This window comes from Ruegeria sp. CDSB117, assembly GCF_059611005.1.
The window spans coordinates 450407-508077 of the sequence record NZ_JBXWOS010000001.1 but is presented as its reverse complement, the minus strand read 5'-3'; the positions used below and the strand labels follow the sequence as shown (position 1 = coordinate 508077).

The 57671-nt window shown below is 56.1% G+C and carries 48 protein-coding genes and 1 tRNA gene (1 of these 49 cut by a window edge); 28 read left to right on the top strand and 21 right to left on the bottom strand.

Translation table 11 applies throughout. From position 1 onward, the window contains the following. The 9 genes from AC2FJC_RS02485 to AC2FJC_RS02445 all read left to right on the top strand — a co-directional run. Positions 1-472: the 3' portion of a carbohydrate ABC transporter permease gene (locus AC2FJC_RS02485; RefSeq protein ID WP_108859810.1), read on the top strand. 395 nt of this gene lie to the left of the window's left edge; the window shows 472 of its 867 coding nt (coding positions 396-867); the start codon falls outside the window, past its left edge; its stop codon occupies positions 470-472. A gap of 12 nt (positions 473-484) precedes the next feature. Further along, positions 485-1315, top strand: a complete 831-nt coding sequence (locus AC2FJC_RS02480; RefSeq protein WP_109310934.1) for a carbohydrate ABC transporter permease — start codon at positions 485-487, stop codon at positions 1313-1315. Positions 1316-1327: 12 nt separating this feature from the next. After that, on the top strand, positions 1328-2332 hold the full coding sequence (locus AC2FJC_RS02475; RefSeq protein WP_496738273.1) for an ABC transporter ATP-binding protein: 1005 nt from the start codon (positions 1328-1330) through the stop codon (positions 2330-2332). Further along, on the top strand, positions 2329-3102 hold the full coding sequence (locus tag AC2FJC_RS02470) for an L-iditol 2-dehydrogenase (protein WP_496738272.1): 774 nt from the start codon (positions 2329-2331) through the stop codon (positions 3100-3102). Before AC2FJC_RS02475 ends, AC2FJC_RS02470 begins: the two co-directional genes overlap by 4 nt. Continuing rightward, positions 3102-4613 carry a mannitol dehydrogenase family protein gene (locus AC2FJC_RS02465; RefSeq protein WP_496738271.1) on the top strand — a complete coding sequence of 504 codons (1512 nt, stop codon included), beginning with the start codon at positions 3102-3104 and terminating at the stop codon, positions 4611-4613. Before AC2FJC_RS02470 ends, AC2FJC_RS02465 begins: the two co-directional genes overlap by 1 nt. Positions 4614-5739: 1126 nt before the next feature. Further along, complete coding sequence (locus tag AC2FJC_RS02460; RefSeq protein ID WP_496738270.1) at positions 5740-6516, top strand: GMC family oxidoreductase; 777 nt, start codon at positions 5740-5742, stop codon at positions 6514-6516. Positions 6517-6552: 36 nt separating this feature from the next. Next, positions 6553-7332: a GMC family oxidoreductase gene (locus AC2FJC_RS02455; RefSeq protein ID WP_496738269.1), complete on the top strand. Its 780-nt coding sequence runs from the start codon at positions 6553-6555 to the stop codon at positions 7330-7332. Positions 7333-7538: 206 nt separating this feature from the next. Further along, positions 7539-9275, top strand: coding sequence for an adenylate/guanylate cyclase domain-containing protein (locus tag AC2FJC_RS02450; RefSeq protein WP_282022339.1), 1737 nt, complete (start codon positions 7539-7541; stop codon positions 9273-9275). A 245-nt stretch (positions 9276-9520) separates the two neighbouring features. Then, positions 9521-11167: an adenylate/guanylate cyclase domain-containing protein gene (locus tag AC2FJC_RS02445; RefSeq protein ID WP_496738268.1), complete on the top strand. Its 1647-nt coding sequence runs from the start codon at positions 9521-9523 to the stop codon at positions 11165-11167. A 241-nt stretch (positions 11168-11408) separates the two neighbouring features. Here AC2FJC_RS02445 and AC2FJC_RS02440 read toward each other — a convergent pair whose 3' ends face one another. Continuing rightward, positions 11409-13274, bottom strand: a complete 1866-nt coding sequence (locus AC2FJC_RS02440; protein ID WP_271952820.1) for an AMP-binding protein — start codon at positions 13272-13274, stop codon at positions 11409-11411. 278 nt (positions 13275-13552) lie between these two features. Here AC2FJC_RS02440 and AC2FJC_RS02435 point away from each other — a divergent pair, with 278 nt between their 5' ends. Both AC2FJC_RS02435 and AC2FJC_RS02430 read left to right on the top strand, forming a co-directional pair. Next, the gene (locus AC2FJC_RS02435) at positions 13553-14380 is read left to right on the top strand and encodes a class I SAM-dependent methyltransferase (protein WP_496738267.1); all 828 of its coding nucleotides are present in this window, start codon (positions 13553-13555) and stop codon (positions 14378-14380) included. Between the two features lie 241 nt (positions 14381-14621). Next, complete coding sequence (locus AC2FJC_RS02430) at positions 14622-15107, top strand: GNAT family N-acetyltransferase (RefSeq protein WP_216597684.1); 486 nt, start codon at positions 14622-14624, stop codon at positions 15105-15107. Positions 15108-15280: 173 nt separating this feature from the next. Here the strand turns inward: AC2FJC_RS02430 and AC2FJC_RS02425 are convergent, their stop codons facing one another. Further along, positions 15281-15772: a P-loop nucleotide/nucleoside kinase family protein gene (locus AC2FJC_RS02425; protein ID WP_282022344.1), complete on the bottom strand. Its 492-nt coding sequence runs from the start codon at positions 15770-15772 to the stop codon at positions 15281-15283. A 16-nt stretch (positions 15773-15788) separates the two neighbouring features. Then, entirely contained in the window at positions 15789-16688 is a 900-nt protein-coding gene (locus tag AC2FJC_RS02420; protein WP_496738266.1) for a LysR family transcriptional regulator, read from the bottom strand. Positions 16689-16784: 96 nt separating this feature from the next. Between AC2FJC_RS02420 and AC2FJC_RS02415 the strand changes: the two genes are divergently transcribed. Then, positions 16785-17432 carry a class I SAM-dependent methyltransferase gene (locus tag AC2FJC_RS02415; RefSeq protein ID WP_496704861.1) on the top strand — a complete coding sequence of 216 codons (648 nt, stop codon included), beginning with the start codon at positions 16785-16787 and terminating at the stop codon, positions 17430-17432. Between the two features lie 247 nt (positions 17433-17679). On the opposite strand, the gene AC2FJC_RS02410 is transcribed toward AC2FJC_RS02415, so the two are convergent. Both AC2FJC_RS02410 and AC2FJC_RS02405 read right to left on the bottom strand, forming a co-directional pair. Further along, entirely contained in the window at positions 17680-17970 is a 291-nt protein-coding gene (locus tag AC2FJC_RS02410) for a hypothetical protein (protein WP_496738265.1), read from the bottom strand. 370 nt (positions 17971-18340) lie between these two features. After that, positions 18341-18415: transfer RNA gene (locus tag AC2FJC_RS02405), tRNA-Gln, on the bottom strand. 301 nt (positions 18416-18716) lie between these two features. Here AC2FJC_RS02405 and AC2FJC_RS02400 point away from each other — a divergent pair. Continuing rightward, entirely contained in the window at positions 18717-19634 is a 918-nt protein-coding gene (locus tag AC2FJC_RS02400; protein ID WP_496738264.1) for a haloalkane dehalogenase, read from the top strand. A gap of 1 nt (position 19635) precedes the next feature. Here the strand turns inward: AC2FJC_RS02400 and AC2FJC_RS02395 are convergent, their stop codons facing one another. Further along, positions 19636-20157 (bottom strand): SH3 domain-containing protein, encoded by a 522-nt coding sequence (locus tag AC2FJC_RS02395; RefSeq protein WP_496725537.1) that lies wholly within the window; start codon positions 20155-20157, stop codon positions 19636-19638. A gap of 138 nt (positions 20158-20295) precedes the next feature. Here AC2FJC_RS02395 and AC2FJC_RS02390 point away from each other — a divergent pair, with 138 nt between their 5' ends. The 5 genes from AC2FJC_RS02390 (at position 20296) to AC2FJC_RS02370 (ending at position 28567) form a co-directional block, all read left to right on the top strand. Further along, positions 20296-21282 carry a 2-hydroxyacid dehydrogenase gene (locus AC2FJC_RS02390; protein ID WP_496734208.1) on the top strand — a complete coding sequence of 329 codons (987 nt, stop codon included), beginning with the start codon at positions 20296-20298 and terminating at the stop codon, positions 21280-21282. Between the two features lie 67 nt (positions 21283-21349). Beyond that, the gene (gene ggt / locus AC2FJC_RS02385; protein ID WP_496738263.1) at positions 21350-23143 is read left to right on the top strand and encodes a gamma-glutamyltransferase; all 1794 of its coding nucleotides are present in this window, start codon (positions 21350-21352) and stop codon (positions 23141-23143) included. Between the two features lie 24 nt (positions 23144-23167). Beyond that, positions 23168-24574 (top strand): FAD-binding oxidoreductase, encoded by a 1407-nt coding sequence (locus AC2FJC_RS02380; protein ID WP_496738262.1) that lies wholly within the window; start codon positions 23168-23170, stop codon positions 24572-24574. Positions 24575-24674: 100 nt separating this feature from the next. Continuing rightward, positions 24675-25922, top strand: a complete 1248-nt coding sequence (locus AC2FJC_RS02375) for a hypothetical protein (protein WP_496738261.1) — start codon at positions 24675-24677, stop codon at positions 25920-25922. Between the two features lie 137 nt (positions 25923-26059). Next, positions 26060-28567: a GcvT family protein gene (locus AC2FJC_RS02370; RefSeq protein WP_496738260.1), complete on the top strand. Its 2508-nt coding sequence runs from the start codon at positions 26060-26062 to the stop codon at positions 28565-28567. 36 nt (positions 28568-28603) lie between these two features. Here AC2FJC_RS02370 and AC2FJC_RS02365 read toward each other — a convergent pair whose 3' ends face one another. From AC2FJC_RS02365 to AC2FJC_RS02355, 3 genes are all read right to left on the bottom strand, one after another. After that, positions 28604-28939 (bottom strand): carboxymuconolactone decarboxylase family protein, encoded by a 336-nt coding sequence (locus AC2FJC_RS02365; protein ID WP_496738259.1) that lies wholly within the window; start codon positions 28937-28939, stop codon positions 28604-28606. A gap of 68 nt (positions 28940-29007) precedes the next feature. After that, positions 29008-29661, bottom strand: a complete 654-nt coding sequence (locus AC2FJC_RS02360; protein WP_496738258.1) for a DUF938 domain-containing protein — start codon at positions 29659-29661, stop codon at positions 29008-29010. Then, the gene (locus AC2FJC_RS02355) at positions 29658-30725 is read right to left on the bottom strand and encodes an NAD(P)/FAD-dependent oxidoreductase (RefSeq protein ID WP_496738257.1); all 1068 of its coding nucleotides are present in this window, start codon (positions 30723-30725) and stop codon (positions 29658-29660) included. The genes AC2FJC_RS02360 and AC2FJC_RS02355 overlap by 4 nt, the downstream gene beginning before the upstream one ends. 180 nt (positions 30726-30905) lie before the next feature. On the opposite strand from AC2FJC_RS02355, the gene AC2FJC_RS02350 reads away from it, so the two are divergent. Together AC2FJC_RS02350 and AC2FJC_RS02345 are read left to right on the top strand one after the other, a co-directional pair. Next, positions 30906-31310 carry a hypothetical protein gene (locus tag AC2FJC_RS02350; protein WP_496720942.1) on the top strand — a complete coding sequence of 135 codons (405 nt, stop codon included), beginning with the start codon at positions 30906-30908 and terminating at the stop codon, positions 31308-31310. A gap of 3 nt (positions 31311-31313) precedes the next feature. Next, on the top strand, positions 31314-32546 hold the full coding sequence (locus AC2FJC_RS02345; RefSeq protein ID WP_282169004.1) for an HlyD family secretion protein: 1233 nt from the start codon (positions 31314-31316) through the stop codon (positions 32544-32546). Positions 32547-32588: 42 nt separating this feature from the next. Here the strand turns inward: AC2FJC_RS02345 and AC2FJC_RS02340 are convergent, their stop codons facing one another. The 8 genes from AC2FJC_RS02340 to xdhA all read right to left on the bottom strand — a co-directional run bounded on the left by AC2FJC_RS02340 (position 32589) and on the right by xdhA (position 43487). After that, positions 32589-33956 (bottom strand): MFS transporter, encoded by a 1368-nt coding sequence (locus AC2FJC_RS02340; RefSeq protein ID WP_496738256.1) that lies wholly within the window; start codon positions 33954-33956, stop codon positions 32589-32591. A 166-nt stretch (positions 33957-34122) separates the two neighbouring features. Beyond that, the gene (locus AC2FJC_RS02335; protein WP_496738255.1) at positions 34123-35196 is read right to left on the bottom strand and encodes a BMP family ABC transporter substrate-binding protein; all 1074 of its coding nucleotides are present in this window, start codon (positions 35194-35196) and stop codon (positions 34123-34125) included. A 35-nt stretch (positions 35197-35231) separates the two neighbouring features. Next, positions 35232-36152 carry an ABC transporter permease gene (locus AC2FJC_RS02330; protein ID WP_496725548.1) on the bottom strand — a complete coding sequence of 307 codons (921 nt, stop codon included), beginning with the start codon at positions 36150-36152 and terminating at the stop codon, positions 35232-35234. 3 nt (positions 36153-36155) lie between these two features. Continuing rightward, positions 36156-37238, bottom strand: coding sequence for an ABC transporter permease (locus tag AC2FJC_RS02325; protein WP_496738253.1), 1083 nt, complete (start codon positions 37236-37238; stop codon positions 36156-36158). A 39-nt stretch (positions 37239-37277) separates the two neighbouring features. After that, positions 37278-38795, bottom strand: coding sequence for an ABC transporter ATP-binding protein (locus tag AC2FJC_RS02320; RefSeq protein WP_496738252.1), 1518 nt, complete (start codon positions 38793-38795; stop codon positions 37278-37280). After that, positions 38792-39727, bottom strand: a complete 936-nt coding sequence (gene xdhC / locus AC2FJC_RS02315; protein WP_496696233.1) for a xanthine dehydrogenase accessory protein XdhC — start codon at positions 39725-39727, stop codon at positions 38792-38794. Before xdhC ends, AC2FJC_RS02320 begins: the two co-directional genes overlap by 4 nt. Continuing rightward, a complete protein-coding gene (gene xdhB, locus AC2FJC_RS02310) occupies positions 39727-42129 on the bottom strand; it encodes a xanthine dehydrogenase molybdopterin binding subunit (protein WP_496738251.1) in 2403 nt (800 codons plus the stop codon). Before xdhB ends, xdhC begins: the two co-directional genes overlap by 1 nt. Continuing rightward, positions 42126-43487: a xanthine dehydrogenase small subunit gene (xdhA, locus tag AC2FJC_RS02305; RefSeq protein WP_282118943.1), complete on the bottom strand. Its 1362-nt coding sequence runs from the start codon at positions 43485-43487 to the stop codon at positions 42126-42128. The genes xdhB and xdhA overlap by 4 nt, the downstream gene beginning before the upstream one ends. 344 nt (positions 43488-43831) lie before the next feature. On the opposite strand from xdhA, the gene dnaE reads away from it, so the two are divergent. From dnaE to AC2FJC_RS02290, 3 genes are all read left to right on the top strand, one after another. Then, positions 43832-47332 carry a DNA polymerase III subunit alpha gene (gene dnaE, locus AC2FJC_RS02300; RefSeq protein ID WP_496738250.1) on the top strand — a complete coding sequence of 1167 codons (3501 nt, stop codon included), beginning with the start codon at positions 43832-43834 and terminating at the stop codon, positions 47330-47332. An 85-nt stretch (positions 47333-47417) separates the two neighbouring features. After that, entirely contained in the window at positions 47418-47636 is a 219-nt protein-coding gene (locus tag AC2FJC_RS02295) for a YMGG-like glycine zipper-containing protein (RefSeq protein ID WP_496738249.1), read from the top strand. 5 nt (positions 47637-47641) lie between these two features. Then, positions 47642-48010, top strand: coding sequence for a hypothetical protein (locus AC2FJC_RS02290; RefSeq protein WP_496738248.1), 369 nt, complete (start codon positions 47642-47644; stop codon positions 48008-48010). A 4-nt stretch (positions 48011-48014) separates the two neighbouring features. On the opposite strand, the gene AC2FJC_RS02285 is transcribed toward AC2FJC_RS02290, so the two are convergent. Further along, positions 48015-48209, bottom strand: a complete 195-nt coding sequence (locus AC2FJC_RS02285; RefSeq protein WP_058275721.1) for a SlyX family protein — start codon at positions 48207-48209, stop codon at positions 48015-48017. A 131-nt stretch (positions 48210-48340) separates the two neighbouring features. On the opposite strand from AC2FJC_RS02285, the gene hisS reads away from it, so the two are divergent. From hisS to hisG, 3 genes are read left to right on the top strand one after another with little or no spacing between them, the layout of a single operon-like run. Further along, complete coding sequence (gene hisS, locus AC2FJC_RS02280; protein WP_496738247.1) at positions 48341-49828, top strand: histidine--tRNA ligase; 1488 nt, start codon at positions 48341-48343, stop codon at positions 49826-49828. A 3-nt stretch (positions 49829-49831) separates the two neighbouring features. Continuing rightward, positions 49832-50920, top strand: coding sequence for an ATP phosphoribosyltransferase regulatory subunit (locus AC2FJC_RS02275; protein WP_496738246.1), 1089 nt, complete (start codon positions 49832-49834; stop codon positions 50918-50920). Beyond that, positions 50917-51606, top strand: coding sequence for an ATP phosphoribosyltransferase (gene hisG / locus AC2FJC_RS02270; RefSeq protein ID WP_058275488.1), 690 nt, complete (start codon positions 50917-50919; stop codon positions 51604-51606). Before AC2FJC_RS02275 ends, hisG begins: the two co-directional genes overlap by 4 nt. On the opposite strand, the gene AC2FJC_RS02265 is transcribed toward hisG, so the two are convergent. After that, positions 51607-52038 carry a DUF1489 family protein gene (locus tag AC2FJC_RS02265; RefSeq protein ID WP_282118950.1) on the bottom strand — a complete coding sequence of 144 codons (432 nt, stop codon included), beginning with the start codon at positions 52036-52038 and terminating at the stop codon, positions 51607-51609. A 128-nt stretch (positions 52039-52166) separates the two neighbouring features. On the opposite strand from AC2FJC_RS02265, the gene AC2FJC_RS02260 reads away from it, so the two are divergent. After that, on the top strand, positions 52167-54449 hold the full coding sequence (locus tag AC2FJC_RS02260; protein ID WP_496738245.1) for an adenosylcobalamin-dependent ribonucleoside-diphosphate reductase: 2283 nt from the start codon (positions 52167-52169) through the stop codon (positions 54447-54449). 231 nt (positions 54450-54680) lie between these two features. Here the strand turns inward: AC2FJC_RS02260 and AC2FJC_RS02255 are convergent, their stop codons facing one another. Both AC2FJC_RS02255 and AC2FJC_RS02250 read right to left on the bottom strand, forming a co-directional pair. After that, complete coding sequence (locus AC2FJC_RS02255; protein ID WP_496738244.1) at positions 54681-55100, bottom strand: DoxX family protein; 420 nt, start codon at positions 55098-55100, stop codon at positions 54681-54683. Next, positions 55049-56074 carry a helix-turn-helix domain-containing protein gene (locus AC2FJC_RS02250; protein ID WP_496738243.1) on the bottom strand — a complete coding sequence of 342 codons (1026 nt, stop codon included), beginning with the start codon at positions 56072-56074 and terminating at the stop codon, positions 55049-55051. Before AC2FJC_RS02250 ends, AC2FJC_RS02255 begins: the two co-directional genes overlap by 52 nt. Positions 56075-56254: 180 nt before the next feature. Between AC2FJC_RS02250 and AC2FJC_RS02245 the strand changes: the two genes are divergently transcribed. After that, positions 56255-57646 carry a metal-dependent hydrolase family protein gene (locus tag AC2FJC_RS02245; RefSeq protein WP_496738242.1) on the top strand — a complete coding sequence of 464 codons (1392 nt, stop codon included), beginning with the start codon at positions 56255-56257 and terminating at the stop codon, positions 57644-57646. Positions 57647-57671 lie beyond the last annotated feature (25 nt).

Sequence of the window (57671 nt, the reverse complement as noted above, 5' to 3'; positions counted from 1 at the left end):
CGGTTTGCTGGCCCATCTGTGGCGCTTTTTCGGGGCTGAGCCGATTTCGTGGCTGTCCGAGGCTTCGATGACCTCAATCGTTATGATCGTATCCTGGCAGTGGCTGCCCTTTGCTACGCTGATCCTGCTGACCGCTATACAGTCCTTGGACAGTGAACAGCTGGAAGCAGCCGAGATGGACGGCGCGCCGGTTCTGAAACGCTTTTATCACATCATCCTGCCGCATCTTGGTCGCGCCATAACGATTGTGATCCTGATCCAGACGATCTTTCTACTGTCGATCTTCGCCGAGATTTTCGTGACCACCGGCGGCGCCTTCGGCACCCGTACACTGACCTACATGATCTTCCAGCGCGTGTTGGAAAGCCAGAACGTTGGCCTCGGATCTGCCGGTGGTGTCTATGCAATCATCCTTGCCAATATCGTTGCCATCTTCCTGATGCGCATTGTCGGCAAAAACCTGGACGCGTGAGGAGACAAAACCATGGCCCGCACCGTCACGACACAACGCAAAACACTAAACACCGCCCTTGCCTGGGCCGTAGGTCTGCTGATCTTCTTCCCGATCCTCTGGACGATCCTGACCAGCTTCAAGACCGAGGCGCAGGCGATTGCAAGCCCACCGATCTTCCTCAACTTCGACTGGACGCTCGAAAATTACGCCATCGTGCAGGAACGCTCTGACTATATGCGGTTCCTGTGGAATTCAGTCATCATCGCAGGCGGATCAACACTTTTGGGTGTAATCGTCGCGATACCCGCAGCCTGGGCGATGGCGTTTGTTCCGTCCAGACGCACCAAGGACATTCTGTTGTGGATGCTGTCCACAAAGATGTTGCCCGCAGTTGGTGTTCTGTACCCGATCTACTTGCTGTTCATTCAGCTGGGTTTGCTGGACAGTCGCGGCGGGCTGGTCGTGGTGCTGATGCTGATCAACCTGCCGATCATCGTCTGGATGCTCTACACCTATTTCCGCGAAATTCCGGGGGAAATCCTTGAAGCGGCAAGGATGGACGGTGCGACGCTGAAAGAGGAAATCCTTTATATCCTGACACCCATGGCCATCCCCGGCATCGCATCGACCGTTCTGTTGAACTTTATCTTAGCTTGGAACGAGGCGTTCTGGACCCTAAACCTGACGGCCGTCGACGCGGCCCCACTCACTGCATTCATCGCCAGCTATTCCAGCCCCGAAGGCTTGTTCTTTGCCAAGCTTAGCGCGGCCTCGACCATGGCGATTGCACCCATCCTGATCCTTGGCTGGTTCAGCCAGAAACAACTTGTCCGCGGCCTGACTTTCGGCGCTGTGAAATAAGGAAGACTTCGTATGGGACGTATACAACTCAAGTCCGTGACCAAAAGCTTCGGCGACGTAGAGGTCATTCCCCCGCTGGATCTGACCATCGAAGATGGCGAGTTCACCGTATTTGTCGGCCCCTCGGGTTGCGGCAAGTCCACTTTGCTGCGCCTGATTGCGGGACTGGAAGACATGACTTCTGGCTCCATCGACATTGACGGCGCCGACGCAACAGACGTGCCGCCTGCCAAACGCGGGCTGGCGATGGTGTTCCAATCCTACGCCTTGTATCCGCACATGACCGTTCGCAAGAACATCGCATTTCCGCTGCGCATGGCGAAACTGGATCAGGCTGAGATCGACAAGCGGGTTGAAGGTGCGGCGAGCGTTCTGAACCTGACCGACTACCTGGATCGTCGTCCCGGCCAATTGTCTGGCGGGCAACGTCAAAGGGTGGCCATCGGTCGGGCCATTGTACGCGAACCGGCTGCGTTCCTATTTGATGAACCGCTGTCGAACCTGGACGCCGCCTTGCGCGTTGGCATGCGGCTGGAAATCAGCGAACTGCACGAGCGTCTGGCGACTACGATGATCTACGTCACCCACGACCAGGTCGAGGCCATGACTATGGCCGACAAGATCGTTGTGCTTCAGGCAGGTGTGATCGAACAGGTTGGCAGCCCGTTGGAGCTGTACCGTACGCCGCGCAACCTGTTTGTTGCAGGCTTCATCGGTTCGCCCAAGATGAACTTCATCGAAGGCCCAGAGGCGGAAAAGCTCGGTGCCCAAACCATCGGAATTCGCCCTGAACACATTGCGGTGTCTGAATCTGAAGGAGACTGGTCCGGCGTCGTAAGCGTTTCTGAGCACCTTGGTTCGGACACTTTCTTCCACGTCCACGAAACAGGGTTGGCCGAGACCATCACCGTCCGTGCAGATGGCGAGGTTAACTTTCGCCACGGTGACCGAATCCATCTGACACCACGACCGGATGTCATCCACCGGTTTGACGCGAAAGGCTTGCGGATCGAATGACGCGCCTGGCAGGCAAAACCGCCCTGATCACCGGGGCAGCGAGAGGCATTGGACTGGCGTTTGCCAAGGCTTATGTGGCTGAGGGCGCACGCGTCGCCATCGCCGATATAGACATGCAGCGCGCACAGAGCGCTGCAACTGAGATCGGCGCAGCCGCGTTGGCCGTCGAGATGGACGTGACTAGCCAACAAAGCATTGAAGACGCCGTTGCTCGAACGGCGGCACATTTTGGCCCAATTGACGTTCTGATCAACAATGCGGCCATCTTCTCCGCCGCTCCAATCGTTGAAATTGAGCGCGCTGACTACAATCGCGTTTTTGACATCAACGTCGCTGGCGCGCTGTTTACGATGCAGGCCGTCGCGCGCCACATGATTGATCGCGGAACCAAAGGTCGGATCATCAACATGGCGTCGCAGGCCGGGCGCAGGGGCGAGCCGTTGGTCGCCGTGTACTGTGCCAGCAAAGCCGCGATCATATCTTTGACCCAATCAGCCGGGCTGAACCTGATCTCTCATGGGATCAACGTTAATGCGATTGCCCCTGGTGTTGTCGATGGCGAGCACTGGGATGGTGTTGATGCGTTTTTCGCAAAGCACGAAGGCAAACCACTGGGTCAGAAGAAACGCGAAGTGGCTGCAGCCGTTCCTTATGGCCGAATGGGCCGCGCCGAAGATCTGACCGGGATGGCCGTGTTTCTGGCTTCTGACGATGCCAAGTACATCGTCGCACAAACCTACAATGTCGACGGCGGAAACTGGATGAGCTGATGGATCCTGTGGCGAATGCAAACCCTCCGATATGGTTACGGCGAAATACCCTTTCAGACCTGCCTGCGACGGTCAGAACCCCGGTGTATGAGCGTTCGGATCTGACGCCCGGCATTGTCCATATCGGACTTGGCAATTTTCATCGCGCGCATCAGGCTTGGTATGTTCACCAGTTGATGCAGTTGGGCCAGGCCCATGACTGGGCAATCATCGGGGCCGGTGTCCGAAGCTATGACGCCGACATGCGAGAACGACTGCTGGCGCAGGACTGCCTGACAACGCTGATCGAACTGGACCCAAAAGGAATGTCCGCCGAAGTGATTGGTCCGATGATCGACTACTTGCCGATCGAAGACGACAATGCCGCGCTTATCCGGACGATGGCCGACCCTGCCATTCGGATTGTGTCGCTGACTGTAACCGAAGGCGGGTACTTTCCGGACGCCAACACTGACGCGTTCGATACGGATCACGCAGATATTCTGCACGATGCCGAGAACCCAAACCAGCCGCGTACGGCTTTCGGCGCTATAGTCGCGGCGCTCAGGCAACGGCGCACAAATGGCTTGAAGCCCTTTACCGCACTCAGCTGCGATAACCTTCAAGGCAACGGTGGGATTTTGCGAAACTGTGTTGTTGGTTTGGCGCGTCTATCCGACCCGGATCTGGCCGATTGGATCGATCAGAATGGCGCGTTCCCAAACTCGATGGTTGACTGCATCGTGCCCGCAACGACCGAGCAGGTCGTATTGCAATGCCGCACACTGGGCGTCGACGACCGCGTACCAGTCACGCATGAGAACTTTCGCCAATGGGTGATTGAGGACGATTTCTGCGCCGGGCGACCGCCCCTCGAAGAGGTCGGAGTAACACTGACGCAGGACGTCCACAGCTACGAAGCGATGAAACTGCGCATATTGAATGGAGGTCACCAACTGCTCGCAAATGTCGGGGAGATTCTGAATGTGGCCACGATTTCAGACTGCATGCAGGACCCGGACATCGTGGCGTTTTTCAGAAAAGTTCAGACAGAAGAGATTTTGCCTCATGTCGAAGCTGTTCCCGGGACGACAGCAAAAGAGTACCTCGGGTTGGTTAAGAGGCGATTTGCCAACACTGCTATTCACGATACAACACGTCGGGTCGCATTTGACGGGTCGGCGCGACATCCCGGGTTCCTACTACCGTCGCTGCGCGCAGCAACTGCGTCTGGCTCTTCGGTAAACGGGCTCGCGTTGGCCGAAGCATTCTGGTGCCGGATGTGCGTAGGTGTTCGTGAAGATGGCTCCGAAATCGCCCCGAATGACCCCCAATGGGAGAAACTACATAAAACCGCACAGGCGTCCAAAGCCGACCCACAGCTTTGGCTCGAACAAAGCCAATATTGCGGTGAATTTGGCCGTGGCACAAAGTTCTCTGAAGCATTTGCCCGGTGGCTAACCGGGATCTGGCAGAGTGGCAGTCGAGCAGTTTTAGCTGAATATGTCTCTAACGGCTCAATGCCACACTAAATTAGTGTCACTCAGGTTATTCAATTGCGGACACATCTTTCTTTTTTCGTCGGCTAAGGGTTGTCGCAAATTGCCTTGCTGCCCCGGCATCCATAGGATGCACAGCCTGCCCTCCAATCTTTGCTGCAACTTCCCTTGCGATCCGAACAGGGCGCGATAAGTCTCTGCCCCGTATCTCGATTTGAAGGTGTTCGAGCTCGGCGCGCAGGTGCGAGATTTGTGCTTCAGCATCGAAGGCTGGGTAAGAGAAGTTGCTGAGTAACAATTCGAATTGGCTTCGAACAATCTCTCGTGAAATGGCGTGGATGGCGCCCAGCGTTGCTGGCGTTGTAGGTTCGATGATAATTTTCTTTTCTTTTCTTTTTCCCCGGGCACTGGAGCAGGGATCCCCAATGCAGGTGTGGGAGGGACGTGAGTCTTGCTTCGCCCAGACAGAAACGAGATTGAGAACCGGTTTGATTGTTTTTTCGTTTGCCCAAAGGGGCTTTGGTTCACGTTAGCTGTTTGGCAATCACGCGACAGCCGGGCAATCGTGCCAGCATCTATTTTAAACCGATCCACTGATTTTATTGAATTTTTCATTGCAAATTGAGCATAAGCGTGCACGAATCAGCATTTTCTTGCATAGGCTGTGAAAAAATATCACTTTAAAACAATATCTTAACGAGAATCGAGACTACTGAGACACCATAACCGTGCAACGCATGAAGCATAAGCATGCAAGCGTAAAATCAGGAAACATAAGCGTGCAAGTGAAAACAAAGAACAACACCACTGGAAGTGCCAGAACATGCCGTAAATATTGAAACTATACTGGGACATCCCAGATTTGACGGGCTTTCGCGAGCATTGCATCTCGAAGACCTTTTCGAAGATTCCCCATTACTCCGAAAGCGGATGTTGAGATGGCTCCGGTCAACCTTTGCTTTTTGCGGGCAAGATACGTTTCGCCGTCGCGAAGTATCCCGACTGAATTATGTCAGTTATGCGGACAGACGCTCATCAATGACACAGAGAACGGCAGGAGCGAGCCCAAAGCGGACATACCCAAACTCGCAAAACGTGTTGCTTGAAAAAGGGCAGACTGTCCGTCACTCTTTCCAGATTGGTAGTTTAGGGTTTTGTCATGACGCAAAGTTTTGACGTTATTATCGTTGGCGCCGGAAGTGCAGGATGCGTCCTCGCCGCTCGTTTAACCGAAGACGTGAAGCGTTCTGTTTTGCTGTTAGAGGCCGGTGGATCGAACGACGACCCCCGGGTTTCCACCCCTGCCAAATTTGGCGCGCTCACCAACACACGTTTCGATTGGGCATTTCGAACCGCTCCGCAGGGCGAGCTTTCAGGACGCCAGATCGCCTATCCGCGCGGTCGATGTATCGGCGGCACTGGTTCGATAAACTACATGATTTACCTGCGCGGGCATCCGGCAGACTACAACACGTGGTCCCAAATGGGCGCAACGGGCTGGGGATGGGACGGTGTGCTGCCCTATTTCAAGAAGGCTGAGAATTGGGAAGTCGAAGGAGATCCGTCGATCCATGGAGACGGTGGTCCACTGACTGTGACTAAACCAGGCGAGCGGTCGCCCTTAACCGAGACATTCATCCAAGCCTGCCAGCAGGCCGGGATACCGTTTAATGGGGATCTGAACGGTATGGAACTGGACGGCTGCGGTTATTTCCCCGCGACCTTGCAGCAGAGCAGACGGGGCAGCACCGCGCAGACATACCTCTCCGCGGCAATGAGGCGTCCCAACTTGACCGTTGTGACCGGCGCGACGGTCATGTCGTTGCAATTTGAGGGCAGTTCTGTGACCGGTGTGAATTATGTCGCCAAGGGAGAACTGAACCATGCAACTGCACAGGAAACCGTCTTGGCGGCGGGCGCCATAGGCTCACCATAGATCCTGCAACTCTCAGGAGTCGGCCCTGCAGACCTGTTGAACGATGTCGGCGTACCGGTAAAGCATGACCTACCCGGCGTGGGCGAAAACCTGCAGGATCACTTTCATTACCGCGCCCGTTGGGAAATCGATCAGCCCTTGACCTTCTATGGCCGAAGCTCTGAGCAAGCGGCAGAGGTTGAGCGCCTCTACTCGGAGGAGTCGCGCGGCCCCCTGACAACGAACCACTTTGAGTCTGGTGCATTTCTGAGGTCCGGACCCCATGTCGATATTCCCGACATAGAACTGCTTATGATTCCATATTTCATAAGCTTGGGAGCCCCGGAGTACCGCCCACCGGATCGCCACGGTTTTACAATCTCTGGTTTCCCGACCCGTCCTTGGAGCCGAGGGCGTGTGACGATTGCATCAAACGACCCATTGGATCGGCCCATTATCGATCCGGGATATCTGAGCGATCCGGCGGATGTCGATCTGATGCGCTCGATCATCAAAGAAGCGCGGAAGATTGTGTCACAGGAAGCCTTTGCGAAGCTCAATCCGGTTGAGATATCTCCTGGGGCGGACGCACAGAGCGAAGAAGAGCTTCTTGCAGACATCCGAGAGATTTCCTCGACGTCCTTTCATCCCGTTGGCAGTTGCAGGATGGGGCAAAGCGATGATTGCGTCGTTGCTCCTGACTTGAAGGTGCACGGGCTTGAAGGGTTGAGCGTTGCCGATGCGTCTGTGATGCCGCAAATGAACACCGGGCATCCCAACGCGCCGGTGATTATGATTGCTGAAAAAGCTGCCGACATGATCGCTGGGCGAGTCTGAGTGAAAAAATTTTAAACCATCAGACAACCGACTTTTTGTGACAGGATCAGTGGCAGTTTTGTCCGCAAGACAGCCGTTCACTGAATTGCTCTGATTGTCCGCATCGAGCCCAAAGTCGACACTTTTCATGAGGCCCGAACCGACTCTTCTTGGAGAAACAACGCGTTTGCACTACCCTCGGTGTTGCCCAGGAGAGGAGCATAACGTTGGACCGAAAATTGGCAACGATCATGGTTGGCGATTATGTCGGCTCGACTAGCGCAATGGAACGAAACGAGGAAAGCGCCCTCTCCCAAGTTCTGAGCGGACTAGACCTCGTTACACGTTGTGTGAGCAAGCATCACGGAAGAGTTTTCAATACAGCTGGCGATGCCTTGCTTGCTGAATTTGAAAGCCCCGTCAATGGCCTCAAAGCCGCGATAGAAGCTCGTTCAGAGCTTGCAACAGCACCAGGTCTTACACCGCAGTCTATGCGCTTTGGCTTGCATTTGGCAGATGTCGTTCGGGTAGGGGAAGATTTGCGAGGTGATGGTGTCAACATCGCCGCTCGATTGCAGCAATTGGCCGAACCCGGTGAAATCGACGTCTCGGAAGCCTTATTCGACCATGTCCGTAGAGTGTCGCCCTGTGCATTTGAAGACCGGGGGGAACATCGGCTCAAAGGGCTGGACGAAGCCATGCGCATCATGCGCGTCGGTGCCTCTTCGGATCGCCATGTTTTCCAACTTGCTCCGACCGTTGAAGCACCAAAATCCGCCATCAAGCCGAATTCAATCGCCGTTTTGCCATTCCTGACGAGAACTGGAGCAGACGAGGATCAAGATTTTCTCGCCGAAGGATTAACCGAGGAATTGATCCACGATCTGAGCCTCATCCGTTCACTTTTTGTGAGTTCTCGAACAGCTTCCGTGGCGTTGCAAACAGATGATCCCAAACTAATCGGGGATACGCTTGGTGTGCGGTACGTATTGGCTGGAAAGGTTCGTAAGATGGGCTCACGTGTGAGTCTGAGCGTGACCCTAACTAGAACCAGCGACGGAGGGCTTGTCTGGTCAGATCGCATTCAGCGGCCTTTCGACGAAGTAATCGACGCGATGGAGGAGATAGTTGCGCGCGTGGCGGCCACGGTATCAGGCCGGATTGATCACGAAGCGATTAGCGCGGCCCGTATGAAACGGCCCGAGAATATGACCGCTTATGAATATTATCTGCGGGGTCTGGAACAACACCGTATGGGCACTGTGGCAGACTCGTTCTACCGCGAAGCACGAGAATGGTTTCGAAAGTCGCAGGAAGCCGATCCCAACTTTGCGCGCCCCATTGCAATGGACGTGTGTTCCTGGAGCGGTATGGCAGATTTCGATCTGGCATCTGCAGAAGAAAAACTCAACCGCGCGATGCAACTGGATTCTTCAGATCCCGAACTGCACCGCATTCTGGGTACTTTACAGATTAAGCTGAACAATGACTATGACGCCAGTCGTCGCCACCACGAGCGAGCGATGCAACTTGCTCCGAACGATGCCTACATTCTTGGGCGCTGCGCCGCTTTCTACACTTTCGATGGGCAGCCAGAGCGGGCCCTGGAGTTACTGGAGCACGCGGCGACACTTGACCCGTTTTTGCCGGTTTGGATTGTCGAGGAGCAGGTGGCGGCACTATACGCATTGGGGCGCTTCACAGAATCCAACGAAGAGGCCAGGAGCCTCAATTTCCAGACTCGTCGATCCCGGCTCTACAGAGCAGCAAGCCGAGTAGCTCGAGGCGACGTTGAGCGCGCACGTGAAATCGTGGCCGAAGCGTTGGCCGACGACCCCACTCTCAGTCTGGAATATGTGAAGTCACAGGAATTGCTACGCGACACAGAAAAGTTAAACGCCCTTTTTAACAATTTGCGCAAAGCAGGGTTGCCTGACCACCCTATCGCCAGTGCGAATTCGTAAAGATTTTGCACTGCAGAGATGACACTGAGCAATTGTTTTTGTCCAACAGCGCTGAAAGGACCGCTTTGTCCGCAGGGCCGCCGTTCGTTCCTCATTGTGAACTTTCGAATGTCTGTTGTGAGCCCAAACTTTACGTGGTTACGGCTTCGCAAAACCACTGTCCAAATGCGTGTCCGACTGCGATCAGAAGCAAACTGCTTGTTGGTTCGAGGCGTTTCACTATGTTTGGTGGCCGGAGGGCTCCGGTGCGTTCGCGAATTACAACTCTAATGGTCGTCGATATGGTCGGTTACTCATCTATGATGAACGCCAATCAGGATGCCGCAATCGAAGCAGTACGAGAGCTCAAGCGCGACCAATTGGAGCCAGTGCTCGCCGACTTCGGTGGCGAGATCCTAAAACGCATGGGTGACGGCTGGATCGTTGCCTTTGCCTCAATCGGTGCAGCTTTGGACAGCGCCATTCAGGTGCAAAGCAATCTTTATGACCACCCGACCATAAAGCTAAGGATCGGTTGCCATCTGGGAGAAATAGTCGAAGACGATGATGATTTTTACGGCACTGGTGTGAACATCACTCAACGCATTCAAACTGAAGCACCGCCCGGTGGCGTGATGGTGTCGGAAGACTTTTACCGTCAGCTGTCAACCGAACAATCAGCAGTGCTTAGCGACGCTGGCACATTCAGCCTAAAAAATATCTCGCAGCCGGTCCGGCTATATCAATGGCGACTTGCGCCCGGTTCAACAGGCAAGTCGGGTGATGTACCATCAATTGCATTCCAGTCCTTTGATTACGCGCCGGTTGATCCAGAGACCAAAGCGCTCGCTGGTGACCTCCGTGATCAACTTATCGTAAGAGTATCGCGAAGAAAGGGCGTTTCCGTTTTCGATGCATCTGCCAAGTCTGTAGAAGCCGCGACCTATGATTTGCGCGGGCGCGTTCGGATCGCTGGGAGGCGCGGAAGGTTCACCATTACGTTGGTCTCACGTGCCAACGCGAGGCCTGTATGGTCACAGACATACGAAGCTCAGACTGAAGATGTATTCGATTTCTGCGACACTGTCCTGGAGCAGGCAGAGGGGGATTTACGTCTCCAAACCAATGCGTTCGATGGGGATAGACTTGCTGGGCTCCCAGTTGACGACTTGAGTGTATCTGAGCTCCGTGCACGTGCCGCCAATGAATTTTACAAGGTTACGATAGAAAGCTGGGAAGAGGCACTTTCACTTATAGAACGTGCCATCTCGCTCAATCCGCTGGACGGGATGTCGCTTTGCATGCGCGTGGAAGCACAACTCATGCTCCACGGTGCACGCTACAAGATTATGTCTGCCGAAATTAAGAAAAGATGTGAGGAAGTCCTAAACACCGCGGTGATGCAAGAGCCCAAGAGCGACTATGTCTTTTGGGTCCGAGCGAATTTCCGGCTTGCAGTGCAAGACGATATTTCAGGAGCGCTCGCTGATCTTAAACGAGGACGGCAACTTAATCCCGCGTATTTGGAAAACCATGAACTTGAAGGTCAGATTTTGCTTCGTAGGTCTGAATTTGCGGGCGCTGATGCTGCATTTTCGCGTCTCGTAGAGCGTGGCGAGCAGGATCCACTGCAACCATATCGGCTGTTCATGCGTGGCATTGCAAGGTATTGTGGCGGAAATTTCGAAGGCAGTGTTGAGGATGCCTCTGCCGCCTATGACATGCGCCCAAATGAAGCTGGCCACCTAAAACTCCGCGCGATGGCGCTGACTGAGATGCAACTTCATGAACAAGCCCAGGCATGCTTGCAAGCGGCCCAGCAGCTATCACAAGCCCCAATGATGACGACAAAACCACCGGTCTTGCCACCTGACATGCGCTGGATGTTAGACAGGCTAAAACCTGTCTTCTGAAGTCAATTGGCCATGTTATTGATGCAAATCTTGTGTGCGGACATCGTCCGCTTTGTCCGCAGAGCGGTAATTCAGACGGAACGCAGCGAACGACCGCTCTGAGCCCATTGCAGCCGTTGTCATGGGAACTGGATTCTGTGATTGCATTTAGCAGCTGAACAATCAAAAGGCTCGCACAATGGCCACCGGCAACACAATATTTTTTGCGATTGGCAATTTGAGCCATTTTGAGAGTTGTCCCCTACGATCCGACTTCAACGCGCGTCTCGAAAAGGAAGTCTTGAAGCTTCTCTTCAACGCTGGGCCTAGACGACGCGTCTGTCCCAGAAAGGCTCACTGTGACGCAAAGTCCGCGTGGCCCACCGGCCTCCACTTGCACGTGAGCGTCGGGCAACTTCAGTTGTTCACGAAGCAGATTTGATACTACCAGCCTTGCAGCATCGCACCGCAGACTGGGCTTGAAGATTTTGCCGACTGACGTCAGCGGTATCTCATCAACAATCTTAATGATCTTCGGCCAAGCTGGTCTTTCATCGATAGTGTTCTGAGCATGTGCCATTAGGTCTTCAACGGTAACCTCATCGGATGTGTGGACCTGAATGAAACATATCGGCAGTTCTCCGGCATAAGGATCGGGCATGCCGACCGCTGCTGCTAACGCGACAGCAGGGTGGGTACTCATCGCATTTTCAATCATGACCGGATCGATATTGTGGCCGCTTCGGATAATCAGATCTTTCGAGCGTCCGGCAACATAAAGGCACCCATTCGCATCTTTGTACCCCAAGTCGCCCGAATTCAGGACACCGTCTACGAACACCTCACTGTTGAATTCTGTAACGCTGTAACCGGGCGACACGTGAGGACCTTTGATGGCTACAACACCGATTTCGCCAATCTCACACACCGCTCCAAGACCACCATCGCTTTCCAGCTTTAGAACGTCGACATTTGTGTAAGGTAACGCCCAGCCAACTGAACCTGCAGTACCCGTACCGCAGAGTGGATCGATACTGATCAATCCGGAAGCTTCCGTCATGCCCAGAATTTCAAAAAGAGTGCAGCCGGTCACTTCCTTGAACTTCTGCCCGACCGCAGGCGGTAGCAATGAAGCACCAGTCGCGCCCGCCCGCACGTGCGAGATGTCATGATCGCCGATTGGCGTTTGCAAAATCGCCCCAATAGCAGTTGGTACGCCGCCAACAATTGTAACCTTATATTCTGCAACAAGACGCCAAAAGCTTGCGACAACTGCTGGGTTTCGCAGACCGGCAGGAGTCATTACGAGCAGTTCAACGCCTGCCATAAAGCAACTGAGGCCGCCGACAATCGTTCCGGCGACGTGAAAAAGAGGAAAAGTAGCGGTAAATACGTCATCGGAGCGAAAGCCGCACATTACAGCTCCCCCGAATGCTGCGACCAGCTGGCTGCGGTGGGTGTGCGCAACAAGCTTTGGCACACCGGTTGTGCCCCCGGTGTGAAAATAGGCCGCCAGATCTGAACCCCTGCGCGCCTCCCCAAAAGTCAGATGATCATCAGGTTGGGCCATCAAAGCACTGGCAAGATCAATAACTCCTTCTTCGGGCGGTGTACCCGGCGGAGAAACGCGCACAAGTACGAGGCCCGGAACCTGCTCCCGCATTGCTAGAGCTTTCTCCCAAATGTCCAGCCGTGGATGAGGGCCAAGAGCAACAAGGATCTTTGCCTCGGAGGCTTTGAGAAGTTCTGCTATGCTCTCAGGCTGCAAAAGAAAATTGATCGGAACAGCGTACCCAGCTGTTTCTGCTCCCCACAAAGTGACGTGGGTTTCAATCAAAGCGGGCAGCATAAACGCAACGCCCGGCGCTTCACCTCCAATCGCCGCAAAGAGATTTGCAGCGCGCATTATCTGTCCCAGCAACTGTTTATATGTCACACGACGCGGCTCTTCGTCTTCAGTTCCGGTCATCAGCATTGTCAGCGCAGTCGCATCAGGATCGCGGTCAGCGCTGTTGATAAAGACATCCAAGATGCTTTGTTCAGGTAAACGCTCTTCAAGCGTCATTTCTTCTTCGAACTCAGAAATATCACTTTGAGTCCTGATCGGCTGCGTGCCCAGATTGACCATGGGATCTCCTTCAACTTCAGGAAAGTGTCACCTGAGCTTTGGTCGAGCAGCCGAACTTTGCAACACCAACATACAAGATAAAGCACAAAAACAAGCCAATCTACGAAAGGCCGCTTTGTCCGCAGAGCAGACATCCGTCGCGATTGAGGGAATGACAGCGCCGAACCCTACAGCAGACGTCATAGCGCGATTGTCGGGAGGGTGTCGTTCAGCGCCAAGAGTGCTTCCATTAGCTTCAGAAAACTGTTGGTGCTACGTTGACCTGATTTGGAGGATGCATGACCGACCTCAATGATTTTGAAAAGATGGAGCGCGAAGGCTGGGCTAATCCAGCTATCGCCAAGGGTTATGCAGATGGGTTCGACCGAGCTACGCTCGTTGTTGCGCAAAGGCTTTCGGATGCGGTTTCGGCAGGATCTAAGTCAACGGTTCTTGATCTATGCACTGGGCATGGTGTTGTCGCTGCGGAACTTTCGGCAAGAGGCGCTTCTGTAACTGGACTCGACTTTTCTGCGGCTATGATCTCCCTTGCTCAATCAGCTGTGCCGGACGCTTCCTTTATCCAAGGAGATGCGATGTCAATGGACTTTGCCGATAACAGTTTTGACGCTGTCACTATTGGTTTTGGCGTACCGCACTTTCCCGATCCTGAACGTGGTTTGGCGGAAGCGGCAAGAGTATTGAGACCGGATGGGCGTATCGCGTTTTCAATCTGGAGAGGGAAAGGATCAAATGGTGCATTCGGTTGGTTGTTCGATGCGGTTGAACGCCTGGGCGACCCCTCGGTCACATTGCCCTTCGGACCTGACGCCCATATGCTTGTGGACCGCTCTGCTGCTGAACCTATGGTCACCAAAGCGGGATTTGCAGAGGTTCAGTTGATCGACGTGCCCTCAGAACTGTATCTGCAGCAACCTGAAGACTTGTTTGATGCCTTTGATCAGGGTGCCGTTCGCGCAGCATCACTTTTGGGAGCGCAGCCAGTCACAAAACGAGATGCAATTCGCTCTGATCTGGCGGCACGTACTCGCTCACAAGGTATTAAACACAATGGCGGTTTTCTGGTCCCGGCTCCGTCCGTCATCATTTCGGCCGTTCGCCGCTGACTTTTGCAAACTCTTCGTGATTATGCGCGTGCTGCGACTGGCAATTTTGTCCCGTTTTCCGGACCTTGGTGCCGCCTAAACCGACCCTATGACCTGCTGAAGCCGTCAGATGAACAGTTCGAGCCAAAATCGGCTGAGGCTGCAATTCGCGCCTTTGGCTGGTTATCAATACGCTTTGCTGGCCGCAAGACAGCTTCGGGTTTCTTGGGCTATATCTCTCTAAGACACATGGGAGATTTGTATGCGCAATTTTAGAAATGCCCAAACCGCCGATGCGGATCGCTGCTTTGAAATCGAGATCTCCGCCTACGAAGGTGAAGAGGCTGCGACACACGCCAAAATCTGCAAACGGATTGAGACCTACCCCGATGGCTTTCTAATCCTCGAAGTGGATGGAACGGTTGTGGGCTTCATCAACTGCGGATGCGCTCATGAGGTTGAGATGTCTGACGAGGACTTCAAGGAGCTTATCGGCCACGACCCTGACGCTCCCAATGTGGTCATCATGTCCGTTGTCGTAGACCCGACCGAACAAGGCAAGGGCTATTCAAGGTCTCTGATGGATGAGTTTGTTAGGCGGATGCAGCAGATGAACAAGGAGGCGATCCATCTGATGTGCAAAGAGCATCATGTGCCACTCTATGAAAAGCTCGGCTATGGTTATCTGAGGCGGTCTGCCTCCGACCACGGAGGAATGGCATGGCATGAGATGAGTATGCGACTTTGAAAAAAAACTTGTTGTCTCTCAGCCAAGCGGACACATAGCCTTCCAAAGGGAACGTCAGCTTTGTCCGCAAAGCGGTCACTCACGCCGAGTGCGGCGAAGGTCTTCTTCGAGCCTAAAGCAGTCGTTCATCCGTCGATGCAGAGTAGGTGCTCGAAACATGTTTGGTGCCGCCGCTACTGACGGTGAGTTATGATGTTAAAACCTTCTTCGGGTGATGGTGGCACGAAATGCCGCGCAATACGGCGATATTGATCTTCTGTTGGTGCAAAGGCATGCGCGCCTTCTCTGTTGCGCTTATGCAGCCGGTGCAGACAAACCTCATCTGGCAAATCCAAAAAGTGAAGGTGGTGCTGCGCAGTAGTGTCTTTCAGCAAGTCGCGCATCCAAGCTCTATTTTCAATTGTGTTAGCTGGAAAATCGAGAACCACTGAAACGCCAGCCTTCAGCAAAGAAGCCACGTGACGCCCCATGACCGGTCGCAGTTTCAAAGCGCAATTCACGTAGTCCTGCAGGGACTTCATCTGGTCGCCAAACAGGGCGCTAAGCCATTCATCTTCCGAAATGAGCACGACTGTGTCTCTTTCCGCTAGTTCCGCTGCCAGAGTAGATTTTCCAGAAGCGACTTTGCCGCATAGCAAGTGAAGCGTTGAAATAGCCTGTGACATAGAACGAACTCCCGGATTACCTGATGGTCCCTGCGCTAAGTTGGTCCGCCAGTTGATCAAACACCAACCTGATCCTTCGTGCGGTATGTAACTCGGAGTGTGTCGCCAGCCAAATTGGGAACTTAAACGGCTCGCGGTCGGGGAGCACGCGCTCCACACCAGGTGTTAAGGCAGCCACATCATCCGACATTACACTTATGCCAAAACCTTGGCGCACCAGTTGCCAGGATACAATCCCGCTTTGTGAGCCAATCCTGAAGCTCTTTCGTGTTACTTTAATGCCCGCCGGATCGAGAAAACCGATCATCGTGTCGATGTCGCCAAACCCGACAAAGTCCAATTTCGCAAGTTCGTTTTCATTTTTCGGCCGTCCCACCTGATCAAGGTACGAAGGTGCTGCGTAAAAATGGGCCGAGGCCTCGGCGACAAGCTTTGCTGTCAGATCCGGCTGAGTTGGACGCACATGTCGGATTGCGATATCAGCCTCACGTCGCTGTAGGTCTCGTATGTCATTTGCAGCAACGATGTCGATCTCTAGTCGCGGTGCCGCAAGTCGGATCGTTTTCAGTATAGGTGGCAGCTGATAAGCAGACATCACATCGGACGCAGTAATCCTGACTTGCCCTTCAACAGCTTGCGACTGGCTTGTCGCAGTAAGAGAAATCCTGTTCGCCACATCCGCCATTTCTCTGACATGCAACAAAAGCTCGGCGCCAGCAGTCGTCAAATTAAGCGACTTGCCGACTCTTTCAAACAGGGTGATGCCAAGGGCCGTTTCCAGCGCAGCAACTTGACGGCCAACAGTGGGTTGAGTTTGCTCAAGAACGCGTGCCGCTGCAGAAAACGAGCCTTCTTCGGCTGTCGCAAGAAAGGACCGTACCTGGTTCCAGTCGAAATTGATTGCCTTCCAGTTCATGCATTTATGCATAACACTTCTGCAAATTGTGGCAATTCCATAAATGATTGTTTGGAAGTAAAGGATACGGCAACAACCTTTTTTGAGAGTAATGAAATGACTGCTTTGTCCAAGGATGCCGCGTTCTGGAGCAAAATCTCGCAAAAGTACGCGGCAGACCCAATCCGCAACATGGAAGGGTATCTGAAAACACTCGAGCTTACGAAGTCCTACCTGAAAGCGGAGGACAACGTACTGGAAATCGGGTGCGGGACAGGTTCAACCGCGCTGCTGCTTGCACCGCATGTCGCCCATGTCACTGCTACGGATCTCGCTCCGGGCATGATCAAGATTGCCGATGAGAAGCGTGCTAAAGAAGGATTGGAGAACGTCACTTTCAAGGTGGCTGAAGTTCTTGAGCACGGTTTAGATGAAGGTTCTTACGATGCGATCTTGGCGCATAATTTACTTCATCTTCTGCCCGATTTGGACCAAGCGCTCGAGCACATTTCCGCGCTTACAAAACCCGGTGGGCTTTTTATATCCAAAACCGTCTGCGCACCTGAGAGCGGTGGTTTCAAGTATGCGATGATCAGTCGGATCGCTATCCCAGTCATGCAGGCTCTTGGGAAAGCCCCGTTTGTGCATTTTGAGTCTGGATCAGTGCTTGAAAGGAAAATCGCGTCCGCAGGCTTCGACGTGCATTATACTTCTGATCAAGCCTCAATGCTCCAGAGCCGCTATATTGTCGCGCAAAAATCTTGAAGTTTTAGTTCGTTTAGCTGCATCCGTTGAAACGATCTTTGCGTAAATTTGCACGATACTTTCATACTGGAAGGAACGGAGTTACCTCGGTCTGCTTGTACCTTAAGAGTGTTGTTGCGAAAGGCCGTTTTGTCCGCATTTCGGGGTTTGCAAAGCCCGACGATGAATGTCCGCTTCGAGCCGCGACCTGCCGAACGCAAGTGCAGTATGCCTTCGAATTTGCAGACTTGTTTTCATCAGATACTGACTATTCGCTCAATTTGAGCATTCTCTTTGTATCGAATGCCTCGACGTAGTTTTTCTCAGTGAATGGAGAATACTGCTCTGTCGTGCCTGTACGTAGTGCAAACTGTTCAGCGAAGTCTTCCAGCTTGAGTTCGCTTTTGCCCTCTAGTTTTGCTTTGGTGAGGGTGTCAATCAACAGTTCGATGACAAGGCCCCATCGATGAGCACAAGCGAAGTCCAGTCGACTTAGAAACTCCATCGTTACCAGTTGGAAGATGTCAATTTCCGCCTCGTCCGCGTGCTTGACTGGCAAGGCTTTGCCGAAGCCGTACGTCGAAAATTGGTACTGGAAATTGGGTCAGCGCCAGCAACAGGAGAGGTTATGAAGGCGCAATACACCTCACCCTCAGACTATGACTGCCTGATTGGCGAGAAGATCTGGGAACGGAACCAACAAATCTGGAGCGAACCCTAGAAGCGGCCTTTGCATCAATCACCCGAGGCTCGACACAAAAAGCCAGCAGCAATTATCTGAGGAAAACTAGTGTTCTGCGCTTTCAATAGAAATGCACAGATGGTGGTAGATATTCGACACAGTGTGAGTAGACAAACTTATTGACGTCGATTTGCACGAACCGAGTGAAATTTGCACGCTTATGGTTAATTCGCATTTTCATGGAAAGTGGCTGGGGTGGTAGGATTCGAACCTACGGTACACTGTACCAAAAACAGTTGCCTTACCACTTGGCTACACCCCAACGGTGAGGCGCTGTCTACGATTGTTGATCGGTGGGTTCAAGACCTTTCGGGTAAAAAAATGAGTGCGGATCAAAAAAATCTGAAGGCGCTAATCGAAGATCTGAGAGTGGCTTGTTTTCATAGGTAAGGTGTTCGATCTTGCTAAGATCGGGTCGTCTGAAAGCGCTGCAGAATGTATGCGGAATGAGTAGCCCACTGGCGTGATCTTACGGCGGGGTTTTGAAATCCATGTTTTGCGAAGAGCTGGATGCGCGCATTGATGGCAGGGCGCTAAGATTGGAAACTCTGAAAGGGAAGAGAATGAAGTTTCTACGTACTCCAGACACCCGGTTTGACGAGCTCTCAGAATACCCGTTTGCACCGAATTACGCGCAGGTGGATGACACCGAAGGCGGCCAGTTGCGGATGCATTATGTGGATGAAGGGCCAGCCGAGGCTGATCCCGTATTGATGATGCATGGCGAGCCAAGCTGGTCCTACCTTTACCGCCACATGATTGCGGGATTCGTCGCGCAGGGACATCGCGCGGTTGCGCCAGACCTGATTGGGTTCGGACGATCCGACAAACCAACTGAACGAAGTGACTACACTTATGAACGCCACGTGGCTTGGATGGGTGATTGGCTGCGCAAGGTGGACCTGCGCAACATCACTCTGGTTTGCCAGGACTGGGGCGGGTTGATCGGGCTGCGGTTATGGGCAGAGATGCCCGACAGGTTCGCGCGTATCGTCATTGCCAACACGGCGCTGCCGACCGGCGATCAGCCAATGGGCGAGGCGTTCGAGAACTGGCGCAGGTTTAGCCAAGAGGTCCCGGTATTTCCGGCCGGTGGAATTTTGAAAGGCGGAACTGTTTCGCCCCTGTCAGAAGACGTTATCGCGGCCTATGATGCACCTTTTCCAGATGAAAGCTACAAAGCCGGGGCGCGGCAGTTTCCCATGCTGGTGCCAGCGACGCCTGATGATCCGTCCTCGGGTCCGAACCGGCAGGCGTGGGAGGTGATCCGAGGGCTAAAGACGCCTGTCCTCACAGCTTTCGGGGCCGATGATCAGGTCATGGCGGGGATTGATTCTGTGTTCCAGAAAATGTGCCCGGGGGCTGTGGGGCAGCCTCATGTCATCTTGCCGAATGCGGGACATTTTTTGCAAGAAGACGTTGGTCCGGAACTGGTCAAGTTGACCTGCGATTTCATCGCGCGCACACCCCGATCCGACTAGGTTATTCTCGGATTTCGGCTGGGTCGACGCCCCAGAGGTTCGTTTTCTGTGCCCAGCCGCGATACCCGCCCGCAGAAATCTGGCACCAGTCCAGCGAACAACTTCCCAGGCGCGCCACAACGCCCGTTTCAAACTGTGCGCTGATCGGCGCATTTGCATCGGGGCTTGTGTAAACGGTCAGCAATTCGGCGTCGACCAACACAGTTCGAACACCGGACAACAGGGCATAGTGCACCCATCCTCCTGCTCCGTCGCGGTCCTGAACTCTGCGCCAGTTTCCGTATTCTGCCGTTATCTGCAGTGGCATGCCGCGCCGTTTGAAAACCCAATCGATTCGGTGAGTCAGGGATGGGCCGCGGCGCACATTGCCCTCAGCAGCTTTCATCGAGACAAACCGTGGAAGGGGCAGGTTGGTGACTTGGCCACGCTTGTCCTGCGCGCTGGCAGCCAAGCCACCAAACACCGTCAGGAAAACAGCGAATGCCGCCGAAACAAGGCGTTTTACGGGTAGAAAACCACTCACTTACTGTCTGCTCTTGTGCCTGTTGATCTTGCTTCGAAAAAAGGTCGACTCAATGCCTATGGGGTTCTTGTGCCCCGCCTTATCCTGCGCCACGATGACATGGCGCGCGAAGGTTTGCAAAGCAGTGGGAGTGCAGAGGTGTCAAGAGAACGTCTGAGTGTTGTCGTTACGCGACGGTTGCCCGAGGCGGTTGAAACCCGGTTGAGCGAATTGTTCGATGTGCAATTGCGCGACGATGACAACCCGATGACCCGTGAAGAACTGGTGGAGGCCGTGAAAACCGCCGATGTTCTGGTGCCAACCGTAACCGATACGATCGACGGTGGCCTTTTGGGGCAGGCGGGTGAAAACCTGCGCTTGATCGCGAATTACGGGGCGGGGGTCGACAATATCGATGTCTCGACCGCGCGTCAGAGGGGCATTCTGGTGTCGAACACCCCGGGTGTTCTGACCGACGATACCGCTGATATGACCATGGCGCTGATTCTCGCTGTGACCCGCCGAATTCCCGAGGGTCTGTCTGTCATGCAAAAGGGCGATTGGACCGGGTGGGCGCCGAATGCCTTGTTGGGCGGACGTATCGGCGGGCGGCGTTTGGGCGTGCTTGGCATGGGGCGTATCGGCCAGGCCGTGGCCCGCCGTGCCAGCGCATTTGGAATGCAAGTACATTACCACAACCGTCGCAGGCTTCGCCCCGAGATCGAACAAGAGATGGAAGCGACCTACTGGGAAAGCCTCGATCAGATGGTGGCGCGAATGGATGTGATTTCGGTCCATTGCCCGTCGACACCGTCTACCTTCCATTTGATGAATGCACGGCGGCTGAAATTGATGAAGCCGACAGCCGTTATCGTGAATACATCAAGGGGTGAGGTGATCGACGAAAACGCTCTGACACGCCGGATACGCTCGGGCGAAATCGCCGGCGCGGGCCTGGATGTTTATGAGCACGGGACGGATGTGAACCCAAGATTGCGACAGTTACCAAACGTTGTTCTGCTGCCCCACATGGGGTCGGCCACGTTAGAGGGCCGGATCGAAATGGGCGAGAAAGTTATTATAAATATCAAGACGTTCGAAGACGGTCACCGCCCACCGGATCAGGTGGTCCCCGCAATGCTCTGATCAGGTGTTTCCCGTGTTTTGATGCGGGCGGTGCCAATTTACACACGTATTTTTTCAGGAGGATACGATGAAACGAAGTCTGATTTCGGGAGTGTTGCTGTCGGCGGTTGTGCTGGCGGGACCATTGACTGCTCAGGAAACGGCAGATGCCGTTGCGCCCGAAGGCGCGTCCGAGGGGCAGGTACAAGGCCTGACCGAAGAGGTGATCGCTGCGCTTGAGGCCAAGATGGCAGGGCAGCCGGTCACATCTGAAAACTGGATGGTTGCTGCCGCGAATCCATTGGCGGTTGAAGCAGGCGCAAAGGTTTTGCGCGCTGGCGGGTCGGCGGCTGATGCAATGGTCGCAGTTCAGGTTGTGCTGGGGCTGGTCGAACCGCAATCGTCGGGCCTTGGTGGCGGCGCATTTCTGGTTTGGTACGACGCTGCATCGGGCAAGCTGACCACACTGGACGGGCGTGAAACGGCCCCGCTTGAGGCGAACCACAGGCTGTTTCACGACGAAAACGGTGAACCGCTGAAGTTCTTTGATGCAGTTGTCGGCGGATTGTCAGTGGGTACACCCGGGACACCAGCCTTGCTGGAAGAGGCGCATAGGCGATGGGGGCGCAGTCCCTGGCCAAGCCTGTTTACCGATGGCATCGCTCTGGCGGACGACGGTTTTCTGGTATCTCCGCGCCTTGCTGGCCTGGTCGAAAAGGATGCCGAACGCCTGTCGCGCTTTCCTGCAACCGCAGAATATTTCTTGCCCGACGGTAAGCCACTTGAGCAGGGGCAACGCCTGACCAACCCGGCATACGCCGAAACTCTGCGTATTTTGGCCGAAGAAGGCTCGGCCGGTTTCTACGGAGGTGAGATTGCCGCTGGCATCGTCAGCACCGTACGCAACGCCGAAGGTAACCCGGGCGTGCTATCGGGAATTGATCTGGCGCTGTACCAGGTGATCGAGCGTGAACCAGTGTGCGCAACTTATCGCGCCTATGAGGTCTGCGGCATGGGCCCGCCATCGTCAGGCGCGCTGACCGTCGGTCAGATTCTGGGCATGCTGGACGGCTATGATCTGGCTGCAATGGGGCCCGAAGCCACCAATGCATGGCGCCTGATCGGTGATGCCTCGCGTCTGGCTTTTGCCGACCGCGGTCGCTATATGGCCGATCATGATTTTGTTCCCATGCCCACACAGGGCTTGGTTGATCCATCTTATCTGTCCGACCGTGGCGCTCTGTTAGGCGGAGAAGCCGCCCTAACAGAGGTCGCACCGGGTAACCCCGAGTTTGATCATGCGTCGAATTGGGCCGACGATGTCTCGATCGAGTTACCCTCAACCTCGCATATCTCGATCGTTGATCAGTACGGAAACGTCCTGTCGATGACGACGACGATTGAGAACGGGTTCGGTTCTCGACTGATGACAAACGGGTTTCTGCTAAACAACGAATTGACGGACTTCTCGTTTAAAACGCACAGTGACGGTGTTCCAATTGCCAACCGGTTGGAGCCTGGCAAACGCCCACGTTCGTCGATGAGCCCGACAATTGTGATGCAGGACGGCGCGCCTGTTCTGGCCATCGGATCGCCGGGCGGCAGCCGTATCATCGGCTATGTTGCCAAGTCGATCATCGCCTGGGCGGATTGGGACATGGATGTGCAACAGGCCCTGTCGCTACCGCACCTCGTCAACCGTTTTGGCACCTATGACGTGGAAGAAGGAACCGCGGCCGAAGGGTTCTCGGATGCGTTGATTGAGCTGGGTTTTGAAGTGAACCCGCGCGACCTGACATCGGGCCTGCATGCGATTGAGATTGGGGATGTGCTGGTAGGCGGTGCTGATCCACGTCGTGAAGGAATTGCGCTGGGCGAATAGCCCGGCGTTTCAAAGGGGAAGACCATGGTGCAGGCAGTAGCTTTGCCGCGAAACGAAGTGGGGATCGAGGCAGCTGTCGGCATCCTGAAGCAGAAATTTGGCGACCGGTTGCAAACCGGTCAGGCAATCCGCGAACAGCATGGTCACACGACCACCTGGATCGAAAACCAATCCCCGGATGCCGTGGTCTTTCCGTGCTCAACGCAGGAGGTATCCGAGATCGTCAAAACCTGCGCAACACACAAGGTGCCAGTGATTGCGTTTGGAACGGGTACGTCATTGGAAGGCCATGTAAATGCGCCCGCTGGTGGTATCTCGGTTGACCTGACCCAGATGAACAAAGTCTTGGCTGTGAACCCGGGTGATCTGGATTGCGTCGTACAGCCGGGTGTGACGCGCGAAGACCTGAATACCCATTTGCGAGATCAGGGTTTGTTCTTTCCGATTGACCCCGGCGCGAATGCTTCGTTGGGTGGAATGGCGGCGACGCGGGCGTCTGGGACCAATGCGGTTCGCTATGGCACGATGAAGGACAATGTCCTTAGTCTTGAGGCGGTCATGCCGGATGGGCAGATTATCCGAACCGGGCACCGGGCCAAGAAATCCTCGGCCGGTTACGATCTGACCCGACTGTTGATTGGGGCCGAAGGGACTTTGGGCATCATCACCGAGCTTACCTTGCGCCTGCAGGGCATCCCCGAGGCGATCGCCTCGGCCCGTTGTTCATTTCCGTCGGTGGATGCGGCCTGTCAGGCCGTCATGATGACGATCCAGTACGGTGTTCCGGTGGCGCGGATCGAGCTGCTGGATGAGATGTCGGTCAAGGCCGCCAACGCCTATTCCGGGCTGAGTCTGCCTGAAACGCCATTGCTGTTGCTCGAGTTCCACGGATCGGAAAACGGTGCGGTCGAGCAGTCCGAAACCTTCAACCAGATCGCGGAAGAGTTCGGTGGCACCGATTTCGCGGCGACCTCAACGACTGAGGAACGCAATAAACTCTGGCAGGCCCGGCATGATATGTACTGGGCTTCCCTACAGCTGCGTCCGGGCGCGAGAGGAATCTCCACCGACGTCTGCGTCCCGATCTCGCGTTTGGCAGAGTGCGTCACAGCGACTCAGGACAAAGCGCGTGAGCTAGGACTTATGGCCCCGGTGGTTGGGCATGTCGGGGATGGCAACTTTCATTCCTTGCTGCTGATCGACATGGAAAACGCGGACGAAATCAGCAAAGCTGACGAATTCGTCGGTTGGCTGAATGATCTGGCTATTTCGATGGAAGGAACGTGCACGGGCGAACATGGGATCGGACAGGGCAAACAGCCCTACCTGGTCAAAGAGCTTGGACCAGCGGTCACGTATATGACTGCCATCAAAAAGGCACTGGACCCCGATAACATCATGAACCCCGGAAAGATCCTGTCGAACACGTAGAAACGGCGCATCCTTGGGAATTCCGCCTCAGAGCCACAAGGGTGCCCAATTCTGCGGCTATCAATTGCGAAAATGAGCAGCAATTGATTTTGAGGTCATAATGGGCGCGCTAAGGTTCATTGGGTTTGCGTTGATAGTTGGTCTGGTCGTCGCGGGGCTAGATTACTTCCAGCAGGATAAAAAAACAGACGATACGCTTTCGTTGACCGTATATGTTGAAACCATCTCAGCTCGGTTCGATCAAAGCCAAAAAGAGCGGGAAGTGAAACAAGCGGCGCGAGAACGTCAAAAGCTATGGGATGCCGGTGCAAAAGCCTTTCTTCCGAGCCCCCCAGAAGGGTGGGCGCAATATGCCTTGACCGAGCCCGACACCAAGGCAGTCTCCAGAGTTCTTTCAGAATTGCGGCCAGTGCCCCTTGTCAGTTCGATCAGCGGGCCAGCCGAATTGCTGCAGCTCAACGCTGCCGGCAAAGACGGCGCGCTTCGAAAGCTGGATGAGACAGGCACTGTTTACGCAAAAGAAGGTGAACTGATCTGGCTTGATATCACGCTCAAACCACAAGCGGCGCGAAACACTTTGGCCGGATTGGCGCTGAGCGCGCAGGACGCGTTTCTGGATGGGATGAAGGCGGAACAAGGCTATGCGGTGATCGACGGCGTCGCTTTCATCGAAACAACCGGAAATCCGCAGGATGATACCAAAAAAAACAACTATCGCGCGTTCACAGGCCGTATCGGCTTTGATCAAGAGGTTGTAATCCGCCTTCATGCAGATGCCAGCGATGCGACGATCCGAGAGTTTCTTGGCCGCGTCGATTACGCAGGCTTGAACGCAATGTTGCCGCATCCAGCTCTGGTTGTGGGAAAGGGAATCGAGGTCCCTCTGACCCGGCAGCCCGAAATAGCGGATGAAATGCACGATCTTTACGAAACGATGCAAATCGCGCAGCTAAGGTTGGGTCAGGAAAAGCTGGAAAATCTGGATGCGGCGGCTTTGGTGGCGAACACGCTAAGCAGTTCGGGCTTTAATTCCGAGGGCGTCATGGACATCACCAACGGCGAAGTCTTCGAAAATCAGGAGCTGTCGCAATTATCTTACATTCGCACCCAGAACTTGCTGCTTGAATCTGCGCTGAGCGAGGCGGAAACCGAAGTGGCCAGCACAGGTGGTATCGGCGGGTTCATTAAGGGATTGATGGGCAAAGTGGCCCACGCCGACGCAAATGCGGATGAACCCCAGCCTCAGGTTGCTCCATCGGGTGAGGTTAAAGTCAGGAAGGGTGGTTTAGGCCAATCATCCTGTGCAACGTTGGGCAGTAGCAAACGGTGCTCTGTCGGGGGCAACTGAAACCGTTCACCTGAAAAATCGACGCTCTGCGCCATGCACGGGTCGTTTTCTTTATATCACTGGTCGGATGAATGTCGCGCCGGGGCATTCAAATGCGCCATATGGTGTCAACTGAATTCAAGGGGAGACGCCCGGTAATGAAAACCCAAGTCAAAGCACTGGTCGTTGGCGGTGGTGCCGTCGGCACTTCGATTGCATATCACTTGGCCAAGGCAGGCTGGGACGATGTGATGTTGATTGAGCGGGACGAGCTGACATCGGGCTCGACATGGCACGCAGCAGGGCTGTTGCCGCTGTTCAACATGTCCTATGCGACGACACACATCCACAAGTACTCGGTCGACTTTTACAAGCAGCTTGAGGAAGAGACCGGCCTGAACGCAGGCTTTGCCGTCGTTGGCAACCTGCGCATGGCACAAACGCAAGAGCGCATGGATGAATACATGCTCTATGCGTCCACCGCTGAAACTTGTGATGTCGCCTACGAATGGCTGACGCCCGAGCAGATCAAGGAACGCTGGCCGCTGATTGAGACGTCGGACCTGAAGGGTGCGATCTATCACACCGAAGACGGCTACATTAACCCTGCAGACGTGACGCAGGCGATGGCTAAGGGTGCCCGTCAGCGTGGCGTTGATATTGTTCGCAAGATGCAGGCCGACGCCTTCCACTGGAACGGCACTCACTGGGAAGTGACCTGCACCAAGATGGTCGAGAAGGGCGGCAACCTTATCCCGTCTGACGAGCAAGTTGTGATTACCGCCGAGCACGTCGTGACTGCATCGGGCAACCACGCGCAGCGCACCGCCAAGATGCTGGGCATCAAGGTGCCCGCGATCCCGGTCGAGCATACCTTTATCGTCATGGACAAAGACCCTGAGCTGGTCAAATGGCGTGAAGCGGGCAACCCCGAACACCCAGTTGTCCGTGATGCCGACAACGAGTCCTACGCCCGCGAGGAACGCGGCGGCTGGATTCTGGGCATATACGAACACGGCGCGCCCGCACAGTTCGAACATGGTGTGCCGGACAGTTTCCGCGCTGACCTGTTCCCGCTGGATCTGGACCGGATTGCAGATCAGTACATGGCAATGGCCGAGCGCGTTCCTTCCTGCGCCGAATCCGGCCTGAAAGACGATTTCAATGGCCCGATCTGCTACACTCCCGACGGCAACCCGCTGGTTGGTCCTGCTCCGGGCCTTCGCAACATGTGGCTGGCCGAGGGCTTCTCGTTCGGCATCACCGCTGCAGGCGGCACCGGCTATTATTTGGCGCAGATGATGGTCGATGGCGAAGCCGAGATCGACATGGCGTCGCTGGACCCCAAGCGTTACAGCAGCAACTGGATGACCACCGAGTTTGCGGCGCGCAAGAACGAAGAGTGCTATGAGCACGTCTACATCCTGCACCACCCCGACGAAGAGCGCGCGGCCTGCCGCCCGCTGCGGACTGTTCCGGCCTATGACCGTCAGAAAGCGCGTGGGGCACAGTTCGGTTGGGTCAACGGTTGGGAGCGCCCGAACTACTTTGGTCCGCTGGATGCACCCGAGAACTTTGACCATGACGCCCGCTCGTTCCGTCGCGGTGGCTGGTGGCAGTACGCAGTCGAAGAAGCCAAAGCGATCCGCGAAGGCGTTGGCCTGATCGACGCATCGGCCTTCACCAAGCATGTCGTCAAAGGACCCGGTGCGACGCAATTCTTGGATTGGTTCACCTGCAACAAGCTGCCCAAGGTCGGTCGTATCAACCTGACCTACGCGCTGACCTCGCACGGCACCACCCGCACCGAGTACACCATCGTCCGCAATGGCGAGAACAACTACTACATCGTCTCTGCCGGTGCTTGGACCGAGTACGACGCGGACTATCTGCGCAAGGCGGCCGAGGACAAGATGGAGGAGTTCGGTTACATCGAGGTCCAGGACGTGACCACCCAGTGGGGCGTCTTTGCCATCGCCGGACCCAAATCGCGTGACGTTTTGAAAGAGGTCATCAAGGACGCCGATCCGGAAACCGCTCTGTCCAACAAGCGCTTCCCATGGCTGTCGGCCCGTCAGATCGAACTGGGCATGTGTCCGGTCAACGCGATCCGCGTGGCCTATACCGGTGAGTTGGGCTGGGAACTGCACCATCCGATCGAGATGCAGAACTACCTGTTCGACCTGCTGGAAAAAGCCGGTGAAAAGCACGGTATGAAGCTGGTCGGTGCCCGCGCTCAGAACTGGTTGCGTCAGGAGAAATCCTATCGCGCGTTTGGTACCGAACTTGGCCGCGACGCGACCCCACTGGAAGCTGACCTGCCGCGCTTTGTTGATCTGTCGAAAGACTTCTACGGTAAGGCCAAGCTGGAAGAGACTGGCGTGCGCGTGAAATGCTGCACCCTGCTGATCGACGGACCAGAGGATGCCGACCCGTGGGGCCGTGAAGTGCTGTATACGCCGGAAGGTGAACGCGTCGGTCGTCTGACCTCGGGCGGTTATTCGGTGGCCTTCGAGAAATCCATCGGCATGGGTTATGTGAAACCCGATCTGACGGTTGAAGGCACCAAGCTGAAGGTCAAGCTTCAGGACAAATTGTGGGATGCGGTCGTAACATGCGACAGCCCCTACGATCCGAAAAACGAAACTATCCGCAAGGACGGATGATCAAGCAAAGGCCCCGGAGATCTCCGGGGCCTTTCTTCATACTGATAGCTCGTCAAAGCATTCCAACGCCTTGGCCGCATACATCATCGACGGTCCTCCGCCCATTTGAATGGCCATGGCCAGAACGTCTGACACTTCTTCGCGGCTTGCTCCGGCATTGATCAGAGCTTCGGTGTGTAGCGTTATGCAAGGTTCGCAGCGGGCAGCGATGGACATACCCAAAGCGATCAGCTCTTTGGTTTTGTAATCCAGCGAACCGCCTTCTTTGACGGTTTTTCCCAGCGTACCGAAGGCACGGGCGGTATCAGGGATTGCAGCGTTGAGGTTGCGCAGATTGTTGCGCGTATCCGAGAGCTTGTCTTGCCAGTTCATTTGTGGGCTTCCTTTAAACATATCACCTTGTGAATATGTTTATGGAAGCTGCCTGACTTTGATCTTGATCAGACTGCAGGTCTTTCAGCGACAAATGCCAGGTTGTTTGCCGGCATTTCAACAGCACCGATTAAACTCAGTTGAACTCGACGCAGCAGGCCCAGAATGTCGGCGTCATCCTTGTATCCGATGTCCGGGTCTTGTTGGCTCAACGCAGCATGAAAGTTCCGGTCTCCGGTACTGGTCAACTGGCCGGAGCGCATGAATGGCCCGTAGAGGACTAGCCGACCGCCCGGGTTCAGAGCCAGCGCGGCCTCGGTCACCAAGGCTTCCACCTCCGACCAGCTGATCAGATGCAGCAAGTTGATCAAGAGGATCAGGTCATTTGCCCCGTGAACAGAATGCCAACCGGGTTGGACCGCATCGAGTTCTATCGCCGGGGCTATGTTTTCTACGCCTTCGGCATACGCGTCGATTGAAGCGCGTCGTTCAGTGTCAATCTCGCTGGGTTGCCAATTCAGGCCGGGCAGTCGATTTGCAAAAGCCACGACGTGCTGCCCTGTACCACTGGCCAGTTCCAGGACGCGACCGGACACAGGGGCGAACTGAGCCAGCAGATCACACAGCGCGTCGGCATTCCTGCTGGCCGCCGGAGCGACCAATTTTTGCCCATCGGATACCGTCGCCACGCTGGCATTTGCGGGAAGTTTGCGTTTCGTCATCCACGTAACCTTTCTGGCCTTAGGGCGGAAACGCTCGCCGCCTCCAATTCTGAACGAGCACCAGTCGTCAAATCTGCCACCAGCTGTGAGGCCGCCGGTGCCGTTTGAAAGCCATAACCGCCTTGCGCTGCCGACCAGATAAACGTGGGTTCGGCAGGGTCGGGTCCTAAGACCAGCGTACCATCCGGCGCAAAGCTGCGAAGCCCAGCCCAGTTCGCCTCGACCCTTGTGACCGGTTCGGTCACCATCGCTTCGTATCTCGCCAGTCCTTCGGCTAAGACCATGTCGTCCGCATAGGCATCATGGGGAAAGGTGGGATCAGCCTCGCAAGGTGAAACGATCAGCTTTCCGGCATCCGGTTTCGCATACCAGCCTTCGCCAGCACCCAACATCAAAGGCCAACCTGTCACGCCATGACCAGCCGGGGCGGGAATACGTGCCACTGATCGTCGGCGTGGTTCTATACCGATCTGTGTAACGCCGGCCATCATGGCGATCTCATCCACCCACGCGCCTGCGGCATTTACAAGAGCTCTGGCCTCGAAGGATTCTGTCGCCTCGACAAACCAATGCCCAGCCTTGGTGATGCCCTTGACCTTTTGGCGGGTCAGAACCAAGCCACCGTTGGCCCGGATCACACGCGCGAAATCTTGCATCATCCGGTCGGTATCAATGTCAAAAGCAAAACTGCTGGCGGCGGCAAATCCAACAGTCTGAGGGTTCAGTATCGGAATTCGCGAAATGGCCTCTTCAACCGAGATTTCTGACAGGCGAAGGTCAGCTTGATCCTGAAGAAACGCGTCTCGTTGATCATGCCCGGCGATCAGCATCAACCCGCGCGGCGACAGATAGCCATTCGACCTCAGATAAGCTTCGCTCGCTGCATTCAGGGTCTTCACGGAAGGTGGTCCATACCCCTTTTCGAACAACGCCGCCGACCGGCCAGAGGTGTGATATCCCAGCGCGTCTTCGCCTTCGAGCACGACGACATGTCCATGTTCAGACAAACGCGCACCTGCGCTTAACCCGGCGATGCCGCCGCCGATGACCAGGAAATCGATCATGTCAGTAACTCCGCCCCGGGATCACCCTAAAACGGGTGGATTTGAGATCTGCTTTCATTCATGCGCTAAGCTTCGCATGCGTAACACTATTGGAAAAGAGGCGTAATTTCCGCAATGTAAACTTGAACCAAAGAGACCGGCCTGTTTTTAGTGCAGCCAACATCGGAATCGGAGAAAGACGTGACACCGGCAGAATTACATCCAATGGCCACGGGGCATATTCCCTCGTACGTCACGCAGGCAGATGGTAGCGACTTTTTGCTGACCTTCATGTTTGTTTTTACCGTTTTGGTGATCGTTCTGATCGGAGTTGGCTACTTTACGCTGCACTCCATCCCGGAAAAAATCGCGCATGAATCCAACCACCCTCAGTTTCAGCTTGTGGGGATATTGGCGCTGTTGGCTCTGTTTACCCACAATGGTCTGTTCTGGGTGGCGGCCATTCTTGTAGCCGGGTTCCAGTTCCCGGATGTCGCCGCCCCCTTGCGCGCCATTGCTGACGCGATCCGATCCTTGGGCAATCAAGGCAACGATGTTCCTGCCCCAGCGGCCCCATCGCAACCGACCGCGCAGCAGGAGCAGTAAGAGATGCTTGAAACACTGATGTGCGCGCTGGTCACCGTGTTGCCGGATTACCTGTTTCGTCGTTACGTACAGGGCAAACGTATAGGCCATGAAATCACACTGTTCACCATGTGGTATGAACTGCGTTGGGGCCTGACCACCTGCGCCATTCTTGCGCTGACCGTGATCACCACGCTGTTTTACTTCCACCCTGCCAGTAAAACGGCGGCGTCCTATTTCCGAACGGTGACAATTCTGCCTCAACTCGGCGGTCGCGTGTCCGAAATTTACGTCACCAACAATCAGCAGGTCACTGCCGGCCAGCCGATTTTCCGGATCGAGGATTTCACCCAAACCGCACAGGTTGAGGCCGCGCATGCGCAGATCGCGCAGGTTCAGGCATCGCTGAAAGTGGCGGAAACCGATCTGGCCGAGGCCGACGCAGGCATCGCAGGCGCGCGCGCTGCATTGGATCAATCGCTTGAGGATTTAGAGCGTAATACCACCCTGCGGGACGAAGGCTCCAGCGCCGTGCGATTGGCCGAAATCGACCGGTTGGAAAACCTTGTTGCCGAGCGTGAAGCGCAGCTGACCGCATCGCGATCCCGCCGTGCCGCCGTGGTGCAGCAGATCGAAGAACTGATCCCGGCCCAACTGGCCAGCGCCAACGCCCAGTTGGACGCCGCGCTGACCGAGCTGGACAAAACAGTCGTAAGCGCAGGTGTGACCGGTCGGGTTGAACAATTCGGCCTTCAGGTGGGCGACTATGTCAGTCCTTTGCTGCGGCCTGCGGGCATTCTGGTTCCGTCAAGTTCGGGCCATAACCGGTTTCAGGCTGCATTCAACCAGATGGCCGCTCAGGTCATCAAGCCGGGCATGATCGGAGAGTTGGGCTGCATGACCAAGCCCTTCACCGTGATCCCGATGGTTGTGGTTGAGGTGCAGGATGTCATCCCGTCAGGTCAGATACGTCCCACAGATGAGCTGCGCGATGTTCAGACCAACAAGGTGCCCGGCTCGATTTTGGTCTATATGGAGCCGCTGTACAAAAACATGGCCGATGACATACCGCCCGGCAGCAACTGTCTGGCCAATGTCTACACCGATAACCATGAACGGCTTGAGCATGAGGATTTGGGATTCTGGCACGCCGCCGCCTTGCATGTGATCGACACGATCGGTGTTGTCCACGCGGCGGGCTTGCGCCTGCGTCTGATCCTGATGCCGGTGAATACGTTGGTATTGACAGGGCATTGATCCATTCAAGCGTTTTGATTTCAGACCCGGCCTGCGTGAGGCTTAAACCGCTGGTCGGTCGGGTTTGTTATCTGAGGCGAGGGACGTGTAGGCAAACGCAAGAACGCAGGCAGCGAACGCCGCTACAAAACAGAAAACCAGAGTGAACGAGCCGGTTATGGCAAATACCGAACTGCCCAGGGCCATCCCGACCGTACCGCCCAGCAGCTGAAATGTCATCGAGATGCCACTTGCCTGTCCGTGCAGAGCTTGCGGTACCGTTGACATGATGGCCCGCCTTGGGGGGACAAACAGAAACGGTACGCAACACCCCCAAAGGAAGTAGCCGATATAGATCAGCGCGGAGACGTCTAAATGCATTCCCAGTGCGACAATAAGTATGGCGATCGTACCCAGCGCTGTACCTGTCAGAGAAGGGCCGCGAGAGCCAAATTTGTCAGCAAGTTTCCCCGCCATCGGGGCAATGAAGATCTGCGGAAAAGCAATCGGCAACAGGGCGACACCAGCAGTCAGCGGTGAAAACCCGAGCTTTGATTGAAAGTAGGATGCACCGAACACGAACAGAGTAATCTTGCCGAATTGTGCGGTGAACAGGATCATGTTTGAAGCAGCAAACCCGGGGCCGGCAAAAAGGGAGATGGCAATCAGAGGCGATGTTGCCCTCTGTTCGACGCGGACAAATAGCACCAGAAACACAAGACCCACTGACAGGGCCATAAGAACTTCGGGCTGTGCCCAGCCTCTGTCCGGGCCCTCCATGACACCAAACACAATAGCCGCCAACCCCGTCACCAGTAGAATTAGGCCTTTCAGGTCGAACTCGCGCTCCCGTTGGTGCGGCGGATCCCGCCAGAAAACCCATGCAACCAGAGCGACCACAAGCACGATTGGGGGGTTGACCCAGAAGATCCAGCGCCAAGACAGATATTCGGTCAGAACGCCTCCAACCAGCGGACCCATTGACAGGAATACTGTCCCGATCCCGCCATATAAACCCAGTGCCAGCCCGCGTTCCTTTTCGTCAAAAGACTGGATCAGAACCACTAGCGACAGCGGGAAAATCAGTGCTGCACCGATGCCCTGTGCGGCGCGTGCTGTCAGAAGTTCAAATCCGCTTTCGGCAAACCCTCCCAGTGCAGAGGACAAGCCGAATATCAATAAACCCGCACTGAGCAAAAGCCGAATGCCCAGTACATCGCCCAATCGTCCTGCTGTGCCCGCAAAACAAGCCAGCACCAGCAGATAGATATTCACCACCCAATGCGCTTCAAGCAAAGACAGGCCAAGCTCATTGCGGATGGTTGGAAGCGCGACGCTGACGACCGTTTCGTCCAGCAGAATAACACCCAAGATGGCACCCATCGCGCCGAGTATCCACCAGCGGCTGTGGTCTTGCGCTTTGATCTCCATGGGATTTTTACGTTTCGTGTTGAGACAGGTAAAGCATTAACCCCATCAGGTCCGTCGTGTCTGCAATCGTCAAGACAGTATTTAGTTAAGGCTAGGCGAGGTGCTCCCATAGACACGAAAAAGGGCCAGCCAAATGGCCAGCCCCTTAACGTGTTCGTGTAAAGGTTTACTGCGGAATTTCGCCTTCCAAACCTTCAAGGTAGAAGTTCATACCTGCCAGTGTACCGTCATCGGCGGTTTCGCCTTCGGCCAGCCAGTCGCTACCGTCCTGTTTTTTCAGTGGGCCGGTGAAGGGGTGGTATTCACCCGCGGCCATGGCCGCTTTCATCGCCAGTGCTTCTTCCTTGATGTCGGCTGGAACGGCGTCCGAGATCTCACCGATCTCAACCATGCCTTCCTTGATGCCGTCCCATGTGTTCACGGTTTCCCACGACCCATCCATGACCGCTTGGGTGCGTGCGATGTAGTAGGGCGCCCAGTTGTCGATGATCGACGATACGCGCGGCTTGGGGGCATATTCGCTCATGTCCGAGGCCTGACCGAAGGTGATCACGTTGCCCGCCTCTTGTGCGGCCGCCTGCGGCGCCGTCGAGTCGGTGTGTTGAAGGATCACGTCTGCGCCCTGTTCGATCAGAACGGAAGCAGCGTCAGCCTCTTTCGCCGGGTCGAACCAAGTGTAGGCCCAGATGATCTTGAACTCGACATCTGGGTTCACCTTTTTGGCGTGGATGTAGGCCGAGTTGATGCCGCGGATCACTTCGGGGATCGGGTAGGACCCGATGTAGCCGATGATGTTCGACTCGGTCATTTTACCCGCGATGTGGCCCTGAACGGCGCGGCCTTCGTAGAAGCGGGCCGAATAGACGGACACGTTTGGGGCGGTTTTGTAGCCGGTCGCGTGCTCGAACTTCACATTTGGGAATTTCTTGGCCACGTTGATGGTCGGGTCCATATACCCGAACGAGGTGGTAAAGATCAGGTCAGCACCCTCCAGTGCCATCTGGGTCATCACACGTTCCGCGTCCGGGCCTTCGGGAACGGATTCAACAAACACGGTCTCGACTTTGTCGCCGAATTCTTTCTCAACCGCCAGACGGCCTTTGTCGTGTTCATAGGTCCAGCCGCCGTCGCCCACCGGGCCGACATAGACAAAGCCTACTTTTGTTTTGTCCTGTGCGACCGCGCCGGTCGCCAGACCCAGCACCATCGCGGCGCTGGCAAGAAGTGAAGTGAATTTCATGTGGTTACTCCCCAAGTTGGTTCAATTGGCCCCGTCTAGTGCGAGGCGTGGAAGGTCCGGCCCAGTGAGGCAGGTGCGCTGCTCTTGTCGGCCGAAAGGATCACAAGCACAAGGATCGTGATGATGTAGGGCGACATTGCCAGATACTCGACTGGGATGGCAACGCCCGCTGCCTGCAGATTAAGCTGCAACACCGTGATTCCGCCAAACAAATAAGCACCCAGCAATGCACGCCATGGTTTCCAGCTGGCAAAGACCACCAGCGCAAGAGCGATCCATCCAACACCGGCGGTCATGCCCTCGGTCCACTGCGGAACGCGGATCAGGCTGATATAGGCTCCACCGAGGCCAGCGCAGGCGCCACCGAACAAGATCGCCAGGATGCGGATCTTGATAACCTTGTAGCCCAGGGCGTGTGCGGCGTCGTGGTTTTCACCCACTGCGCGCAGGATCAGACCGACACGAGTGTATTTCAACGTGGCCCAGACGGCTGCGGTCAGAGCAATACCGACATACAGGATCGGGTCATGCTGGAACAGGATTGGGCCGATCACCGGTATGTCGCTGATCAGAGGGATGTGAATGTCCCCCATGCTGGGCGGCTTGATACCCACATAACTTTGCCCAAGCAGAGCGCTGAAACCGAGGCCGAACAGCGTCAGGGCAAGGCCACTGGCGACCTGATTGGCAAGCGCGACCTGTGTCAGGAGGACAAACAGCAGCGACAGCACCGCGCCACCAATGGCAGCCGCAATGAAGCCCAGCCAGGGTGAGCCTGTCTCGACCGAGATCGCAAATCCGCTGATTGCGCCAACGATCATCATGCCTTCGACGCCAAGGTTAAGAACACCGGCTTTCTCGACGACCAGCTCTCCGATCGCGGCCAGTAGCAAGGGGGTTGCAGCGACCATTAGTGATGCCACCAGAAGGACTGGGTTGATTGCTGAAAGGTCCATGATTCAGGCTACCTCGCTACGGGCCGCACGGATGCGGTAGTTGGTCAAAAGGTCGAAGGCGAGCAGGAAGAACAGCAACATTCCCTGAAACACCTGAATGGCGGCCGCAGGCAGGCCCAGTTGAGACTGTGCGATCTCGCCGCCGATATAGGTCAGCGCCATCAGGCCACCGGCCAGCAAGATGCCCAGCGGGTGCAGGCGTCCCAAGAAGGCCACGATGATCGCGGTAAAACCATACCCCACATTGAAATCGATGCTGACCACGCCGGCGGGACCGGACACTTCGAACATGCCCGCCAATCCGGCCAAAGCACCTGCTATACCGAGGCAAAACAGGATCAACCGTGCGGGGTTCACGCCGGCGAACTTTGCCGCGCGGGGTGCTTCTCCGGTCAGTCGAATGTGAAAACCCAGCATGTGTCGGTTCAGCAGGACATAGGCGAAGATCACCGCAATAAAGGCCGCAACAACACCCAAGTGCATACCCGATCCCGCGATCAGCTCGGCGTTATGTGCGCTGTCGTAAGCTTGTAAATTGCGTGAACCGGGAAAACCGTGGCCCTCCGGGTTTTTCAGCAACCCCAGCGAAACAGAGGCCAGAAACTGCTCGGCCACATAGACCAGCATCAGTGAGACAAGGATTTCATTGGTACCAAAGCGCACCTTCAGGAAGGCCGGAATCATTGCCCATATCCAACCGCCAAATGCACCGGCGATCACCATGATCGGGAAGACATACCAGGCATCCAGCGGATAAAAGGCCAGACCTGTACCTGCGCCAAAGATGGCGCCCATGATGTATTGGCCTTCGGCTCCGATATTCCAAATGCCGGCACGGAAACCCAAAGACAGACCAATTGCGATCAGAACTAGCGGTGCGCCTTTCACCAGCAACTGCGGGCGATAGTAGAACGAGAATTCACCGAACAAAGGCTCCCAAAAGATGGTGCCAATGGCTTGGATCGGGTTCTTGCCCAGAATGGCGAACAGGATGCCGCCGAAAACCATGGTTGCCAACACGGCCACCAAAGGGGTCGCGTAAGACCACGCTTTGGACGGCTGCGGCCGTTTCTCCAACACAATCATCCGCTCATCCCCCTGTTTTCACTTCTTTTTTGATATGTCTTAGACATGGGCCACCTCCATGCCATGCGCGCCGCCCATCATCAGGCCAATTTCGTCGACCGTCAGACCTGTGGTCGTGCGTGGAGCGCTAAGCCGGCCTTCATTGAGCGCCGCAAAGCTGTCCGAGATTTCCATCAGCTCATCCAGATCCTGAGATATGCAGATGACCGCTGTGCCTTTTGCCGCCAAATCCAAAATGGCCTGGCGAATGGATGCCGCGGCGGCTGCATCCACGCCCCATGTTGGTTGGTTCACAACAAGCACGTCAGGGTTTTGCAGGACCTCGCGTCCTATGACGAATTTCTGCAGGTTACCGCCTGACAAGGATCGCGCAGCGTTTTCAGGTCCGGGCGTTCGGACGTCAAAAGCACTAATGATCTTTTCCGCGAAGCTCTTGGTTTCTGCCCATTTGAGGAACCCGTTGTTCTCAAGTCCTTCCCGGACGGAACCAGTCAGCAACGCGTTTTCGGTCAGGCTCATGTCAGGGGCGGCCGCATGTCCCAACCGCTCTTCCGGAGCGGTCAGAACACCCAGCTTGCGACGTGCGGTCGGTCCCAGCTTGCCGATTGGCTGGCCGTTGAACTTAATCGCGTCGGGCGCTGTGATGATTTCACCTGACAGAACGCCCAGCAATTCGTCCTGTCCGTTGCCAGCGACACCGCCGACGCCCAGAACCTCGCCCTTACGGACGGTCATGTGGACATTCTTCAACGCAGTACCGAATTCGGATGGTGATGGAACTGACAAACCGCTGACATCCAGGGCAACTTCACCAAACTCACGACCAGAACGCTCGGGTGTTTGCAGGGTCGAACCCACCATCATCTCGGCCATGTCGCGCGCTGAGGTCTCAGCGGGAATGCATTCGCCGACATTCTTACCCAAACGCAGGATTGTGGCGTGGTCGCACAGTGTGCGGATTTCTTCCAGCTTGTGCGAGATATACAGGATCGAAGTACCTTCGGACCGCAATTTGTTCAGCGTTTCAAACAGAATGTCGACTTCCTGAGGTGTCAGAACCGATGTCGGCTCATCCATGATCAGCAGCTTCGGATCCTGTAACAGGCAGCGGATGATTTCGACCCGCTGACGCTCACCCGCGGACAGATCGCCGACGGTGCGATAGGGATCCAGTGGCAGACCGTAAGTTTCCGAAACTTCGCGAATACGCGCCGCCAGATCGCCCATGGCTGGTGGGTTTTCCATCCCCAAGGCGATGTTTTCGGCCACGTTCAATGCGTCGAACAACGAGAAGTGCTGGAACACCATCGCGATCCCGTCCGCCCGTGCTGCGCGGGGTTCGGGTGGTGCGAAGGCTTGTCCGCGCAGCAGCATGGTGCCGCTGTCGGGCTTCACCAGCCCATAGATCATCTTTACGAGAGTGGATTTTCCGGCACCATTTTCGCCCAGTAAGGCGTGAACCTCACCCTCACCGATGTCAAAGGACACCTGATCATTGGCCACGACGCCGGGATAGGCTTTAGTCAGCCCTTGTAAGCTTAGAAGTGGAGTGGTCACGCGCTCAGGTCCTTCTTTATTTCGTTTTGCCGGGCAGGGCGCAGGATCTGCGCCGCGACACCAACTGCGATCATCTGCGGGTGTTTACCCAAGGCTGGATCTCCGATTGGGCAGGTGATCCGGCCAATCCGCTCGGGCGCATGTCCCAAAGCGGCCAGCCGGGATCGGAACCGCGCCCATTTCGTAGCCGAGCCAATCAGGCCCGCAAAGCGGAAATCATGCAAAAGCAACCTGTTGCACAGCTCCAGGTCCAGATTGTGTGAATAAGTAAGCACAAGGTGCTCGGCATCACGCGGCGCATGGCGAACCAGCTCGGCCGGTTTGCTTGCCGGAACGACGGTTACGCCTGCGGGCACCGCTTCGGGAAAACGCTCAGGCCCGGTATCGACCCAGGTGATTGACAGATCAGGCAATGGGGATAGAACGTCAACCAGAGCCCGGCCAACGTGACCGGCACCCCATATCCACAGATTGCGCGCCGGTTCGTGAACGGGTTCGACCATCCAGCCGTCAATCAGCTGCGGTTCGGGCGCAACACCTTGACCGCGGGCCTGCGACAACAGTCGCTTGACCGAAAGCGGCATCTCACCGCCCGAAGCCGAGCGCGCAATGACTGCATCATCCAGCCGGTCGACGGCCGCAAGATCGTAGATTTCACTCAGCAGAGTTACTGCACCGCCACAACACTGGCCCATATCCGGGCCGAGGGCATGGTGCGTTTGGCGCATGGGCGCTGCTTGGGATCGAGCTGCTTCAGCCGCCTGATACTCCAACGTGCCACCGCCGATGGTGCCCGACTGCCCGTTCTCCCAAACAAGCATTGCAGCGCCAACTTCACGGGGGGATGACCCCTTGATCCCGGCGATAACCACCCGGGTCACCTTGCCGTGGGTTTTGACCGCCTCCCTCAAAGCCTCTCGATCAAATCCCATCAGGTCTCTCCCTTTACCCGCTGGACACCCTTCCAGACTTCTTCAGCCGTGGCGGGTGCATCCAGTGCCGGATAGCTGTCCCCGCAGGCCGCCACCGCATTCGACAGGGCAAGCCACGCGGAAATACCCAGCATGAACGGCGGCTCTCCGACCGCTTTTGAGCGATAGATCGTGTCCTCGCGGTTTTCACCGCTCCAGAGCGCGACATTGAAAACATCAGGCCGGTCCGAGCAAGCGGGGATCTTGTAGGTCGACGGCGCATGCGTGCGCAGATTGCCCTTGCCGTCCCAGACAAGTTCTTCCGTGGTCAGCCATCCCGCACCCTGTACGTATGCGCCTTCGACCTGCCCAATATCCAGCGCCGGGTTCAGCGACGCGCCTGCATCATGCAGGATATCCGTCCGCAAAATGCGGTTCTCGCCTGTCAGTGTATCGATCGCGACTTCGGTAATCGACGCGCCGTAGGCGAAATAAAAGAACGGACGCCCCCGGCCTTTGATCCGGTCCCACTCGATCTTGGGTGTCTTATAAAACCCGGTCGCAGACAGGCTGACCCGGCCCTGATAAACCAGCGCAGCTGCTTCTGAGAATGTGTAGCGCTCTACGCCGACCGAGACGTGGCCATCAGAGAACGTCACCGTTGAGGGATCGGCCTGATGTCGATGCGCCAGATAGTCAGCCATCCGGTCGCGGATCGTGTCGCAGGCCGCTTTGACCGCCATACCGTTCAGGTCACTGCCCGAGGACGCGGCCGTAGCCGAGGTATTCGGCACCTTGGCGGTGTCGGTCGCGGTGATTTTCACCATCTCCAACGGAATACCAAAGCGGGACGCGGCCACTTGCGCGACCTTTTGGAAAAGACCTTGCCCCATCTCGGTGCCGCCGTGGTTCAGGTGGACCGAGCCGTCCTGATACACATGCACCAACGCGCCCGCCTGGTTCAGGTGGGTCAACGTAAACGAAATGCCGAACTTAACCGGAGAAAAGCCGATGCCTTTCTTGATCACGCTGTTTTCGGCGTTCCACTTCTCAATGGCAGCCTTGCGTGCGGTGTAGTCGCTGGATTGTAGCAACTTGGCAGTCATGCCGTGCAGTTCGAAGTCACTGACCTCCATCCCGTACGGCGTGGTATTGCCACCTGCGGGCAAGGGACGCACCGGGGCGTTGCCCATCTCAACCGCGCCTCGGCTGGTCAGGTCCTCGTGCGGGTCAGGATGGCCCAGCGGCTTTTCAGCGATCACGGGATCCGCAACAACATGCGCCGGCTCATAGTAGTTCCGGCGACGCAATTCGACCGGGTCCATTCCCAGCTCATACGCGGCGTGATCCATCACGCGTTCGATCCCGACCATACCCTGAGGTCCGCCGAACCCGCGATAGGCGGTAGCGGATTGAGTGTTGGTCTTCAGCCTATGGCTTTCGATCCGGGCATTCGGCAGCAGATAGGCATTGTCCGAATGCAGCATCGCACGGTCCGCGACCGGCAGGGACAGATCCTGTGCCCAACCACAAATCGCATGATGCAGGAAGGAAACGCCTTGGATGTGGCCGTTCTCATCAAATCCGGCCTTATATGCAATCCGGAACGCGTGGCGCTTGCCGGTTATGATCATGTCATCATCGCGGTCATAGCGCATCTTGCAGGCTTTGCCGGTTGCACGTGCCGCGATAGCGCAGGAAACAGCCAAAGCGTTGCCCTGACTTTCCTTGCCGCCAAAGCCGCCGCCCATACGGCGCGTTTCAACGCGAACCGCGTGCATCGGAACACCCAGAGCGTCCGCTACTTTGTGCTGAATCTCGGTCGGGTGTTGGGTCGAAGAATGCACCAACATATCCGCGCCCTCATTGGGCACGGCCAGTGCAGCCTGACCTTCCAGATAGAAATGCTCCTGACCGCCAAGCTCGAATCCACCTTCGATCACATGAGCGGAACCCGCAATGGCCGCATCCGCATCGCCCTTGGCGTAGATGCGCGGACCGTCCTCGAACCGACTGTCTGCGGCAAGCGCCTCTTCAACCGTTAGGATTGGGGTCTCTTCGGCATAATCGATCTGGCCCAAACGCGCCGCTTTCCGCGCGGCAAGGTGGCTGGTCGCAATGACGAGGAAAACGGGCTGCCCGATATAATGAACCGTGCTATCAGACAGCAGAGGTTCATCATGGATCGACGGTGAGACGTCATTGGCAAACGGCAGATCGTCGGCTGTCATTACCATGACGACACCGTCGGCTGCCTTCACCGCCGACAGGTCCATCGTGGTGATCTTACCCTTGGCAATCGGGCTAATTCCAAAGGCCAGATGCAACGACCCTTTGGGCGTCGGAATGTCATCCACATACCGCGCGGTTCCCGCGACATGCAGTGGCGCCGCGTCATGGGGGAGGGGTTTGGTCACGCTCATGCGGACACCTCCAATACATTTGTCACTTCGCCTTGATCCTCAAGGAAATATCGTTCGAGCAGTGCTTTGGCGGTCTGCAGCCGATAGTTGGCCGATGCGCGCATGTCCGTCATTGGCGTGAAATCACTGTCGAAGGCCGGAATGGCGGACTGAACGGTCTCATGCGTCCATGGCTTGCCAACCAGCGCGGCTTCGACATTTGAAGCCCGTTTTGGAGTGCCAGCCATACCACCAAAGGCAATACGGGCATCAGCAACCATACAGTCCGAAACAGAGATGTTGAAACACCCACACACGGCCGAGATATCCTGATCGAACCGTTTGCTGAGTTTGTAGGCCTTCAAACGATCGGCCTGACGCGGAAAACTTACGGATTCGACAAACTCGCCAGGTGTCCGGTCTTGTTTGCCGTAGTCGATAAAGAAGTCCTCCAATGCGACCGAGCGACGTTCGTCGCCCTTGCGCAGATGTAGCGTTGCGCCCAGGGCGATCAGTGCGGGCGGGTTGTCTCCGATGGGCGAGCCGTTGGCGATATTTCCGCCCACGGTGGCCGCGTGCCGCACCTGAACGCTGGCGTAGCGCCGGATCATTTCGGCGTAAGACGGGTGCAGGTCCGCCAGCGCTTCGCCCATCCGGTTCATATCGACCATCGCGCCGAACAGAACCTCGTCATCCGTGATGGTGATCTCTTTCAGATCATCACAGCGGTTCAGAAAAATCACTGGGTCGAGGTCACGCAGTTGCTTGGTCACCCAAAGCCCAACGTCCGTCGCGCCGGCGACCAGAGTGGCGTCCGGGTGTTCCGCATAGATTTTGGCCAATTCATCCGAAGACTCCGGCAACATCTGCGATGTTACCCGCGTCGCGACTGGCTTGTCTTTTACCCAAACCGGCACGGGAACTTCTTCGGTAGCCTTGGCGGCGCGAATGATCGGCGCGTAGCCGGTGCAGCGGCACAGGTTGCCAGCAAGCTGGGTGTCATGATCCGTCGCGCCATTTGCATGACTTGCCACCATCGACATGACGAAACCGGGGGTGCAGAAGCCACATTGCGAGCCGTGCAGATCCACCATCGCCTGCTGGGCTGGGTGCGCCTCGCCGTTGGGGCCACTGGCGCCTTCGACCGTGCGAACTGCTTTGCCATGTAGTTGCGGCAGGAACAGGATGCAGGAATTCAGCGCCTTGTGGCCGCCTTCATCCGTCACCATGACAGTGCATGCCCCGCAATCGCCCTCGTTGCAGCCTTCTTTGGTGCCGGTCAGGCCGCGATCCTCACGCAGCCAATCCAGCAGGGTCGCTGTCGGATTGACATCCGCCAGTTCCACTGTCTCTCCGTTCAGAAGAAACGTGATATTCATTCGAGAAACCCGTCGCCTTACCCGGTTGCGCCCTTGCGTGCCCCCCTTCGATGCGACGTAGAAAGAGTAGCGGGCGGATAGCTTGCCATCTGATGTTAGAAACAGCGCAGGTTGTCTGGCAAGAAAAACTACCTATGTGATACACCATTGAGCACTGACTCTGCGTGATTGTTATCTTCGTTTAGAGATCACCTGATTGAAACTAAAGCGTTTTTTGTCTTTGGCTGCTGTCGGGCTCCGAAGCACCTTCTGGAAAAGCCGAATAATCAAAGCCCATCTTTTTGGCAATCCAAAGCCAAGGTTCCTGCTTTTGCCGGGCGCGCGGCTGGGATAGCGTGGCAGTCATGAGCAGTACTCCTCGATTCATTCACCTCCGTGTTCACACCGAATATTCCCTGCTGGAAGGCGCCGTGCGGCTGAAAAAGCTGCCCGGTTTGTGTGATAAGATGGATATGCCCGCCGTCGCTGTGACGGATACTAACAGCATGTTCTCGGCTTTGGAGTTTTCGGTCACCGCCAGCGGGGCCGGAGTGCAGCCGATTATGGGTTGTCAGGTTGACCTGACCTATGTGCAGGCGCAACCGGGCGAAAAGCCCAAAACACCCGCACCGGTGGTTTTGCTTGCCCAGTCCGAGGTCGGGTATGAGAACCTGATGAAGCTCAGCTCGTGTCTTTACGTCGACAAGGGTGGGCAGTTGCCGCAGGTGACTCTGGAAGAACTTGCGGAACGATCTGACGGGTTGATCTGCTTGTCCGGTGGGCCGGATGGACCGGTTGGGATGTTGTTGCAACAGGGTCAACGCCCCGCGGCTGAAGCCTTGGTGGACCGATTGTCAGCGATGTTCGCCGATCGCCTCTATATCGAACTCCAACGTCATCCGGGTGAGGGCGGTCAACCCGAGGCCGAACGTCTGACCGAGCGTGGCCATGTGGAAATGGCCTATGCCAAGAACCTTCCACTGGTCGCCACCAATGACGTCTATTTCCCGACCACAGATATGTACGAAGCGCACGATGCGCTGATCTGTATCTCAGAGGGGGCCTATGTCGATCAGCAGGAAGGCCGCCGCCGTCTGACCGCGCAGCACTATTTTAAGTCGCAGCAGGAGATGGCGACCTTGTTCGCCGACTTGCCCGAGGCCATTGAGAATACGGTCGAGATTGCCAAGCGCTGTGCGTTCATGGCCTATCGCCGCGATCCGATCCTGCCGAAATTCGCCGATGACGAAGTTGCCGAACTGCGCCGTATTGCGAATGATGGTTTGCAAAAACGTCTGGCGGTGATCCCGCACGCAGTAACGCCAGAGGAATATCAGGAACGCTTGGACTTCGAGCTCGATATCATCGAAGGCATGGGGTTCCCCGGCTACTTCCTGATTGTTGCCGATTTTATTCAGTGGTCCAAGGATCAGGACATCCCGGTGGGGCCGGGTCGGGGCTCGGGCGCGGGATCTTTGGTGGCCTATGCGCTAACGATTACTGACCTTGATCCGCTGCGCTATTCGCTGCTTTTCGAACGGTTCCTGAACCCGGAACGGGTTTCGATGCCGGATTTCGATATCGACTTCTGCATGGACCGCCGGGAAGAGGTGATCCGCTACGTGCAGCAGAAATACGGCCGCGACAAGGTGGGGCAGATCATCACCTTTGGTGCGTTGCTGTCGAAAGCTGCCGTGCGCGACATTGGGCGCGTGCTGCAGATGCCATACGGGCAGGTGGATCGCCTGTCCAAGATGATCCCGGTGGAAGGCGTCAAACCCGTTTCCATCGAAAAGGCGCTGAAAGACGAACCCCGTCTGCGCGAAGAGGCGCGCAACGAAGAGGTTGTGGACCGCCTGCTGACTTACGGGCAGCAGGTAGAGGGGTTGCTGCGAAACGCGTCGACCCACGCGGCGGGAGTGGTTATCGGAGACCGTCCGCTGGATGCGCTGGTGCCGCTGTATCAGGACCCGCGATCCGACATGCCGGCCACTCAGTTCAACATGAAATGGGTGGAACAGGCCGGGCTGGTTAAGTTCGACTTTCTTGGTCTGAAGACGCTGACGGTGATCCAGAACGCGATGGATCTGATCTTCAAATCCGATCGCCCGTTGCATGTCGCTGCTGATGGTACGGAGCTTTACGAACCCGCTGAAGGGGCGGAAAATCAAATCAACGCCATCCCGCTGGATGATGAGGCAACGTACAAACTTTATTCGGCGGCCAAGACGGTGGCGGTGTTCCAGGTGGAATCCTCGGGCATGATGGATGCGCTCAAGCGGATGAAGCCTGACTGTATCGAAGATATCATTGCCCTCGTCGCGCTCTACCGACCTGGCCCCATGGAGAACATCCCCAAGTTCTGCGAGGTCAAAAACAAGCTGAGCGAGCGGGACACGCTGCACCCGTCCATCGATCATATCCTAGACGAGACACAAGGTATCATCGTTTACCAGGAACAGGTGATGCAGATCGCCCAGGAAATGGCGGGCTACAGCCTTGGCGGTGCGGATTTGCTGCGCCGCGCGATGGGTAAGAAAATCCAGGAGGCGATGGACGCAGAGCGGCCCAAGTTCCTCAAGGGTGCTGCTGAGAACGATGTGGATGAGGCCAAGGCGACCGAGGTTTGGAACCTGCTGGATAAATTCGCCAACTACGGGTTCAACAAATCCCACGCGGCCGCCTATGCGGTTGTCAGCTATCAGACCGGTTGGCTGAAGGCGAACCACCCGGTCGAGTTCATGGCGGGTGTCATGAACTGCGATATCCACCTGACCGACAAGCTGGCCGTATACTTCGAAGAGGTCCGTAAGGGACTGGAACTGCCTTACGTGCCGCCTTGCGTGAACCGCTCGCTGTCGACATTCGACGTGGTGGACGGGCACCTGGTCTATGCGCTGGGCGCGCTAAAGAATGTGGGTGTCGAAGCGATGAACCTTGTGGTCGCGGGGCGCGAAGGCAAGCCGTTCGTGAACCTGTTCGACTTTGCCCGCAAGGTTGATCTGAAGAGGGTCGGCAAGCGCCCGCTAGAGATGATGGCGCGGGCCGGGGCCTTTGATCAGCTCGACAAAAACCGCCGTCGCGTGTTCGAAAGCCTCGATCCGCTGGTGCAGTATTCGGCGGCAATCCATGACCAGAAGAACTCGAACCAGGTGTCGTTGTTTGGTGAAGCCGGGGACGATCTGCCCGAACCGCGCCTGTCGCCTTCGCCAGACTGGCTGCCGGCGGAACGTTTGAGCGAAGAATTTAAGGCTATTGGTTTCTATTTGTCAGGCCACCCGTTGGATGACTACATGCCCGCGTTAAGGCGTAAGCAGGTTCTGACGTTGGACGAAGTGACCGAAAAGGCGCGTTCGGGCCCTTTGATCGCTAAAATGGCCGGAGTTGTTGCCGGACGGCAAGAGCGAAAGTCCGCACGCGGCAACCGGTTCGCCTTTGCCCAGTTGTCCGACCCGACAGGTGCATATGAAGTAACGCTGTTTTCAGAAACGCTCGAAAAGTCACGCGAGTATCTGGAAACCGGAGCACAGGTGGTGCTGACGGTCGAAGCGACGATGGAAGCTGACCAACTCAAGCTGCTGGGGCGCTCGGTCGGCCCGGCGGATTCTGTGGTGGCAGAAGCCGGGGCAACGGGGCTGCGTATCTTTGTTGGCGCAGCGCAAGCGGTGCCAACCGTGGCAAAAGTCCTTGAGGATGCCGCAACTGCCGCCAAAGGCGCGGCGCGCGGTCCGATCCAATTGTTGTTACTGGACCCAAGCCTGCCAGGTGATGTCGAAATGGACCTGGGCGCTGAGTTTCCGATCAACCCGCAGATCAAAGGCGCGATAAAATCGCTGGAAGGTATTCTGTCCGTCGAAGAGATCTGACCTCTCTTTGTTGCCAGACAGTTAGCACCCCGCTAGGCTGACCCGACAGAGATGTCTTTGGGTCATGCCGCAGGAGGGTGTTGATATGACAATTGCAGGTCTCAATTTCAGAAGAGTTTTGTTTGGAGCGACGGCATCGCTGGCTTTGGTTGCAGCCTCGGTCGCGATGGCAGACGACAAGAAGAAAAAGAAAACCATCGAAGGCGCGCTAATCGGCGCGGGCGTTGGTGCGATTGTCGGTGACGGAAAAGGCGCGGCGATTGGTGGCGTGGCCGGAGCCATTATTGGACATAACTGGAAGTGATGGTGATGCAGCTTAACAAACTTGGAATGTCAGTTTGCGCCGCAATTCTAGCGGCTCCGTGCGTGGTATCTGCCGATGAGGCTGCTGAACAGATGGTGCAGGACGCATTGCCTGTGATGCACTATACTTGCGCCTCAATTGCTGAAGAGGCGGATGGTGACGAAGAATTTGTTGTGACTGTAGTCGCAAAAATGACGGCGCTATCTCTTCATAATCGCCAGATCAATATCGAAGAACATGCGGCCACAGATGAGGAAAAGGCCCAGTTGCGCGAAGCCTTCATAGCGGCGCTGTCGGAAGGATGCGCCGCGGATAAGGATGCCCTTTTGGGCGGCGTGGTCGACACGGCGGTGAAAACGTCGCTGGGGCTCTAAGTCATCAATAATGTGGCGGGCGTTCGTCGCCCAAAACGATCCCGCCCGAGCCTTCCTGCGCCCGTTCGCCTTCGCGGCGCATCAGCATTTCGACACGGCGTGTCAAACGATCAATCTCGTCCTGTTGGCGGGTGACGACCGAGTTGAGGTCTTCGACCGTACGGGCAAGATGGGCGATCTGCTCTTCCAGATGCTGCATGGGGGACTCCTGTGTCTTAGGCCGGTCATAGCGACCCGGATAGCGCATGGCCAGCGAAAGCGCGCCTTGCCCCGATGCAGGCCATGGGATAGACCGCGCGCGGAACAAGGCAACTCCCAAGGACGTCCCACATGGCCAAGCCCAAGAAACAGCCCCGCCCCAAGGCCGTAACGCCAAAAGGGTTCCGCGACTATTTCGGCCAGGAAGTCACGCAGCGCACCGAGATGCTGCGGGCTATTGCGGACGTCTATCATCAGTACGGGTTTGACGCCCTGGAAAGCAGCGCGGTTGAAACCGTCGAGGCGCTGGGCAAATTCCTGCCCGACGTAGATCGCCCGAATGAAGGCGTCTTTGCGTGGCAGGAAGTCGACGAGAATGACAAGGGCGACTGGATGGCCTTGCGTTATGATCTGACCGCGCCGTTGGCCCGCGTCTATGCGCAGCACCGCAACGATCTGCCAACGCCTTATCGCCGCTATGCGATGGGGCCGGTCTGGCGGAACGAAAAGCCGGGGCCGGGGCGGTATCGTCAGTTTTATCAATGCGATGCGGATACGGTGGGTACGGCCTCGATGGCCGCAGACGCCGAGATTTGCGCGATGCTGTCTGATACGTTGGAGACCGTGGGCATTCCGCGCGGCGACTATCTGGTGCGGGTCAACAACCGCAAGGTTCTGAATGGCGTGCTTGAGGCCATGGGGCTTGGCGAAGACGTCGCTGCCCGCGACAACGTTCTGCGCACCATCGACAAGTTCGACAAAGTTGGCGAGCAGGGTGTGCGAGAGCTGCTGACCAAAGGCCGTCTGGACGCCTCTGGCGCGTTTATCGACGGTGTTGGTCTTAGCGATGATCAGGCTGAGCCCGTGATTGCCTTCCTGACCTCCAAGGCTGCGGACACCACCGGAACATTGGCCAACCTGCGCGCCGCCGTAGGCGACAGCACGATCGGCGCGGACGGGATCGCCGAGTTGGAACAGATCGGCACCTTGTTGGATGCGGGCGGGTACGGTGCGGACCGGATCGAGATTGACCCTTCGGTCGTGCGAGGTCTTGGTTACTATACCGGGCCAGTATATGAGGCCGAGCTGACCTTTGAGATTTTCGATGAGAAAGGCCGCAGGCGGCAATTCGGATCGGTTTCGGGTGGTGGTCGCTATGACGATCTGGTCAAACGCTTCACCGGGCAGGAAGTTCCGGCGACCGGCGTCTCCATCGGTGTCGACCGTCTGCTCGCTGCCCTGCGCGAAAAAGGCAGGATAGCCGCGCAGGCTACGGGCCCTGTAGTCGTGACCGTTATGGATCGCGAACGGATGGCCGATTATCAGGCGATGGTGGCAGAACTGCGCAACGCAGGTATCCGGGCAGAGGTTTATCTGGGTAATCCCAAAAACTTCGGCAATCAGCTGAAATATGCGGATAAACGGAACTCTCCGATTGCAGTGATCGAGGGCGGTGACGAGAAAGCCAATGGGATCGTGCAGATCAAGGACCTGATCCTTGGCGCGAAGATCGCTGAAAGCGCCACGCTCGAGGAATGGAAAGAACGCCCCAGCCAGTTCGAAGTGTCACGTGGTGATCTGATCGCCAAAGTGCGCGAAATTCTGGACAGTCAGGACTGACCGATGCCCAATCGTTCCCAGATACAGGCCCGCGCCGCGATGATGCGTATCCGGTTCGAAGCCGCCGGGGCGCAGGTTGTGGATACGCCCCTGCTGCAACCGGCTGAAACGTTGCTGGACCTTTATGGCGAAGACATCCGCGCGCGTGCTTATGTGACTTCGGATGCGTTGCGAGGTGAGCAGATGCTGCGCCCCGATTTCACGCTTCCGGTCGTGCAGATGCACATGACCGAAGGGGCTGAACCCGCACGCTATACCTATTCTGGTGAAGTTTTTCGTCGGCAAGAGCATGACCCGGATCGGTCCAACGAGTACATTCAGGTCGGTTATGAAGTTTTTGACCGCAATGATCCCGCCGGGGCTGATGCCGAGGTGTTTTCCCTGTTTGCCCTGCAACTGCGGGGGCTGCCCTTGCGCGCGGCGACCGGTGACATCGGCATCCTGACGGCGGCTGTTCAGGGGCTGCGCACCACGGATCGGCGCAAGGCCGCGCTGATGCGCCACCTGTGGCGCCCACGTCGGTTCCGCGTCCTGCTGGATCGGTTCGCCGGACGAAAGCCCGAGCCGGATCACCGCACAATGCTTTTGGAGGCCGCAGACCCAATGGGTTTTGACGTCCCTATGATCGGAAAACGCCGTGCTGCCGAGATTGAGGCCCGCATCGACGCGTTGCGCGAAGATCGTGAGACGCCGCCAATTTCGGACAACGAGCTTGCAGGCCTGGAATCTCTGCTAACCGTTCGGGAAACCATGCCCTTCGCTTTGGAGCAGTTGCGGGACGTGGCCGTCGACCTGCCTCAGATCACCCCGGCGCTGGACAGGCTTGAGGCAAGAATTGCCGCCCTGCAGGCGCGTGGTGTTGATGTGAGCCGGCTGGATTTCGAGGCGGCCTATGGGCGTACGTCGATGGAGTATTACGACGGGTTTGTCTTTGGGTTTTATGCCGAAGGTCGACCCGATTTGCCACCGATTGCCACCGGCGGGCGTTACGATGCGCTGACACGCCAATTGGGCAATGGGGCCGAAATTCCAGCTGTCGGCGGTGTACTGCGCCCGGACCTAATGCTGGAAATCGAGGAGGCCGCGCAATGAGCTTGAAACTGGGCGTGCCCTCGAAGGGCCGATTGATGGACAAGACCTTTTCGTGGTTCGAAAAGCGCGGCATCACCCTGTCGCGCAGCGGATCAGACCGGGAATATGCCGGTAAGGTTGAAGGGATCGACGGGGTCTCGCTGATCCTGCTGTCTGCCGGGGAAATCCCCCGCGAACTGGCAGCTGGCCGCATTCATATGGGTGTCACCGGAACCGATCTGGTGCACGAAAAATTGCCACGATGGGAACAGCAGATTGAGGAAGTCTCCGAGTTGGGCTTTGGCAAAGCTGACTTGATTATCGCGACACCAGCCTGCTGGGTCGATGTCGAAACCCTGGACGATCTCGATGCTGCCGCGGCGGCGTTTCGCAAAACCCACGGGCACCGGTTGCGGATTGCGACCAAATACCACCGATTGGTGCGCGAGTTTCTGACGGACGCGGGGGTTGCAGATTACACTCTGGTCGACAGCCAGGGCGCAACCGAAGGCACTGTGATGAACGAAACCGCCGAGGCGATTGCCGATATCACCTCGACAGGTGAGACATTGCGCGCAAACCACCTAAAAATCCTGTCGGACGGCCTGATCCTGCAATCACAGGCCACGCTGTGGCGTAGTCGGGTTGCCAGCTATGGTGTGGGTGAAAAAGAGGTTCTTTCGGAATTGCTTGATCGGCTGAGCTGATTACAGCACGCCGATGTCCGCCAACGCGCGATTCAGATCGTCAGGCAGGGAATCATCCTCGGCCCGTCCTTTGGGAAGATCGGCAGGCGTATCTTCGGGTTTGAGGTATCGCCACCCTTGGAACGGGCGTTTCAAGGCATTCTGTGTGCGGTGCACCTCAGGGTCCAGCACGATGGCGCAGCGGCGGATACCGTCCTCGCCGCGCACTTCGTCCAGCCGCAGGATCTTCTGGCGGCATTGTACGACACCCTTGATCACCCAATAGATTGATCCTCCGTTCAGAATCTCGGCCTCGCGCTTGGGCCACATGCGGGTGACGTGGCGCGGCAAGCCGTCTTCATAAAGGGGCTTGCGGCTGTCCTGCCATTCCATCAGCGTGTCGACGCTTTCCGATCCGACGGAGAGTTTTATGAGGTTTATGTACTTATCCACAGCTTTCCCACAGAGTCGTCCCAAGACCGTCTATACATTGTAGCTCAAGAAAGCCTGTCATCAAGGTGTTGTGGTTAAGGTGTGATCTGGGATAATCTGGATACCTCTTTCAGAACAGGGAATCACCAATGAGCCGCTTTGCCGCCCCCATCGCCGAGCAGATCTGGGACATGAAATATCGTTTCAAACAGGCCGATGGCACTCCCATTGACCAAACGGTTGAGGACAGCTGGCGGCGTATCGCTCGCGATCTTGCGCAGGTCGAAAAAGACCCGGCGCATTGGGAGCAGAAGTTCTTCGAAGCGCTGGAAGATTTCAAATACCTGCCTGCTGGCCGTATCACCGCTGGCGCAGGCACTGCGCGACGTGTGACGCTGTTTAACTGCTTTGTCATGGGCACGGTGCCGGACAGCATGGGCGGTATCTTCGATATGCTGAAAGAGGCCGCGCTGACCATGCAGCAGGGTGGGGGGATCGGCTATGATTTCTCGACCATTCGCCCGCGCGGAGCGGATGTGCATGGGGTCGCGGCGGATGCATCCGGGCCTCTGAGCTTTATGGATGTATGGGACGCGATGTGCCGCACCATCATGTCCGCAGGTTCGCGCCGGGGTGCGATGATGGCGACCATGCGCTGTGACCACCCGGATATCGAACAGTTCATCACGGCTAAGTCCGACCCTGCACGCCTGCGCATGTTCAACATGTCTGTGCTGGTCACCGATCCCTTTATGGAAGCTGTCAAAGCCGATGGCCCGTGGGAGCTGGTGTTCGACGACAAGGTTTACCACACAGTTCAAGCGCGTGATCTGTGGAACAAGATCATGCAGGCCACCTATGACTATGCCGAACCGGGTGTGATTTTCATCGACCGGATCAACAAAGCCAACAACCTCAGCTATGCCGAAACCATCGCGGCGACAAACCCGTGTGGCGAGCAGCCTTTGCCGCCTTATGGCGCGTGCCTGCTGGGTTCGATCAACCTTGCCCGTCTTGTGTCAGAGCCGTTCGAAGATGCGGCCCATCTGAATGAGGCTGCCCTGCAAGAGCTGGTCGCGACAGCCGTCCGCATGATGGACAACGTTGTCGACGCGTCGAAGTTCCCGCTGCCGGAACAGGCCGCCGAGGCGCAGGCCAAGCGCCGTATCGGGCTGGGCGTGACCGGGCTGGCGGATGCTCTGCTGATGCTGGGTCTGCGCTATGGATCGGACGAGGGCGCGCGTCAGACCGAGCTCTGGTTGAAAGCGATTGCGCGCGCCGCGTATCTGGCGTCGGTCGACTTGGCAAAGGAAAAAGGGGCGTTCCCCCTGTTCGACGCCGAGAAATACTTGGAAAGCGGCACGATGCAGCAGATGGATGATGACGTGCGCGATGCAATTCGCGAACACGGTATCCGCAACGCTTTGCTGACTTCGATCGCGCCGACGGGGACAATTTCTCTCTACGCGGGGAATGTGTCGTCGGGGATCGAGCCAGTCTTTGCCTATGCCTATACGCGGAAGGTCCTGCAAAAGGATGGCTCGCGCACTGAAGAAGAAGTCGTGGACTACGCCGTGCAGATGTGGCGCGACAAATTTGGCGACAAAGAGCTGCCAGACTATTTCGTCAACGCACAGACGCTGTCCCCCTCCGATCACGTTAAGATGCAAGCCGCGGCTCAGAAATGGATCGACAGCTCGATCTCGAAGACGATCAACTGCCCCGAGGACATCAGCTTTGACGCTTTCAAAGATGTCTACATGCAGGCCTGGGATCAGGGGTGCAAAGGGTGCACGACTTATCGTCCGAACGATGTGACAGGGTCCGTCCTGACCGTGTCAGAAAGCGAAGACAAAGCGCCGGGTGAAAGTGCAAGCGCACCGCATGAAATTGACGGTGGCGACGTGATCTACATGTCGGAGCCGCTGGATCGCCCACAATCTCTGGAAGGTTCGACCTATAAGTTGAAGTGGCCCGATAGCGAACACGCGATCTACTTGACGATCAATGACATTGTCATCGGTGGCCGTCGTCGTCCGTTCGAAGTGTTCATCAACTCGAAGAACATGGAGCATTACGCCTGGACGCTGGCGCTGACCCGCATGATCTCGGCCGTATTCCGCCGGGGTGGGGATGTGTCTTTTGTGGTGGAAGAACTGAAGGCCGTGTTTGACCCGCGCGGTGGTGCTTGGGTTCAGGGCAAGTATATCCCGTCGATCTTGGCCGCAATTGGTGGCGTGATCGAACAGCACATGATCAATATTGGCTTTCTTGAGGGCGAGGGCATGGCGCTCAAATCCGACCCCCAAGCGCAGGTCGTCAACATGGACGCACCACGTGGCAAAGCCTGCCCATCCTGCGGCCAGTACGATATGGTGATGATCGAGGGCTGCATGACCTGCCGCAGCTGCGGTCATTCAAAATGTGGCTGATGTCGTGAATTTCAGCGTCGTGAACCGCCAGGCAATACGAACCCATTTCGGCGGTTTTGACGCCCATAAACAAGGTCATTAGAGCCCACACCTCGCAAATCTAAGGATTTATAGGGAAACAAGGCGCCGTATCGTTAATCAACGGCGCCTTGTTTTTTGCGAGATTGGGAGTGTACGCAGAAGTCTTTCGAGAATTGTTGGCAATACCCGGTATCGGTCGGGTGGCCGTTGTTACAGTATGTTTAGAAGCTTCGAAAACCCAGCGTTCAAAACAAGAGCCGCAAGTGTCCCTGTTATCGTCGCCGGTATACCCTGCTTCCAGGTATCGAACACTAGATGGCAGAATATCGCTCCGACAGATGTGCAGAGCAACGCAAGTGCTCCTAGCGGCCCGATCCACGACGATTGAAACCAGATGGCAATTGCCCCGAAAAGTTCCCCGCATCCGACGATGAACATGATCTGCCTGTTGAGGCCGTAGCTTTCGAACATGCCCAACTGGATTTCAAAGACCTTCTTTTGCCACCCAAAAATCTTGATGGATGAAGCAAAGAGAAAAAATGCAGATAGAAGACCGACGGCGATGTTCAGGAGCAATGCTAGTCCTTCCGGTTTGATTTCTTGTAGGCTGCCGGAGATACGCCCGTCCATTTACGAAATGCTCTGGAGAAGGCGGTTGGGTCGGCATAGCCAAGCCTTTGCGCTGTCTCGCCGACGGATTTATTGTCTTTTGCCAGCAGGCGTTCGGCTTCTTCCTGCTTAATGCGCGCGATCACTTGGGACGCCGTTTGACCGTAAGGTTCCAGCCGGTTGTTCAGTGTTTCCTGATGAAAGCCGCAAAGGTCCGCAAGCTCATCCACACCAAATCCTGAATCCGAAAGATGGACCCTGATTAGGCCTTTCAGTCCCGCAAGGAAATCCTGCGGGGCGGCCAGATCTTCATCCATAACCCTGTAGTCTGGGGGGTTTTCCAGTGCCTCTGGTCGTAGTCTGTAACTTAACCAGCTGGAGGGAAACCTGATCGAAAAACCTTGAGGATTGCACTTGATTGCCCGAACGCCGTGAAACTGACCGGGCAGCGCATCCGGGTCACTGACGCGAAGAATGACCTGGTTGGGGTCCCACCTGAAATCCAGGACACGGTGCAACAGGGATATCCATATACTCGTCAGAAACGCGTCGGTTTGGCTGGGAGAAACCGAAATTTGGAAGTTCCTTTTGGCACTGAAATACGCGTGCTCTCCTTCAACAAAGAGGGATTGCGTAACGGCATTGGATTCCTTGGAAACCGCTTGTGTGAACCTGGTAAAGAAGTCTCCCAATGTAAGGGCTTCTGCCAGCATATCGCCAAGCGGGAGAAATTTGACAAGGTCAACGGATTGCCCGACCCGTGCGCAAAAATCCGGTGAAGTGGCTTCTGCCACGGCCTGATAGATCTGGTAGACGGTATCGTGGCGCAGGAAATTCTTCGGGTCCATTACCTGCGCTTCGTTCAACCCCAGAGGATCAAGAACAAACGCGGGTTCGACCCCTACGCTGCGAAGCGCTGCGACAACCGGACCCGCAACTGAAGCCCTGACGAGTGGCAGCGACTGATCCGTGTTATTACCAAGTCTTCTTGTCATCTCTTCTCCAGAAATTCGCAATATGCCCGAGTGTAGGAAATTCCCACAACAAAATTATGAAATCTTGCAGTTTTCCAAAACTATTTTTCACGAACCGGCAAATTGTCAGGCATCAAGTTATTCGAATTCTATAATGACTCCTAAATGCGCCTTTTGCGATTCTTGTTGATAGGAGCCCTGATGAACGGATGTCTGATGCGCATACTTGTGCCCGCAGTACTAGCTGCGAGCCATCTGTTTCCAACTCATGCCGCTGCACAGGAAGAAAGTTTCCCGATCCTTTTCACAAATGTTCATGTCTTTGATGGGGTGAACGAAGCGCGGATCGAGAACGCAAATGTTTTGGTCGTTGATAACCTGATCGCCGAGGTCTCGACTGAGCCGCTTGCCGTCGCCAATGCGCAAATCATCGACGGTGGTGGGCGCACACTGATGCCCGGAATGCATGATCAACACGTGCATCTTACGTTGTTCAACCCTCTCAGCGATGGGTTGCGCCAGAATATAACACCCTTTCACCTTGGCGGCGTCGCGACAATTCGGTCTGAACGCATCCTGATGAATGGGTTCACCACTGTCCGGGACCTAGGCGGACCAGCAAAATCCATCGCTCGCATTATAGATTCCGGCATGTTTCCAGGGCCGCGCATTTACTCGTCTGAAGCCTTCATCACCCAGACATCCGGGCACGCGGACTTCCGTAAACTGAACGACCGGCATCCCACACTGTCTGGGCAAGGACCATCACATTGGGTCGAAAGTGAAATGAGCTTTATAGCCGATGGGCCGGATCAGATCCGGATGGCTGTACGCGAGAACCTGCGCCGCGGGGCAACCCAGATCAAAATTATGGTCAGCGGCGGTGTTACGTCCGAGTTCGACCCCCTGCATTCGCTTCAGTACCAAGCCGATGAAATCCAGATGGCAGTCAAAACCGCCGAACAGTGGGGCACTTATGTGACCTGCCATGTGTTCACTGAACAGGCGATCCGAAACTGTATCGACAATGGCGCGAAAACCGTCGAACACATCCCGTTTCTGACTCCGGAAGTGGCCGAGGTCATGGTTCAAAAACAGATCATGTTTGCGACCGCCGTGGCTCCGGTCTACTCGGTCTCCACCGAGCAGGCCGAAGCATTTTACACACCCGCGTCGTTTGCGAAGTGGAAGACGGTGCGGGATGCCGCGGCCAACATGATTGAAGTAATTCAAACCACGCCAGGCATGATCGATCTCTACACCCTGGGCACTGACCTCATCAACAACTGGGACCAAACGCTAGAGCAGGACAAGAAGATGAGCGACGAGTTCAAATACCTGCTTGAAGCGAATTTCACACCCTTCGACATTTTGCGCATCGCAACGTCCAACGGCGCGCGCATGAACCGTCTTACAGGTTTGAACAATCCTTATCAGGACGGCCCGCTGGGTGTGGTCGAAGAGGGTGCATACGCCGATCTTCTATTGGTTGATGGGAACCCGCTGGAGGACATCCTGCTGCTGTCCGATCCCGACACCAATCTAAAGATCATCATGAAAGATGGCGTGATCTACAAGAACACACTCGACTGAGTGTCGCGTGGGGTGAACTTACCTC

Excerpts from the sequence above, each read along its gene's own strand:
- xdhB (WP_496738251.1), bottom strand. The coding sequence starts at position 42,129 with ATGAGCGTGACCAAACCCCTCCCCCATGACGCGGCGCCACTGCATGTC.
- AC2FJC_RS02420 (WP_496738266.1), bottom strand. The coding sequence starts at position 16,688 with ATGAACTGGAAGGCAATCAATTTCGACTGGAACCAGGTACGGTCCTTT.
- AC2FJC_RS02380 (WP_496738262.1), top strand. The coding sequence starts at position 23,168 with ATGGTGCAGGCAGTAGCTTTGCCGCGAAACGAAGTGGGGATCGAGGCA.
- AC2FJC_RS02375 (WP_496738261.1), top strand. The coding sequence starts at position 24,675 with ATGGGCGCGCTAAGGTTCATTGGGTTTGCGTTGATAGTTGGTCTGGTC.
- AC2FJC_RS02340 (WP_496738256.1), bottom strand. The coding sequence starts at position 33,956 with ATGGAGATCAAAGCGCAAGACCACAGCCGCTGGTGGATACTCGGCGCG.
- xdhA (WP_282118943.1), bottom strand. The coding sequence starts at position 43,487 with ATGAATATCACGTTTCTTCTGAACGGAGAGACAGTGGAACTGGCGGAT.
- AC2FJC_RS02435 (WP_496738267.1), top strand. The coding sequence starts at position 13,553 with ATGACCGACCTCAATGATTTTGAAAAGATGGAGCGCGAAGGCTGGGCT.
- hisG (WP_058275488.1), top strand. The coding sequence starts at position 50,917 with ATGAGCTTGAAACTGGGCGTGCCCTCGAAGGGCCGATTGATGGACAAG.
- AC2FJC_RS02330 (WP_496725548.1), bottom strand. The coding sequence starts at position 36,152 with ATGGACCTTTCAGCAATCAACCCAGTCCTTCTGGTGGCATCACTAATG.
- AC2FJC_RS02400 (WP_496738264.1), top strand. The coding sequence starts at position 18,717 with ATGAAGTTTCTACGTACTCCAGACACCCGGTTTGACGAGCTCTCAGAA.
- xdhC (WP_496696233.1), bottom strand. The coding sequence starts at position 39,727 with ATGGGATTTGATCGAGAGGCTTTGAGGGAGGCGGTCAAAACCCACGGC.
- AC2FJC_RS02325 (WP_496738253.1), bottom strand. The coding sequence starts at position 37,238 with ATGATTGTGTTGGAGAAACGGCCGCAGCCGTCCAAAGCGTGGTCTTAC.
- AC2FJC_RS02360 (WP_496738258.1), bottom strand. The coding sequence starts at position 29,661 with ATGACGAAACGCAAACTTCCCGCAAATGCCAGCGTGGCGACGGTATCC.
- AC2FJC_RS02370 (WP_496738260.1), top strand. The coding sequence starts at position 26,060 with ATGAAAACCCAAGTCAAAGCACTGGTCGTTGGCGGTGGTGCCGTCGGC.
- AC2FJC_RS02475 (WP_496738273.1), top strand. The coding sequence starts at position 1,328 with ATGGGACGTATACAACTCAAGTCCGTGACCAAAAGCTTCGGCGACGTA.
- AC2FJC_RS02355 (WP_496738257.1), bottom strand. The coding sequence starts at position 30,725 with ATGATCGATTTCCTGGTCATCGGCGGCGGCATCGCCGGGTTAAGCGCA.
- AC2FJC_RS02285 (WP_058275721.1), bottom strand. The coding sequence starts at position 48,209 with ATGCAGCATCTGGAAGAGCAGATCGCCCATCTTGCCCGTACGGTCGAA.
- AC2FJC_RS02460 (WP_496738270.1), top strand. The coding sequence starts at position 5,740 with ATGACGCAAAGTTTTGACGTTATTATCGTTGGCGCCGGAAGTGCAGGA.
- AC2FJC_RS02245 (WP_496738242.1), top strand. The coding sequence starts at position 56,255 with ATGAACGGATGTCTGATGCGCATACTTGTGCCCGCAGTACTAGCTGCG.
- AC2FJC_RS02255 (WP_496738244.1), bottom strand. The coding sequence starts at position 55,100 with ATGGACGGGCGTATCTCCGGCAGCCTACAAGAAATCAAACCGGAAGGA.
- AC2FJC_RS02465 (WP_496738271.1), top strand. The coding sequence starts at position 3,102 with ATGGATCCTGTGGCGAATGCAAACCCTCCGATATGGTTACGGCGAAAT.
- AC2FJC_RS02470 (WP_496738272.1), top strand. The coding sequence starts at position 2,329 with ATGACGCGCCTGGCAGGCAAAACCGCCCTGATCACCGGGGCAGCGAGA.
- AC2FJC_RS02250 (WP_496738243.1), bottom strand. The coding sequence starts at position 56,074 with ATGACAAGAAGACTTGGTAATAACACGGATCAGTCGCTGCCACTCGTC.
- AC2FJC_RS02430 (WP_216597684.1), top strand. The coding sequence starts at position 14,622 with ATGCGCAATTTTAGAAATGCCCAAACCGCCGATGCGGATCGCTGCTTT.
- AC2FJC_RS02290 (WP_496738248.1), top strand. The coding sequence starts at position 47,642 with ATGCAGCTTAACAAACTTGGAATGTCAGTTTGCGCCGCAATTCTAGCG.
- AC2FJC_RS02260 (WP_496738245.1), top strand. The coding sequence starts at position 52,167 with ATGAGCCGCTTTGCCGCCCCCATCGCCGAGCAGATCTGGGACATGAAA.
- AC2FJC_RS02275 (WP_496738246.1), top strand. The coding sequence starts at position 49,832 with ATGCCCAATCGTTCCCAGATACAGGCCCGCGCCGCGATGATGCGTATC.
- AC2FJC_RS02365 (WP_496738259.1), bottom strand. The coding sequence starts at position 28,939 with ATGAACTGGCAAGACAAGCTCTCGGATACGCGCAACAATCTGCGCAAC.
- AC2FJC_RS02295 (WP_496738249.1), top strand. The coding sequence starts at position 47,418 with ATGACAATTGCAGGTCTCAATTTCAGAAGAGTTTTGTTTGGAGCGACG.
- AC2FJC_RS02440 (WP_271952820.1), bottom strand. The coding sequence starts at position 13,274 with ATGGTCAATCTGGGCACGCAGCCGATCAGGACTCAAAGTGATATTTCT.
- ggt (WP_496738263.1), top strand. The coding sequence starts at position 21,350 with ATGAAACGAAGTCTGATTTCGGGAGTGTTGCTGTCGGCGGTTGTGCTG.
- AC2FJC_RS02335 (WP_496738255.1), bottom strand. The coding sequence starts at position 35,196 with ATGAAATTCACTTCACTTCTTGCCAGCGCCGCGATGGTGCTGGGTCTG.
- hisS (WP_496738247.1), top strand. The coding sequence starts at position 48,341 with ATGGCCAAGCCCAAGAAACAGCCCCGCCCCAAGGCCGTAACGCCAAAA.
- AC2FJC_RS02415 (WP_496704861.1), top strand. The coding sequence starts at position 16,785 with ATGACTGCTTTGTCCAAGGATGCCGCGTTCTGGAGCAAAATCTCGCAA.
- AC2FJC_RS02345 (WP_282169004.1), top strand. The coding sequence starts at position 31,314 with ATGCTTGAAACACTGATGTGCGCGCTGGTCACCGTGTTGCCGGATTAC.
- dnaE (WP_496738250.1), top strand. The coding sequence starts at position 43,832 with ATGAGCAGTACTCCTCGATTCATTCACCTCCGTGTTCACACCGAATAT.
- AC2FJC_RS02480 (WP_109310934.1), top strand. The coding sequence starts at position 485 with ATGGCCCGCACCGTCACGACACAACGCAAAACACTAAACACCGCCCTT.
- AC2FJC_RS02425 (WP_282022344.1), bottom strand. The coding sequence starts at position 15,772 with ATGTCACAGGCTATTTCAACGCTTCACTTGCTATGCGGCAAAGTCGCT.